Below are 55,145 nucleotides of genomic sequence, written 5' to 3'. Positions count from 1 at the left end.
GGGGCCGTCCTTGCTCTCGATGCATTCGCTGGCCACGCCCGGCCCCATCACTTCGGACAGGCCGTAGATGTCGACCGCATCGATGCCGGCGCGCGTCTCGATCTCGCGCCGCATCGCATCGGTCCACGGCTCGGCGCCGAAGATGCCGACCTTGAGCGACGAGGTGGCAGGATCGATGCCCTGGCGGGCGAACTCCTCGACGATATTGAGCATGTACGAGGGCGTGACCATGATGATCGATGGCTTGAAGTCGCAGATCAGCTGCACCTGCTTCTCGGTCTGGCCGCCCGACATCGGGATCACGGTGCAGCCCAGGCGTTCGGCGCCGTAGTGGGCGCCCAGGCCGCCGGTGAACAGGCCATAGCCGTAGGAGATGTGCACCAGGTCGCCCTTGCGTCCGCCGGCGGCGCGGATCGAGCGCGCCACGACATTGGCCCAGGTATCGATGTCGTTCCGGGTGTAGCCGACCACGGTCGGCTTGCCGGTGGTGCCGGACGAAGCGTGGACCCGCACCACCTGTTCGCGCGGCACGGCGAACAGGCCGAACGGGTAGTTGTCGCGCAGCGTCTTCTTCTCGGTGAACGGGAATCTGGCCAGGTCGGCCAGCGTCTTCAGGTCGCTCGGGTGCACCCCTGCTTCGTCGAAGGCGGCGCGGTAGTGCGGCACGTTCTCGTAGGCGTGCCTGAGCGTCCATTGCAGGCGCTGCAGCTGGAGCGCCTGCAGTTCGTCTCGGCTGGCGCGTTCGATCGGTTCCAGCTCGCCTTCAAGCGCAATGCGTTGGACCATCTCGATCTCCTTTCTGGTAACGATTCACGCGTCCGTCGGCACCAGGGTGCCGGCGACGCGGTGCGACTTTCCGCGGAACAGCGCGATCTTGCGCCCGTCCTGGTCGGTCACGGCGACGTCGTAGACGCCGGTCTTGCCCTGCAGCGCCTGCTCCACCGCCTCGGCCACCAGCACGTCGCCGGGACGGCCAGGCGCCAGGTAGTCGATGGTGCAGCCGGCGCCGACGGTATTGACGTTGTGCGAGTTGCAGGCGAAGGCGAAAGCGCTGTCGGCCAGCATGAAGATATAGCCGCCGTGGCAGGTGGCGTGGCCGTTGAGCATGTCGTCGCGCACCTTCATCGACATGCGCGCATAGCCGGGACGGATTTCGAGCAACTGCATGCCGAGGCCCTGGCTGGCCTGATCGCGTTCGTACATCGTGCGGCCGGCCAGTTCGGCCAGCCGTTGTGGATCAACGTGCATGGAAACGCGCTCCCTGCGGGTCAGACGCCAGCTTGCGGCGCAGCAGCGGCGACACGCGGTAGCGGTCTTCGCCATAGGTGGCCGCCAGGTTGGCCAGCACGGTGACGACCTGGCGCAAGCCCATGCTGTCCGCCCAGGCCAGCGGGCCGCGTGGATAGTTGACGCCCTTCTGCATCGCGATGTCGACGGCGCGTGCGCTGCACACGCCCTGGTTGACGGCATCGGCGGCCTCGTTGGCCAGCATCGCCACGGTGCGCATCACGGCCATGCCGGGCACGTCGTCCAGGCGCGTCACGGCAAAGCCGGCGGACTGGAACAAGCCGACCGCGGCCTGCCAGGCAGCGTCGCCGCACTGGTCGGCGCGCGCCAGCGCGATGCGGGTGGCTCCCGCGGGGTCGAGCAGCAGGTCGAACAGGATCGTGTCGCGATGGCCATCCGCTTCGGCGCGCTCGGTGGCGCTGCGGCCATCGGTGAGATGGATCGCGGCGCCTTCGCAATACAGGCCGGGCGCCGCCTCGATGGCAACCGGATCGAAGCCGGCGCCACGCAGGCGTTCAGCGAGCGCATCGACCGCCCCCAGGCCGCCGGCATGGCGCAGCGCCGACGGCTTCTGGCTCGGCGCTTCGGATTGCGGCGCCGGTTTGGCGGCATCGTCGCCGTAGCGGTAGAAACCACGTCCCGTCTTGCGGCCCAGGAAGCCCGCGTTCACGAGCTCCTGCTGCAGGATCGAGGGCGTGAAGCGCGGGTCGTTGTAATAGGCGGCGAACACCGAGTTGGTGACCGAGAAGTTGACGTCGTGGCCGATCAGGTCCATCAGCTCGAAAGGCCCCATGCGGAAGCCGCCGCAGTCGCGCATCACGGCGTCCAGCGTCGCCACGTCGGCGGCCTGTTCCAGCAGCAGGCGCAGGGCCTCGGCGTAGTAAGGCCGGGCGACGCGGTTGACGATGAAGCCGGGCGTCGACTTGGCATGCACAGGGCTCTTGCCCCAGCTTTCGGCGGTGGCGTGGACGACGTTCGCGACCTCGCGGCTTGTCGCCAGGCCACTGATCACTTCGACCAGCGCCATCAGCGGCACCGGATTGAAGAAATGCATGCCGACCAGGCGTTCGGGGCGCCGCAGTTGCGCGCCGATGGCCGTGACCGAGATCGACGAGGTGTTGGTGGCCAGGATGCAGCGATCGCCGACGATGCCTTCCAGCTCGGCGAAAAGCAAGCGTTTGGCGTCCAGGTCTTCGACGATGGCCTCGATCACGAGGACGGCGCCGGCGGCTTCGTGCAATGACGCGATGCGCTTGAGGCGTTCGCGCGCCAGGTCGGATTCGACCGCACCCATGCGGCCCTTCTCGACCAGCTTCGCATAGGTCTTGCCGATCTCAAGGATGGCCTTGTCGGCGGCATCAGGCCGGGTATCGAACAGCAGGACCTGGTGGCCGGCGGTGGCCGCCACTTGCGCGATGCCGGCGCCCATGGCGCCGCTGCCGATGACGGCGACCGTGCTGCCCGGAGGGATGGCGTGCATGCTCACTCTCCCTTGAAATGCGGCGCGCGCTTGGCCATGAAGGCGGCGACGCCTTCGCGGTAATCGTGGCTGTAGCCCAGTTCGCGCATCATGCCGGCTTCCAGCTGCAATTGGTCTTCGAGCGAGTTGGCGTAGCTGGCCTGGAAGGCTTTCTTGGTGAAGGCCAGGCCGCGGGTTGCAGCGGCGGCGAAGTGTTCGGCCATGGCCATGGCTTCATCCATCAGGGCTTCGTCGGGCACGCAGCGCCAGATCAGGCCCCACTCCTCGGCTTTCTCGGCGCTGAGCTTTTCGCCCAGCATGGCCAGGCCCATGGCGCGCGCATGGCCGATCAGGCGCGGCAGGTGCCAGGTGCCGCCGGTGTCCGGAATCAGGCCCAGCTTGCTGAAGGCTTCGATGAAGCTGGCCGATCTGGCGGCCAGCACGATGTCGCAGGCCAGCGCCAGGTTGGCGCCGGCGCCGGCGGCCACGCCATTGACGGCGCAGATCACCGGCATCGGCAGGTTCTTCAGGGTCAGCACCAGCGGGGCGTAGAACTTCTCGACCGATTCGCCCAGGTCGACGCTGGGGGCGCCGGGGTCGACGGCGCGGTCGGACAGGTCCTGGCCGGCGCAGAAGCCGCGGCCGGCGCCGGTCAGGACCAGCACGCGGACCGATCCGTCGGCCTGCACGCGCGTGAGGGCGTCGCGCACTTCGAGGTGCATGGCCCGGGTGAAGCTGTTCAGGCGGTCGGGCCGGCTCAACGTCAGCAGCGCGATGCCGTTCTCGATCTTGAACGTGATCGATTCATAGCTCATGGTTGTCTCCGTCATCAGGTTCTTATTCGTGGATATCGAAATCGACCACCACCTTGTCGGTGACCGGGAAGCTCTGGCAGCTCAACACGAAGCCGCGCGCGACTTCGTAGTCTTCGAGCGCGTAATTCACGTCCATTTCGACTTCGCCGTCGAGCACCTTGCAGCGGCAGGTCGAGCACACGCCGCCCTTGCACGAGTAGCGCATGTCCAGCCCGGCGCGTAGCCCTGCGTCCAGCAGCGATTCCTTGTCCTTGTCCATTGTGAAGCTGGCGGCGTTGCCGTCCATGATCACCGTCACTTCAGTCAGGTTTCGTGCTGCCGATTCGACCGAACGTGGCTTGCGCTCGCGCGTCGGCGCGCTGGCTGCGAACAGCTCGATGCGGATCTGCTCCTTCGGCAGGCCGGCTGCCTGCAGCGCGCGCGAGACGCCGTGCATCATGTCTTCCGGGCCGCAGATGAAGGCGACGTCGATGTCCTTGATGTCGATCCAGTGGCGCAGGAACTGGCTGCACTTGTCTTCGGTGATGCGGCCGTTGAACAGCTCGATGTCCTGCTGCTCGCGGCTCATCACGTACACCAGGCGCAGGCGGCCCATGTACTGGTCCTTCAGGTCGGTCAGTTCATCCCGGAAGATCACGCTCGACGAGGCGCGGTTGCCGTAGACGATGGTGAAGCGGCTGTGCGGCTCGGCCTGCAGCGTGGTCTTGACGATCGACAGGATCGGCGTGATGCCGCTGCCGGCGGCGAACGCCAGGTAGTGGCGGCGGCTCGCCGCGTCGAGCGGCACGTTGAAGTTGCCGCTGGGCGGCATCACCTCCAGCGTGGCGCCGGGCTGCAGGCTGTCGTTGGCCCAGCCAGAAAACAGGCCGCCGCTGCAGCGCTTGATCGCCACCCGCAACTGCGCCTCCTGCACGGCCGAGCAGATCGAATAGGAGCGGCGCACGTCTTCGCCATCGATGGTCGTGCGCAGGGTCAGATACTGGCCCTGGCGGTAGGCGAAGGTGTCCTTCAGCTCGGGCGGGACGTCGAAGGTGACGGCGATGGCGTCGCGCGTCTCGTGCTTCACCTTCGAGACGGTCAGTGGATAGAACTTGCTCATGCTGGCCTCAGTGGCATTTGAAGTAGTCGAACGGCTCGCGGCAGTCGAGGCACTTGTACAGCGCCTTGCACGGGGTCGAGCCGAATTCGCTGGTCAGTTGGGTGTGGGACGAGCCGCAGTGGGGGCAGGCGACGGCGGGCGCGGCGCGGCGGCGGATGCCGGCGTGCAGCCCGCTGATGTCGATCGCCTGCTGCACCGGCGGCGCGATGCCATAGCCTTTCAATGCCGCCTTGCCCGCCGCGCTCATCCAGTCGGTGGTCCAGGCGGGCGACAGGCGGCTCTCGATGCGGACATCCTCGATGCCATGCGCGCGCAGGGCATCGCTGACCGATTCCGAGATCACCCGCATCGCCGGGCAGCCGGAGTAGGTCGGCGTGATCGTGACCACGCATGCCTCGCCCTCCAGGCGCACGGCGCGCACGATGCCGAGATCGACCACCGAGATGACCGGGATCTCCGGATCGGCGACCTCGCCGAGCCAGTCCCACACCTGTTCGACGGAGACGTCGAGGGCAGTCATTACCAGGCCGCTCCAGGATAGGCGCGCTGCAGGAACTGCATCTCGGCCAGGATGAAGCCGAGGCGTTCGCTGTGGCGGCCCTGCTTGCCGCCGCGCTGCATCCAGGCGTCGGGCGACGGCATGACGAGGGTCGCTTCGCTCAGGATGTCGGCCATGTGGTCGAGCGACTGCTTGCGCAAGGCATCGGCCGGCGGGGCCACGCCCTGCTCCACCATCGCATTGTCGATCTCGTCGTAGAGGAACATCTCGCCGCTGTACATCCACAGTTCTTCGAGGGCGGCCTGCATCATGGCGCGGCTCTTGTCGGTGCCGTCGCCCAGGCGCACCACCAGGTCGCCGCTGCGGCGCAGGTGATAGGTCACTTCCTTGATCGACTTGGCGGCGATCTCGCGGATGCGCTCGTCGCTCGACCTGGTCAGTCCGTCCATCAGGAAGTAGTGCCAGGTGTCGAACAGGAACTGGCGCGTCAGGGTGTCGGCATAGCTGCCGTTGGGCTGCTCGACCAGCAGGCAGTTGCGGTAGTCGATGGCGTCGCGGAGAAAAGCCAGGCGGTCTTCGTCGCGGCCCTTTCCTTCGCGCTCGCCGGCGTAGCTCAGCCACATGCGGGTCTGGCCCAGCAGGTCGAGAGCGACGTTGGACAGGGCCATGTCTTCTTCGAGCGCGGGGCCCTTGCCGACCAGCTGGCACAGCTGCTGGGACAGGATCAGGGCGTTGTCGCCCTGGCGCAGCAGGTACTGGAATTTGGCGTCCACGAATTTGTCCACGTCGAGGCTCACAGGTTCTTGACTTCTTCCGGCATCGGGAAGAAGGTCGGGTGGCGGTAGACCTTGCTGTTGGCCGGCTCGAACAGCGACTCCTTGTCAAGCGGGCTGCTGGCGACGATGTCGGCGGCGCGCACGACCCAGATCGAGACGCCTTCGTTGCGGCGGGTGTAGACGTCGCGTGCGTTGTTGATCGCCATGTCGGCGTCAGGGGCGTGCAGGCTGCCCACGTGCTTGTGGGCGAGGCCGTGCTGGCTGCGGATGAAGACTTCCCACAGGGGCCATTCTTTGCTCATGATTTGTCTCCGTTATTGCGGTGCGCCGGCGTGGATTGAACGGGTGTTTTTATGCGGCGGCTTTTTTTGCAGCTTGCTTGTCGGCGTGGGCGACCAGGGCGTCGCGGAACCATTCGCCGTCGTCCCAGGCCTTGACGCGGGTGCGCAGGCGCTCGCGGTTGCAGGGCCCGTTGCCCTTCAGGACGTTGTGGAACTCGGACCAGTCGATCTCGCCGAAATCGTAGGAACCGCGCTCTTCGTTCCATTTGAGGTCGGGATCGGGAATCGTCAGGCCCAGGTATTCGGCCTGCGGCACGGTCTGGTCGACCATGCGCTGGCGCAGCTCGTCGTTCGAGAACAGCTTGATGCGCCAGGCCGTCGATTGCGCGCTGTTGACCGATTCGGCGTCGGACGGACCGAACATCATCAAGGAAGGCCACCACCAGCGGTTGAGCGCATCCTGGGCCATCGCCTTCTGCTCCGGCGTGCCCCTGGCCAGCGCCATCATGATGTCGTAGCCCTGGCGCGCGTGGAAGGATTCTTCCTTGCAGACGCGGACCATGGCGCGCGCATACGGACCATACGAGCAGCGGCACAGCGGGATCTGGTTGATGATGGCCGAGCCGTCGACCAGCCAGCCGATCGCGCCCATGTCGGCCCAGCTCAGCGTCGGATAGTTGAAGATGCTCGAATACTTGGCCTTGCCGGCGTGCAGGGCCGCCAGCAGCTCGTCGCGCGAGACGCCCAGCGTCTCGGCGGCGCTGTACAGGTAGAGGCCGTGGCCGGCCTCGTCCTGGATCTTGGCCAGCAGGACCGACTTGCGCTGCAGCGTCGGCGCGCGCGTCACCCAGTTGCCTTCCGGGAGCTGGCCGACGATCTCGGAATGCGCGTGCTGCGAGATCTGGCGGATCAGCGTCTTGCGGTACGCTTCCGGCATCCAGTCCTTCGGTTCGATCTTGATCCCGGCGTCGATGCGCGCCTGGAACGCCTGCTCTTCGGCGCTCATGTCCTGTTCCGTGCGGACTTTATTGAGGCCGGTCTCCACCATCTGTGCGTACATAGCTTCCCCCGTGGTTTTCACCAATTGCAAACCCGTCCAAATCATAATACGATACAAAAAACTTGATGTACACAATAATTTTGAATCATATCGCAGCGCCAAAAATTGACAAGAATCATGAAACGACTGTCCAGCACTGAGTGGATCGCCCACGACCTGGCCCTCGACCCGCCGCGCCACAAGTCGCTGGTGGTGACCGTGTGCGGCGACACGATCGCCCCGCACGGCGGCGCCTTCTGGCTGGGCAGCATGATCGAGCTGGTGGGCCCGCTCGGCGTCGGCGACCGGCTGGTGCGCACCAGCGTGTTCCGCCTGGTACAGGAAGGCTGGCTGACGGCCAGCCGCGAAGGCCGGCGCAGCCGCTATGCGATCGAGCCGAAGGCGCTGCCGCGCTTTGAGCGCGCCAACCGCCGCATCTATTCGGCGCCGGGACTGGACTGGGATGGGCGCTGGACCTTCGTGCTGGCGCCGCATGGCAAGAGCGGCAGCATCGACAGCGAGCTGCGCACCCTGCTGCGCAAGGAACTCGAATGGGAGGGTTTCGCGATGCTGGCGACGGGGGTGATGGCGCATCCGGCGCCCGAGCGCGACACGCTGCGCGAGATCCTGGCGCGCGCGGACGCGGTCGACAAGGTGTTCGTGTGCCAGGCCGACGAGCTGCCCGGCATGGGCGCGCGCCCGCTGCCCGAGCTGGTGGGCGACTGCTGGAATCTCGATGCGGTGGTGAGCGCCTATCGGGGCTTCATCGAGCGCTTCGCGCCGCTGCCCGACATGCTGGGCAAGGGCGACGTGACGCCCGAGCATGCGTTCGCGATCCGCACCCTGCTGATCCACGCCTACCGCCGGGTGCAGCTGCACGATCCGATGCTGCCGCTGGCCCTGCTGCCGCAGCCGTGGCCGGGGACCGACGCCTATGCGCTGGCGCGCGAGATCTACCGCCTGTGCCACGCGCGCGCCGAGGAGCACGTGCTGGCCATGCTGCGCAAGGAAGACGCGGCGACGCCGGACGCCGACGCCGCCTATCACGGCCGCTTCGGCGGCCTGCGCGATTGATTACGCCCTGGCGACGGTGAAGCGCGCGCGCAGGTGGCGCGGCCGTTCGATCTCGTCGGCGATCGCGAGCGCCAGGTCGGCCACCGCGATGCCGGCCGGCTGGTCGCCGTCCATCAGCAGATCCTCGCCGCCGACACGGTAGGCGCCGGTCGCATCGCCCTGCCCCAGCATCGCGGGCGGGCTGAGGAAGGTCCAGTCCAGCGCCGTGCTGGCGCGCAGCGTGTTCAGCGCATCGCGCGCCGCCTGTGCGCCTGGCACGATATTGGGCGGCACGTGATCGACAAATTCGGGCGTGTCGACCAGTTGCACGCCGGGCGCCACGAACAGGCTGCCGGCGCCGCCAACCACCAGCAGGCGCCGCACGCCGCCGAGTTCCACGCCACGCTCGATGGCCGCGCTGCCGCGCATGAAATTGTCATACAGGGCGGGATCGTTCCAGCCCGGATTGAAGGCCGAGACCACGGCGTCGTGACCGCGCACGGCGGCGGCGACCGCATCGGCGTCATAGGCGTCGGCCACCTTGACGGTCAAGCCGGGCTGCGGCGCCAGGCGCGACGGATCGCGCACCAGCGCGGTGACCTGGTGATTGCGTTGCAGGAGGGTGGACAGGACGGCGGCGCCGACGAAACCGGTGGCGCCGATCAGGGCGATGTTCATGCGTGACTCCAATGATGTGTTCGAGCTGACCACGATACCGGCTTCACGATATGGCGATAAGATGGCAAAAATCACTATCACCTTGAAGCCAGGCTTATAAATGGATGACCTAAAACCCTATGCGGTATTCGCCGAGACAGTCTCGGGCGGCTCGATGAGCGCCGCCGCGCGCCGGCTCGGCATGAGCCCGTCCGCCGTCAGCCAGACCATCCGCGCGCTCGAGCGGCAGGCCGGCGTCATGCTGCTGCACCGCTCGACGCGCAAGCTGACCCTGACCGAGGCCGGCGCGCGCTGCTATCCGCACTGCCTGCGCCTCTTGGCGGCCGCCAATGCCGCCAGCGACTCGCTGCTGCATGCGCGCGACGCGCCCAGCGGCGAGCTGCGGGTGGCGGCGCCGGTGGGCTTCGGCCTGCACATCGCACCGGCGCTGGCGCCGGTGCTGGCCGCCTGGCCGCAGCTGCGCCTGCGGCTGCTGGTCGACGACGCCATGATCGACCTGATCGACGAGCGCATCGACATCGCCCTGCGCGCCGGCCGCCTGCCCGATTCGGGCTGGATCGCGCGCCGCCTGTGCCAGTTCGACGTCGTCATATGCGCGGCGCCGGCCTATATCGAACGCCACGGCATGCCGGACACGCCGCAGGCGCTGCAAGACCATCACTGGCTGGGCTCGATGCGCCAGGCGACCGAGCCGAAAGGCGACGAAGAAGCGCCGTCAATGGAACTCGACCTGCGGCAGGGGGAGCAGCGCGAGCGCATGCGCGTCAGCGTGCGCATCGTCAGCAACAACCAGCTCTCGCTGCAGCAGATGTGCGAACAGGGCATGGGCCTCGCGCTGCTGGGCCACGCCGACGTGCATCCCGCGCTGGAACGCGGACTTCTCGTGCGCGTGCTGCCGCACTGGCAATTGCCGGCACTGCCAGTGGCGGCCATGACGCCGCGGCGCGACGGCGATCCGGCCAAGGTGCGGCTTGCGCTGGATGCCTTGCAGCGCCATTTCGCCGCCCTGCCGGGCGCCAGGCCCGCCTAGCGATGATCGAAAACGGGTATCATCGATGCTTCAACGTACCTTCCCAACACAGGACAACACCATGTCTATCAAGATCAGCAGCCAGTTCGACGCTGGCGCCATCGAGGTCGTGAACGCCACCAGCGCCAACGCCATCGACCTGAACATCCGCAAGGACTCGCACGCCGACATCATCCAGTGGTTCTACTTCCGCCTGCAGGGCGCGCAGGGCGAAGCCTGCTCCATCCGCCTGCTCAACGCCGGCAAGGCCGCCTATCCGGCCGGCTGGGAAGGCTACCAGGCGATGGCGAGCTACGACCGCGTCAACTGGTTCCGCGTGCCGACCACCTTCGATGGCCAGGTGCTCACCATCGAGCACACCCCGGGCATGGACAGCGTCTACTACGCCTATTTCGAGCCGTATTCGTGGGAACGCCACCTGGAGCTGCTGGACCGCGCCCAGATGTCGGAAAACGTGCGCATGCTCGACCTGGGCTCGACCGTCGACGGCCGCGACCTGAACATGCTGGTGATCGGCGAACCGGCCGAAGGCAAGAAGAAGGTGTGGGTGATCGCGCGCCAGCATCCGGGCGAGACGATGGCCGAATGGTTCGTCGAGGGCATGCTCGACGCGCTGCTCGATCCGGCCCACCCGTTCGGGCGCCAGTTGCTGAAGGAATCGGTATTCTACGTGGTGCCGAACATGAACCCGGACGGCTCGGTGCGCGGCAACCTGCGCACCAATGCGGCCGGCGCCAACCTGAACCGCGAATGGCTCAATCCGAGCATGGAGCGCAGCCCCGAGGTGTTCCTGGTCCTGAAGAAGATGCACGAAACCGGCGTCGACCTGTGCCTGGACGTGCACGGCGACGAAGGCCTGCCCTACGTGTTCGTGGCCGGCAGCGAATCGCTGCCGAACTTCACCCAGGAGCAAGGCGCGGCGCAAGACCGCTTCATCGCCGACTTCAAGATCGCCAGCCCGGACTTCCAGGACGTGCACGGCTACGGCGCCACGCCGTACACCGAAGAGACCCTGACCATGGGTTCGCCGCACATCACCCACGCCTTTGGCTGCCTGTCGCTCACGCTGGAACTCCCGTTCAAGGACAACGCCAACGACCCGGATCCGCAAGTCGGCTGGGACGGCGCACGCAGCGCGCGCCTGGGCGCCGCGGTGCTGCAGCCGGTGCTGAACGCGATCCGCGCGGTCAAGTAAGCATGCGCCGCTGGCGCGGCTTGTGTGAAGCGCCCCGCATGCCGGGGCGTTTTTCATGGGCGCGCCATGGTCAGATCGTCACGCCAGGCCGGCGATCCAGCGCGAAGCGCCCACTGCCGCGCACCGCGATGTACAGGGCGAGAAAGCCCATCAGGAAGGGGAACTCGATGCCGCGGTCGATCCACGGCCAGGTGGGCCCGAGCGCATGGCAGATGCCGGCCATCTGCAGGGCGATCAGGAACGCGACCGGCCTGGCCCACCATCCCAGCGCCAGCATCAGCGCGCCGCCGGTCTCGAGCAGCATGACGAGGAAGGCCAGCTGCGGCGCGAACGGCAAGCCCATCACGTCCTGGATCAGCCGGATCGAGCCGGCCATCGGATCGGCCATCGAACCATGCGGGATGCCCAGCGCCTTGGGCAGGCCGTGGGTGAACATGACGACGCCGAAAACGAAGCGCAGCAGGGCGTAGAAGACGGGTTCGGCGCGTTGATGGAACGCGTCCAGTTGCGGCAGCAGCAGGCGCTCGCGCGCCGTGGGCGGACTGGTGTCCTGATGAGTTGTTTGCATCGCTGATCCTTGCGCGTGGTGAAAGACCGGCCCATCTTGCCGGCCTGCGCTGCTGGGATAAAGATGCGGAAAGCGGATTGTCAGTTCACGATCGACTAACAATCCCGCTTGGCGGTGCGTTCAGAGCTCGACGCCCAAATGGGTCTTGACCCACGCGTTCGCATCCGCGCTGCTGTCGAAATGCAGGGTCGCGATCGCGGTCTTGTCGGGCGCGAGGAAGGTGGCGTACACCTTGCGGCCGTCCGCGCCGGCCGAGCTGAGCAGGTCGGATTGCGGGGCCAGCTCGACGGTGGCCACCAGGTCGAGATTGAGCAGCACCGTCTTGGGGCTGCTTTCCTTGTCGATGCGGACGAATCGGCCCATGGCGTTCTCCTCGGTCAGTTGCCGGCCACGACCATCTTCTCGATCAGGATCGAGCCGGTGGTCTTGTTGCCGCGTACGAGGGTGTCGTTACCGACGGCAACGAATTGCTGGAACATCTCACGCATATTGCCGGCGATGGTGATTTCTTCGACCGGATACTGGATGACGCCGTTCTCGACCCAGTAGCCCGACGCGCCGCGCGAATAGTCGCCGGTCACGTAGTTGACGCCCTGGCCCATCAGCTCGGTGACCAGCAGGCCGGTGCCGAGCTTGCGCAGCATGCCTTCGAAATCGTCGCTGCGGCGGGTGTCCTTCGAGACGATCTCGAGGTTGTGCGAACCGCCGGCGTTGCCGGTGGTCTGCATGCCCAGCTTGCGCGCCGAATACGAGGACAGGAAGTACCCCTGCAGCATGCCGTCGGCGATCACCTTGCGGCGCACGGTCTTGACGCCCTCTTCGTCGAACGGCGCCGAGCCGACCGCGCCGACCAGGTGCGGGTCTTCGACGATCTGGATGTGCGACGGGAACACCTGCTTGCCGAGGGTGTCGAGCAGGAAGGTCGACTTGCGGTACAGCGCGCCGCCCGACACGGCTTGCACGAAGGCGCCCAGGAGGCCAGCAGCCAGCGGCGCTTCGAACAGCACCGGGCAGGTGCGGGTATTGAGCTTGCGCGCGTTCAGGCGCGCCAGCGCGCGCTCGGCGGCGTAGCGGCCCACTTTCTCGGGCCTGGCCAGTTCCTTGGGGTTGCGCGACGAGGTGTACCAGTCGTCGCGCTGCATCTGATTGCCCTTGCCGGCGATCGGCGCCACCGAGATCGTGTGGCGCGAGAACGGGTAGCCGCCGATGAAGCCGCGCGAATTGGCGCCGACGAAATGCGACTGCTGCACGTAGACGCTGGCGCCTTCGCTGTTGGTGATGCGCTTGTCGACCTCGAAGGCGGCGTTTTCGCAGCGCTTGGCCAGCTCGACCGCTTCTTCGGTGCCGATCTGCCACGGGTAGAACAAGCGCAGATCACGGGGTGCAAGCTCCAGCAGGTCGGCGTCGGGCAGGCCGGCGCAATCGTCCTCGGCGGTGAAGCGGGCGATATTGGCCGCCGCCTCCACGGTCGCCTTGAGCGAGGCGACCGAGAAATCGGAGGTGCTGGCATTGCCGCGGCGCTGGCCCACGTAGACGGTGACGCCCAGGCCCTTGTCCTTGTTTTGCTCGATCGTCTCGATGTTGCCTTTACGCACAGAAACCGACAAACCGCTCCCCTCGCTGATCTCGACCGAGGCGTCGGTCGCGCCCTGCTCGCGGGCGAACGCCAGCACGTCGCGCGCCAGCTGTTTGAGCTGATCCTGGGTGTGGGTAAAAGCGTTGTCGTTCATAGGTGTTTTTCGTGGCAGGCCCTAAAACAGTTATCATAGCAGCCGTTTACAGTTTTCACTGATCGGCCCCGCGCCAATCAAATCCATTCATATCATGCCTAATCCAAATCGCGGCTCCGTCGGCTTCCAGTCGAACGAGTTCGAACCCGAATACGACCGTCCGTCCAAGTCGGAACTCAAGCGCCAGTCGAACGAGCTGCAAAAGCTCGGCGAGCAACTGGTCGACGCGCCGCGCGACCGCGTCAAGCGCGTACCGATGCCGGAGGACGTGCGCGATGTCATCCTCGAAACCCAGACCATCACCAACCACGAAGGCCGCCGCCGCGCCCTGCAGTTCGTGGGCAAGAAGATGCGCACCCTGGACGAGGAAGAAGTCGCCGCCATCCAGCGCGCCATCGACAGCTGGAAAGGCGCCTCGAAGTCCGAGACGGCCGCCCTGCATGCGCTCGAGCGCCGCCGCGAGAAGCTCCTTGGCGACGACAAGGCCCTGACCGTCCTGCTCGAGGAAAATCCCGAGCTCGACGTCCAGCACCTGCGCACCCTGATCCGCAACGCGCGCAAGGAAGTGGCCGAGTCCAAGCCGCCGAAGGCCTACCGCGAGATCTTCCAGATCCTGAAGGACCTGGGCAAGAAGAAGAAAGCCGACGCCGAAGAAGAGGCCATTGATGACGAGTCAGACGACGAATGATCAGGAACTGGTGATCGGCCTGGTGTCGGTCTCCGATCGCGCCAGCGGCGGCGTCTATGAAGACAAGGGCATCCCGGCGCTGCACGAGTGGCTGGCGGGGGCGATCACGACGCCATTTCGTGTCGAGACGCGCTTGATCCCCGACGAGCGCGCCAGTATCGAAGCGACCCTGGTCGAGCTGGTGGACACCGCGCGCTGCCACCTGGTGCTGACCACCGGCGGCACCGGTCCGGCGCGGCGCGACGTCACGCCAGAGGCCACGCTGGCCGTCGCCACCAAGGAAATGCCCGGCTTCGGCGAGCAGATGCGCCAGATCAGCCTGCGCTTCGTGCCGACCGCGATCCTGTCGCGCCAGACCGCGGTCATTCGCGAAACGGCAGACCATGCGGCCCTGATCATGAACCTGCCGGGCCAGCCGAAGTCGATCAGGGAAACCCTCGAGGGATTGAAGGACGACGCCGGCAACACGGTCGTCGGCGGCATCTTCGCGGCTGTCCCCTACTGCATCGACCTGATCGGCGGCCCGTACATGGAAACCAATCCGGCGGTGAGCAAGACTTTCCGTCCCAAATCGGCATTGCGTCCGCCTGTCGCCTAACTGAAGGAAGCCATGAGCCAGCTGCTTGAGAACATCGAGATCGAAACCGCACCGAACCCGTCCATTGCCATCGTCTGGCTGCACGGCCTGGGCGCCGACGGCAACGACTTCGTGCCGATCGTGCGCGAACTGGACTTGTCGGGCCTGCCCGGCATCCGCTTCGTGTTCCCGCATGCGAACACGATGCCGGTGACGATCAACGGCGGCTACGTGATGCGCTCCTGGTACGACATCGTCGCCACCGACCTGGTGCGGCGCGAGGACGAGGCCGGCCTGCGCGCCTCGCAGCTGCAGGTCGAGGCGCTGATCGCGCGCGAAAAGGAACGCGGCATCCCGGCCTCGCGCATCATCCTGGCCGGCTTCTCGCAGGGCTGCGCGATGACGCTGCAGACCGGCCTGCGCCACCCGGAACCGCTGGCCGGCATGATGTGCCTGTCGGGCTACCTGCCGCTGGCGGGCGTGGCCGGCGCGGAGCGCCATGAAGCCAGCCTGAAAACGCCGGTCTTCATGGCGCATGGCGTGCAGGATCCGGTGGTGCCGTTCGCGCGCGCGGAAGATTCGCGCAAGGTGCTCGAGTCGCTCGGCTACCAGGTCGAGTGGCATGCCTACCAGATGCAGCACACGCTGTGCCTGGAAGAGGTGCAGGACATCGCCAAGTGGATTCGCAAGGTCGTTGCATAAGTCCTCCCATCGGCGGCGCGGTCACGTCGACAGCGCCGCCTCCACAGCATCGCTCAAGCGCGACACGATCTCCGACAGATCCGCCGGCGTCGCGATGAACGGCGGTGCCAGCAGCACGTGGTCGCCGTGCTGCCCATCGATCGTTCCCCCCATCGGATAGACCAGCAGGCCGCGCGCCATCGCCTCGGCCTTGATCGCCGCGTGCAGCTTGCGCTCGGGCGCGAACGGCTCCCTGGTTTCCCTGTCCCTGACGAACTCCAGCGCCAGCAACAGCCCGCGTCCGCGGATGTCGCCGACATGCTCGTGCACCCCGAACACGTCGCCCAGCATGCGGCGCAGCACCGCGCCGCGGCTGCGCACGCGCGCCAGCAGGTCGTCGCGCTCGATCACCTGCTGCACCGCCAGCGCGGCGGCCGCCGCCACCGGATGGCCGATGTAGGTGTGCCCGTGCTGGAACATGCCGCTGCCGCTGCGCAGGCATTCGACGATGCGCTGGTGCGCCAGCACCGCGCCGATCGGCTGGTAGCCGGCGCCCAGGCCCTTGGCCACGGCCACGATGTCGGGCGCCACGCCATCCTGCTCGATCGCGTACATGGTGCCGGTGCGGCCCATGCCGCACATGACTTCGTCGGCGATGAACAGGATGCGATGGCGGTCGCAGATCTCGCGCACGCCCTGGAAGTAGCCCGGCGTAGGCGGGATCGCGCCGCCGGTCGCCCCCACCACCGGCTCGGCCACGAAAGCGATGATGTTCTCGGGGCCGGCGCGCAGGATGGTGGTCTCCAGTTCGTCCAGCAGGCCGGCGGTGTAGTCGTCGACGCTGACGCCGCTGGCGCGGCCGCGGTACTCGTAGCAGGCCGACACCCGCAGCGCGTCCTTCAATAGCGGGGCGAAGGCGCGCCTTCTCCATTCGTTGCCGCCCACGCCCAGCGCGCCCAGCGTGTTGCCGTGGTAGCTCTGGCGCCGCGCCAGGAAGCGGGTGCGCTGCGGCTCGCCCATCTCGACCCAGTACTGGCGCGCCAGCTTGAGCGCGGTCTCGATCGCCTCGGAGCCGCCGGAGACGAAATACACGCCGCCCATATCTTGCGGCCCGCCCCCGACCAGGCGCGCGGCCAGCTGCTCGGCCACGTCGGTGGTGAAGAAGGCGGTATGGGCGTAGGCGCAGCGGTCGATCTGGCGGTGCATGGCGGCGATCACGTCCGGGTGGCCGTGGCCCAGCGAAGAAACGGCGGCGCCGCTGCTGGCGTCGATGTAGGTCTTGCCGTTGGTATCGACGAGCGTGATGCCCTCGCCGCCGGCCGCGAGGGGCGGCACCTGGCGCAGGCTGCGGTGGATGATGTGGCTCATGAAAGCTTACCTCCGATCTCCGAAAGGGACGACGCTTGACGATAAGCGCGGGAGTGCCGGCTTCTTTTGATTTTTAGCGCAGGCCGTGCGAATATTTTCTTGGGATCACTATTGGAACAACAGATGAGTGAGCAAACGAGCGAGCGCCTGGGCCCCATCCCCGACCACGAACTGAACGACGCCCAGCGCGCGGCCGCGCAGGAAATCGCCGCCGGCCCGCGCGGCGCCGTCTACGGCCCCTTCGTGCCGCTGCTGCGCAGTCCCGAGCTGATGCGCCATGCGCAGCGCATGGGCGAGTACCTGCGCTACCGCAGCACGATCGGGGTGCGCCTGTCGGAGCTGGCGATCCTGGTCACGGCGCGCCAGTGGGACCAGCAGGTGGAGTGGGCGATCCATGCGCCGATCGCGGCCGAGGTGGGAATCCCGTCGTCGGTGATCACGGCCATCGCGGCGCGCCAGCGGCCCGCCGAGATGCTGGTGGACGAGGCGGTGGTGCACGACTTCTGCACCCAGCTGCACGAGCACAAGGCGGTGTCGGACCGGGTGTACGCCGACGCGCTCGCGCTGTTCGGCGAGCAGGGCGTGGTCGACCTCATCGGGATCAACGGCTACTACACTTTCCTGGCGATGGTGATGAACACCGCGCGGACGGCCGTGCCGGAGGAAGGCGTCCGGCGCATGCCGGAGCAAGGCTGCTGCGATTAAAATGGCCGTCAGGATCTCCTGCCTGCCGTGGAAAATGCTTTATTCTTGTTGCGCATTCGATGTGCTAACCAATGGATTGGCGGACATGACTGAGTATGCTGATAAAAGAACGCAAGCTGGCGGCATCGTCGCGCCCCCGGACACCGCTCCACTGCAGGATCGGACCGAACGGGCCGCATACCAGGCGGATCATCGCCCCGAGACAAGCCAACTACGGCGTCTGCAGGCGGCGGTCCAGAGCAGCCGGCGGCTGGAGCCGGGCAGCCACTGGCAAACGGCCGCGGATCGGCACACCGGCAGTCCACTGCCCATACAACGCAAGACGCTGGAGAATGCAGGATTGCACGCGCAACTCGATGTTGCGTCCACTGGACGACGCGGCAAGATCATAGGCGACAATGCACATAATGGACTGATCTATGGCAACCCCGAACCCCAGATCGTCCTTACTCGAGCGGATGTGCTCAAGGAGAGCGCCCGCCTGGCTGCTGACGTAGGCAAGGGGGTACAGAAATGGGCGGCTGAGTCTTCAGACCGAAAGGGAAAGAACGGGCGCATCTATACCACAGGCCAATTTGACGAGCCCGCAGTACCCACGGTGGACCCGTTCATCCACGAGACAGCATTTTCATACGGCGACCGGAAAGCCGGCACAGGCGGCGCCTTCAGTATTTCCTATCAACATAGCAACGATATGGATGGCTATGTATCTTCCATTGTCGAGACGCCTGATGGCCAGGCAGGCTTGAGCGGTGGAATGGAAAAAGGGCGAGAGCGCTTCAGTGATGCTCCTTCGGTCTTCCGATACTCACACCTGCACGAGAAGCACTCCGGCAGCCTGCTGGACGCAACCGCCCCGGCAACTGTCAAGCGCTTCGATCCGATCACAAAACTGGCCGGTGAAGGCGCGCGGTTCAACTGCGTGCGAAATCACATGGCAAAACTGAGAGACGACTCCATTTTCTATACGAAGGAGAACGACTATTACCGTGGCATAGCCTTTCAGCACCTGTATGTGATATGGACGACCCGATTCGGTGGGCGATTCGGCATTCCCGACAAGGATGTGGCTGACACGATCAGGGACAAGGAAAGCCTTTCCGGTACGAAGCGCGGAGGGAAAAAAAGGCCGGCATATCCATTACTAAAGCTTGCCAAGGAAGAGCTCAGCGATAAGGATTATGATCTCGATCGCTAGGCGCTGGCCAGCGATGGGAACCGGCAGAAAGGCCTGGTGTTCAGCAAACGGCCCGCCAGGAATTCATCCGGCAGACCGCGCGCCGCTCTGCCCTTATTTTGGAAACGCCACCACCTCGGCCTGCTGCTCGCCCAGGCCCGCGATCCCCAGGCGCAGCTGATCGCCCTTCTTCAGGAAGCGCTGCGGCGAACGGCCCATGCCCACTCCCGGCGGGGTGCCGGTGGTGATGATGTCGGCCGGCTCCAGGGTCATGAAGCGCGACACGTAGCTGACGATCTGCGCCACGCTGAAGATCATGCTGCCCGTGTTCCCGGTCTGCATGCGCTTGCCGTTCAGCTCCAGGTAGAGGTCGAGGTCCTGCACGTCAAGGATCTCGTCGCGCGTGACCAGGAAGGGGCCGACCGGGCCGAAGGTGTCGCAGCCTTTTCCCTTGTCCCACTGCGAGCCCATCTCGAACTGGAAGGCGCGCTCCGAGACGTCGTTGACCACGCAGTAGCCGGCCACGTATTTCAGCGCGTCTTCTTCGCGCACGTACTGGGCGCGCTCGCCGATGATCACGCCCAGCTCGACCTCCCAGTCGGTCTTCTTCGCGCCTTTCGGCAGCACGATCGCATCGTCCGGGCCGTTCAGGGAGCTGATCGCCTTGGTGAAGAACACCGGCTCGCTTGGGGTGGTGGATTTGGTTTCGGCGACGTGGTCGGCGTAGTTCATGCCGATGCCGATGAATTTGCCGACGCCCTTGACCGGCACGCCCAGGCGCGGATTGCCGCGCACCAGCGGCAGGGTCTTGTGGTCGATCTTCGCCAGCTTGCGCAGCGCCTTGTTCCCCAATACCGACGCATCGATGTCGTCGATGATGCCGGACAGGTCGCGCAGGCGGCCCTCTTCGTCGAACAGGCCCGGCTTCTCTTTGCCCGGGCGGCCATAGCGCACCAATCTCATTGTCGTCTTCCTCGTCGTGAACGCGCGGGCCGTGGCGGCCCGCGTCAAACCGGGGATGATACCAAGGATCGGTCTATTGAAGGATCGGCTATTGACTGAGCAGATAGGCGCTGATGTCGATCGCATCGCGCTCGCTCACGCCCATGGCCGGCATTGCATTGCCCGGGTCGATGGACTGCGGATCCATGATCCAGCGCACCAGGTTGGCCTGGGTATTGGGCACCTTGCCGGCAATGTAGCGGCGGTCGGCCACGTCCGCGAGCGGACGGCCGACGAAGACTTTCGAACCGGCGATGGTCGGCACCGCGTGACAGGAATGGCAGGCGTACTGGGTCAGTGCGATCTTGCCGCGTTCGGGATCGCCCTGGATGCCGGGCGCCGGCCGCGTCGGGCCGCAGGCGGCCAGCACCATGGCCAGCGCCATCATGGCGGGAATGCGTGCGGTGGTCATGGCGCCTCCCCTTGCGTCGAGTTTGCCGGCGCTCCGCCGACGGACGTCATGCGGCGGAAGTCTTCCTGCGTCATGTCCGGCATGGCCGACACGAACGCCACCACGGCCCAGATGTCGTTGTCGCTCAGGTGATATTCCCAGGCCGGCATGCCGCTCATCTTGATGCCGTTGCGCGTGATCCAGTACAGCTCGCGCGTTTCCCAGTTGACGTCGGCGTCGACCAGCGGACCAGGAGCCGGCTGCATGCTCATGCCCTGCTTGAGCGGCGCCACGCCCGGTCCGCCATGGCACTGGATGCAGTTGGCCTTGTAGACGGCGGCGCCGCGCAGCAGCTGCTCCGGCGCGCCCAGTCCCGCCGGCACCTGGATGTCGCGCGCATGGTTCTGCACCGAATACTGCAAGCCTTCCTCGAAGACGGTGTAGATCAGCGGGTAGTGCTGCTGGGTGGCGGCGATGTTGTAGAAGCCGCAGCGCAGGACGACCAGGCCGATGACGGCGCCGATCAGTCCAGCCCCCAGCAGGGTCAGCACCATGGTCTTGACGATAAGTCGTGCGCGATTGGATAGCATCACTTAGGCCGCTCAGTTAAAAAAATGACATCGGATTTCTTGTATTATAAAAGCCACAGCTTTTTCACGAAAAAACCAACCGTGCGCATGAATATCCGTCAATACGATCGCTTGCAGCCTGCGCTGCGCGCCGGCGCCATGCTGCTGTGTGCGGTGCTGGCCAGCGGCTGCGGCAGCCAGGACAAGCCCAGCCGCGTCGACGGCGGCGATCCGGAGCGCGGCCGCCTGCTGACCCAGCAATACCAGTGCGCGGCCTGCCACTATATTCCCGAGGTGCAGGGCACGAACGGCGACGCCGGTCCGTCGCTGCAATACATGGGTCGCCTGAGCTATATCGCGGGCAGCATCCCGAACCAGCCCGAGAACATGGTGCGCTTCCTGCGCAATCCGCCCGCGGTCAAGCCCGGCACGCTGATGCCCGCGCTCGGCATTTCCGAAGAAGAGGCGCGTCATATGGCCGCATTCATGTATACCTTGAAATGAACGACCTGCAATCCGTCCTCCACCCGGCCGGCGCCGACGCCGCCATCATCCACCAGTTCACGTGGGTGCTGTTTGTCGGCGGCACGCTGATCTTCGTCTTCGTGATGGCCTTGCTGACCCTGGCCATGCGGCGCCAGGCGCGTCCGATCCGGCCCGCCATCTGGATCTTTGGCGCCGGCATCGCCTTCCCGGTCGTGGTGCTTACGGCCCTGCTCGCCTGGAGCACCTGGCGCAGCGCGCAGCTGGCGCCGCAGACCTCGCACGAGGCGATGACGATCTCGGTCACCGGCAAAATGTGGTGGTGGGAAGTGCGCTACCGCGACCCGGCGACCAACCGCGAGATCATCAGCGCCAACGAAATCCACATCCCGGTCGGCGAATCGGTCTACCTCGGCATGACGGCGTCCGACGTGATCCACAGCCTGTGGGTGCCGTCGCTGGCCGGCAAGCGCGACATGATCCCGGGCCGCGTCACCGGCCTCACCCTGCGCGCCGACAAGCCGGGCGTGTACCGCGGCCAGTGCGCCGAATACTGCGGCGAGCAGCATGCGCGCATGGCCTTCCACGTGATCGCCCTGCCGCGCCCCGAGTTCGACGCCTGGCTGGCGCGCCAGGCCGCGCCAAGCCTGCCGGCCGACACCACCGTGCTGCGGCGCGGCCGCGAGGCCTTCCTGGCGCAGCAATGCCAGGCCTGCCACACGATCCGCGGCGTCACCGACGTGCCGCCGTTCTCGGAGCAGGCGCGCATCGCCGACACCTCGCGCCTTGGGCCCGACCTGACCCACGTCGGCAGCCGCCGCGAGATCGCGGCCGGCACCCTGCGCAACCACCGCGGCACGCTGGCCGGCTGGATCGCCGACCCGCAAGCCATCAAGCCGGGCGTGTTCATGCCGCCTTCACAAGACCTGGACGGCGAAACCCTGCGCGCACTGGCCACCTACCTCGAGCACCTGAAATGACGACGCGCGACGCTACCGTGAACGACGACGCCTTACCCAATTCCCTGCCACGCCCGCCGCTGGAGCTGACCCGTCTCGAAGAGATCTGGGAAACGCCACGCGGCTGGCGCTTCTTCAAGTCGGTCAACAACACCAATATTGGCCTGCTGTACATCGGGACCGCGATCCTGTTCTTCATCCTGGCCGGCATCCTGGCCCTGATCATGCGGGTGCAGCTGGCGGTGCCGGACAACGACCTGGTGGCGGCCAGCACCTACAACCAGATCTTCACGATGCACGGCACCGTGATGATGTTCCTGTTCGCGATCCCGATCGTCGAGGCGATCGCGGTCTACCTGCTGCCCAATATGCTGGGCGCGCGCGATCTGCCCTTCCCACGCCTGTCGGCGTATGCCTTCTGGGCCTACGCCTTCGGCGGCCTGGCCTTCTTCTGCACGCTGTTCTGGGGCCTGGCGCCGGACGGCGGCTGGTTCATGTATCCGCCGCTGACCGGCATGAAGTATTCGCCCGGCCTGAACGCCGACTTCTGGCTGCTGGGCATCGGCTTCATCGAGATCTCGGCGATCGCCGGCGCGATCGAGCTGATCGTCGGCATCCTGTTCACCCGCGCGCCGGGCATGACCCTGCGCCGCATGCCGGTCTATGCCTGGGCGATGCTGGTGGTGGGCGTGATGATCATCATCGCTTTCCCGGCGGTGATCGCCGGCACCGCGCTGCTCGAACTCGAGCGCGCCTTCAACATGCCGATCTTCGATGCCGAGCGCGGCGGCGACCCGCTGATCTGGCAGCACCTGTTCTGGTTCTTCGGCCACCCCGAGGTCTACATCATCTTCCTGCCGGCGGCCGGCATGATCTCGACCATGATCCCCACCATCGCCCAGAACCGCCTGGTGGGACGGCGCGTGATCGTGGTGGCGCTGGTCGGCGTCGGCATCTTCAGCTTCGGCCTGTGGGCCCACCACATGTTCACCGCCGGCCTGGGCGTGCTCGAGATGAGCCTGATCTCGGCGGCCAGCATGGCGGTCGCGATCCCCACCGGTATCCAGGTGTTCGGCTGGATCGCCACATTATGGAGTGGCCGCATCAAGCTGAATGCTCCAACTCTTTTCATGCTCGGCTTCATGTTCATCTTCGTGCTCGGCGGACTGACCGGCGTGATGGTGGCCGTGATCCCGTTCGACTGGCAGGTGCACGACACCTATTTCATCGTCGCCCACCTGCACTACGTGCTGATCGGCGGCATGGTGTTCCCGGTGTTCGCCGCCATTTATTACTGGATGCCGCTGGTGAACGGCAACCAGATGTCCGAGCGCTGGGCCAAGCCGATCTTCTGGCTGCTGTTCGGCGGCTTCAACATCACCTTCTTCCCGATGCACATCACCGGCCTGTACGGCATGCCGCGCCGGGTCTATACCTACTCGCACGAGATGGGCTGGGACTGGCTCAATATGGTCTCGACCGTCGGCGCCTTCATGTTCGCCCTCGGTATCCTGGCCATGATCGTCGACGCCGCCCGCACGCTGCGCCGTCCGGCGAAAAAGACGGGCAATCCATGGAATGCGGCCACGCTCGAGTGGCTTCCCAACGAAGACTACGGCAACCGCAGCATCCCGATCATCACATCAAACGATCCGCTGTGGGACCAGCCGACCCTGTCGAAGGAAGTGGAAGAAGGCCGCCACTACCTGCCCAATACCGTCACCGGCCGCCGCGAGACGATCGCCACCAGCCCGGTGAGCGCGAAGCCTACCTACCTGATGATCCTGCCCGGCGACAGCTGGCTGACCGTCATCGGCGCCGCCGGCACCGCCGGCTTCTTCCTGCTGCTGACCGTGAAGGCGATGGTGCTGGCCACTATTTGCGGCATCATCGCCATCGCCTCCATCATCGGCTGGCTGTGGCAGTCGGACCGCAGCGTGAACATGACGCATGCGCCGATTGGCGGCGGCATCAAGCTGCCGATCGGGGCGGTTGGTGCGGCCTCGCATTCGTGGTGGGGAACCTTCATCATGCTGATCGTGATCTACGGGATCTTCTGGTCCTTCGCCTACACCTACATCCACACCTCGATGCGGCTCGAGATCTGCCCGCCGCCGGGCGCCTCGCTGCCCGACGGGACATACACCATCGCCGCGGCGGCGCTGCTGCTGGCGGGTTCCGCGCTGGTCTGGTTCAGTGGTCGCCTGAAGGGCCACGGCATGGCCTGGACTCTGCTTCCGGCGCTGGCCTGCACCACGGCCGCCTTCCTGGTCGACGTGCACAGCTGGCGCCTGGTGCACCTGGACGGGACCAAGGATGCGTGGAACGCCTCGATCTCGATCATGCTCGGCTTCCAGGGCGTGATGCTGTTCGTGCTGCTGCTCGCCGCGCCCTACCTGTGCGTGCGGGTGTGGCGCGGCTTCATCCGGCCGGAGAACCGCGCCACGCGCGACAATATCGCGCTGATCTGGCACTACGTGACCCTGCAGGGCCTGACCGCCATGGTGGTGATCCGCGGCCTGCTGCTGGTGATGGATTGAACATGGACGACCGATTCTTCCGGCGCGCCACGCGCGCCTCGCTTCCCTTCCTGGTCTGGGCCGCGCATTTCGGCTTCAGCTATATCGTGGCCGCGGCCCAGTGCACGCCGGGCGCCTGGCGGCCCGAAGGGCCGAATCACTGGCTGCTGGGCGGCGTCACGCTGCTGGCGCTGGCCATTTGCGTATGGAGCGGCGCCGCCGCCGGCAAGCGCCTGCGGCAGGGGTCGACCGAGTTCGTGGATTACGTGGCCGCGGCCAGCGCGGTGCTGGCCTTCGTGGCGATCACGTGGGCCGGGATTCCGGTCCTGCTGGTCACTGGATGCGCCTGACCGCGCGTCACCCCGCGTCCGGCACCACGCGCCAGATCACGTTGCCGACGTCGTCGGCCACCAGCACCGCGCCCTTGTGGTCGACCGCGACGCCCACCGGCCGGCCATGGGCCTCGCCATCCTTGTTGACGAAGCCGGTCAGCATGTCGACCGGTTTCCCGTTCGGCCGGCCATTCTTGAACGGCACGAACACCACGTTGTAGCCCGCGCGCGGCTTGCGGTTCCAGGAGCCGTGGTTGCCGATGATGGCGCCGTTGCGGTACTGCGCCGGCAGCAGCGAGCCCTCGTAGAAGGCCAGGCCCAGCGCCGCCACGTGGGCGCCCAGCGCGTAATCCGGCACGATCGCCTTTGCCACCAGGTCGGGACGCGGCGGCTCGACGCGCGTGTCGACGTTCTTGCCGAAGTAGCTGTACGGCCAGCCATAGAAGCCGCCATCCTTCACCGAGGTCAGGTAGTCCGGCACCAGGTCGCTGCCGATCAGGTCGCGCTCGTTCACGACGGTCCACAGGACGCCGGTCTCGGGATGCCAGGCCAAGCCGTTCGGATTGCGCAGGCCCGATGCGAAGACACGCGTCCTGCCGCTGGCGATGTCGATCTCCAGGATCGCGGCCCGGTCCTTTTCCTGGTCCATGCCGTTCTCGGCGACGTTGCTGTTCGAGCCCGTGGTCGCGTACAGCTTGCTGCCGTCCTTGCTGGCGATGATGTTCTTGGTCCAGTGGTGGTTCAGCGGACCGCCCGGCAGCGGCGCCACCTGCTGCGGCTTGTCGAGGATCTCGGTCGCGCCTTCCTTGTACGGGAAGCGCACCACCGCGTCGGTATTGGCGACGTACAGCGTATCGCCCACCAGCGCCATGCCGAACGGCGAGTTCAGGTCTTTCAGGAACACGCGCTTCAGCTCGGCCACGCCGTCGCCATCGGCGTCGCGCAGCAGGCTGATACGGTTCGCGCTCGGCACGCCGGCGCCGGCGCGCGCCATGACCTTGCCCTGCACCCAGTTGAAGAGACCGCTCTTTTCCGGACGCTGCGGCGCATTGGTCTCGGCCACCAGCACGTCGCCGTTCGGGAGCACGTAGATCCAGCGCGGATGGTCGAGCGCGGTGCCGAAGGCGTTCACCGCCAGGCCAGGCGCCGGGGTCGGCGTCATGTTCGCCGGCCAGCCCTTGGCCGGGGCGATGTGGACGGTCGGGATCAGGGTCTTGTTCGGCTCCTTCAGGGTCGGCTGCGAACCCATGTCGGCGCCGGGCGGCAAGGTGGATCGGTCGCCGCAGGCGGCCAGCAGAAGCACGGCGGCGCCTGCGCACATCAACGGAAGTGGTTTGCCCATGACTTTCCCCAAGGAGTCGGAATGGGGGAAGTGTATATGACAAGGCGCCGGTGCACGTTACGGTTGAGAAAGCTCAGCCGTGCGCCGGCGCGCGAAACGCCACAGGCCGGGCAGCTGGATCGCCACCAGCAGGGCGAAGGCGGCGCGGTAGGCTTCCGGCGGCGCGCGGCCGAGCATGTCGGGCTCCCATAGGCCGATCACCAGCCCGAAACCGGCCTGGACCAGGAAGGCGCCGATGAAGATCAGGAGGTTCAAAAAAGTCGCGGCGCGCCCCGTCAGTTCGCGCGGCATCGACTGCGCCACGATGGCGTACTCGATGCCGGTGATCGTGCCCACCAGCGTGAACATCACCGACAGCATCGCGACACTGGGCCGGTAACCGACCACGAAGGCGGCCTGCACCAGCACGAAAAAGGTGATGCCGGCAGCCGCCACGTCGAGCGGCGGCATGCCGTGCCGTCCGGCCCATTCGGTGATCATGCCGACCGCGATCGCGCCGAACACCACCGCCGCCATGCCCAGGTAGAGCAGATAGGCGACCGCGGGCTCGGGATAGCGCCCCACGTCGGACAGCCAGCGCCCGATCCATAAACCCTGCACCCCGAAGAACACCGCATGCGGGGTCAAGACCAGCGAGGCCACCGCGCGAAAGCTCGGCGCGCGCCAGATTTCGCGCAGGGCCGGCAGCAGCGGACCGCGCTGCGCGGCCGGGCCGTCGGCCTTGGGGTACAGCAGCGCGATCAACAGGCCGGTACAGGCCACCAGCGCCGCCAGCAGGAAAAACAGGCCGCGCCAGTCGGTGTATTCCAGCACGGCGCGCACCGGCATGGTGGCGCTGGCGGCGCCCATGCCGCCGACCGCGATCAGGTAGCCGTGCACCGACGGCAGCCGGTTCGGCGCGATCCAGGTGGAGATCGCCTTGACCGCCGCCATGAAGCAGCCGCCCAAGCCGCAGCCCATGACGGCGCGCGCCGCCAGCAGGCCATGAAAGCCGCTGCAGTTCGCGAACAGCAGCGCGCCGCCGGACGCGAACAGCAGCATCGCCACCTGCACCCGGCGCGGCCCGTAGCGATCCAGCGCCATCCCCACCGGCAGCTGGACCAGGGCGAAGGCGAAGAAGAACGCGCTGGTCAGTAATCCGAGCTGGCCCGGCGTGAGCGCCAGCGCACCCACCAGGTGCGAAGCCAGCACCGCGTTCACGTTGCGCAGCAGCGAAGACAGGAAGTGTCCCAGCGCGAAAGGCAGGAACACGTAGAAGAACACCCCCACGCCGGACAGGCGCAGGGGTGCCGGGGAAGCCAGGCCGGCTGGCATCATCGGACCGGGAACCGGCATCAGGCCGCGTCGGGCTGGGCTTCGCCGCGCTGGCCGGCCGGGACCAGCGGGATCACGCGCCCGCCGGGACCGCGCAACGGACCGCCGCTTTCCATCTCGAAGAAGAAGCGGTCGCGCCCGAACGCGGGGGTCAAGTGATCGAGCCAGGTTGCATTCGGGTCGAACCTGGCGAAGAACGGGCGACGCACCCATTCCGGATTGCGCGCCTGCAGGAACTGCAGCGCGAACAGCTTCTCGCCATTGATGGTCACCACGCCATCGATCACGACCTTGCCCGGAAAGGCGCTCATCGACGGTCCGCGCACGGTGCGCGACAGGCCCGAGACCATCGAGTAGGCCTCCTGGAAGATCTCGTGGGCGCGCGCCAGCGGCAGCGCGAAGTAGTCGCGCGGCCCGGTGTCGCGCTCGACGAACATGTAATAGGGGATGGCCCCCAGGCGCACGCCGGTGGTCCACAGTTCGGCCCAGCTCTTCGGGTCTTCGTTGATATGGCGGATCAGCGGGCCTTGCATGCGCAGGGTGGCGCCGGTGCCGACGATGCGCTTGACCGCCTGCTGGGCGATCGGCGCCCGCAGTTCGACCGCGTGGTTGTAGTGGCCCATGATGGCCAGGTTCTTCCCGCTCGCCACCACCTTCTCGAACAAGCGCAGCAGGTCGTCGCTGTCCTTGTCCGACACGAAACGCTGCGGCCAATAGGCGACCGACTTGGTGCCGATGCGGATGTTCTGGATGTGGGCCAGCTCGGGCGCCAGCAGGGGCTCGAGGAACTCGGCCAGCGAGCGCGTATTCATGATCATCGGGTCGCCGCCGGTGATCAGGACGTCGGTCACGTCCGGATGCATCTTGAGGTAGGCCACCAGTTCGCCGCATTCGCGCGCATCGAACTTCATCTCTTCCATGCCGACGAACTGCGGCCATCGGAAGCAGAAGGTGCAGTAGGCGTGGCAGGTCTGGCCGGCGCTGGGGAAGAACAGCACGGTTTCCTTGTACAGGTGGTGATGTAAAACGTCCCTCTTGTTGGCAGTTTGGCGTTAGAATCGCGGGTATGAAAGGCTACTCATACTCGCGTTACAGTTCCGATGCTCAGAAAAAGGGAACCTCAATTGCCCGACAGCAGACCCTTGCCCGGAAATGGTGTAAGGACAACGGCGTCGAGCTTTCGGAGCGTGTGTTTGCTGATGAAGCCGTTAGTGGCTTCCATGGTGCAAACGCGGATAGCGGGGCGCTTGGAGAGTTCATTGCCGCCGTCAAGTCTGGAGAAATTGACTCCAAGTGCTGCTTAATTATTGAACACCTTGACCGGCTCACCCGTATGAAGCCCATGCAGGCGGTCGGGTTACTGTCAGACATCACTGAACTTGGCGTGACGGTGGTGACGTTACGACCTGAAATGAAATTCACCAGCGACTGGGACACGATGCAGCTTCTACAAGCTGTGTTGCATCTTGATAACGCTCACAAAGAAAGTGCCCGGAAAAGCGATCTCGGCAAGATTGAGTGGGCGAAGCGGTTTCAGCGGGCGAGGGAGTCTAAGCATCACATCGGCGGTCGGGTGTCCAACTGGCTTACGCTTGGCAAGGATGGTGCGTACATTGTGAACGAGCATGCGTACGCCGTTGGCCGTATCTTTGAATTGTGCTTACAGGGCTTGGGAAGCACGGCAATTTCGCAGACGCTCAATTCCGAAGGCTACAGGACGTTTAACAAGGGGGAACGGTGGGGAACTACCGCCGTTCTTTCGATTCTCCAGAATCGGGCAGCTATTGGAGAATTGGCCCTGAAAGACGGTGGCGACCCGATTCCCGGTTACTTCCCTGCTGTCGTGGATGCAGCGACCTTTGAGGCGGCACATGGGAGGATCGCAGCACGTAAAACCGGGTCGATTCCGAAGCAATCGGCGGCGTTCAACGTTTGGGGCAAGCTGGTGTTTTGCGGTGCGTGTGGCAGCGCCATGCACATCATCCAGCGTACTAAGTTCAAGTATTTGATGTGTGCCAACAAGCGCTATGGGCAGTGCAACGGAGCCAGGAATGTGCGGTTGGATGAAAGCGAAGATGTGTTCATGTGCATGCTCCGTGAACTGGATGCATTGCACTTTGCTATGCCCGATCCTGAACGCCTTTCGCGTGAACTGTCGGCAGCAGAGGGGCGATTACTGCTGGAGCGGGAAAAGCTAGCAATCTTGGCAGACAAGGTGGCACAGCATCCTGAATCGGAGACTTTTACCAATTTGATGTTGCAAGCGGAAAGCAAAGTTGTTGCCACTCGCGGCGAGGTAGAGCGGCTGAAAGCAGAACTGACAGGAAGCGGTGACAAGTTGAGTTTGGCAGAGATTCGGGCGAAGGTCGATATGAACGATAAGGATATGCGTAGGCGTGCGAATGCCTTTCTTCATCGCCTAGGGGTCAAGGTGCATATCGCTGACGGCTACTTGGTGACACAGGGTGATGAAGCCCGAGCTATGTTCGCTGTGTCCAAGAATCGTATCGGCTGTCTAGGATTGGAAGACGACCCACACGATTTTGCAGACGAAGTGGCAGCAGATGTGATTGCGGAGAACGTAAAGACGCTTCTTGTTAAGCCGGATGACAGTTCCGAGTATCGTAGCGAAATTCCAAACTTGGTGGCGGCGAATGCCATTGCGGCATCTGTAAAGACGCTATTGGATAAGCCGGGTGGTGGGTTTGTTTATCGCGGTGTCGTCACCACGCCGAACGGTAGGGGTACACGACGGGTCAAGGTCGATTCATGAAAATTGAAAAATTTCTAAAAAAAATTTTTCAACTTCAACCCTTCTGCCCTTTCTTGATCTGGAATTCTGAAAAGTCGCCATACCGAATAGGCGGTTGAACACCGTAGGGGATGGGATGATAGGCGGCGTTCCTGCTGGCAAAATATACAAGTGCCCCTAGGAAGCGTTTAGAAGCCCGCCGACGGGTTTTCTGGCGGGATGGTGGGGCAGGTAGGATTCCGCCCCGTTCGTTTACTACAGGGCCGCTCAGGCGGTCTGCGCGGCTTTATCACGCTTGAGGATCAGCTTAACTTGCGATTCGCTGACGCTCAGCTTGTCGGCAATCTTGGCGATAGTGTAGTTCAGGCCTCGAAGCTCGATGATCTTAGCGTTGGTGAACGTATCAGCCTTGCGGCCCTTGTACGTACGTTCTTCCAGCGGCTTGCTCTTGTCGGCTTCTTTCTTCTCCGCGATCCCAGAAGCTTGCTTGCTGGCACGCTGTTCATAGTCTTTACGGGCAATGTGCAGGGCAATCTTCAGCATCATCTTCTGATTCGCTTCCAGTACGATCCGCACCATTTCATCGGTCGAGTTGTCGATGACTTCGGAGAGGTCGATTAGATCGGGAACAGAGATTTTCGCTCCCTTATCAGTGATGCGTTCAATCAGGGCTTCTCCCTCAGCTACCGGCAAGCGGCTGATGCGGTCTAGCGATTCGGCAACAACAACATCACCTTTCTTGAGGTCGGCAATCAGCCGATTCAATTCAGGGCGGTTGTTGGTGGTTCCGCTGATCTTCTCCGAATAGACGCCCGCCACGTAGAAGCCAGCGGCTTCAGCATCCTCCACAAGCTTCTTTTGGCGGGTCAGGTCTTGGGAGTCCGTCGAGACTCGCTGGTAAATCCGTGCGATACGCTGGGTCATGGTTGATTCATCGTGTTTGTTTGATAAGTTAAATAGAGTATACCCTAAATAGCCTTTCATTTACAAGCACTGTCTAGGGTGTGGAAGGGTAAAAAATGGCCTATTTCTGACTGTTCTGCCGTTGACCACCCTATTTGTCTGTTGTGGATATGCAAGTGGCCCTTAGCTTCATTTCCTCGGTGGCATGCGGGACATTGCAATGGCAGTTGCCTTGATGTAAATTGATAAAACGACAGCTAAGGATATCGAATGAGTAATGACAACAAATTGGGTGGACTTCGCCCTCCTTCAGGTGGGCTTGCACAAGCTCATCCAGCAATGCAGGGCATCCGTACTCAGCCGTCTTTCGCTAATTTCTATAGTCGCCCTGTAGTTGAAGGCCTCTACTACAATGGAAAGACTGTAACGCTCGACGGATTCCACTTTGTCGGCTGCCGCTTCGATAACTGCCGCCTCCTTGTCGGGTCTACCAACTTTGAACTGCTGAACTGTGTGATCGACCCCTCGACGGTTATTCAATACGGTCCGGAGACCGTGAAGATCGTCCACCTCTTCAACAGCCGTAACGAGATAATCTTCCAGAATGCTCCTTCCCTGGCTCCTCGTAGGAATCCAGACGGCACAATCACGATTAATGGTATCTCGCCATGAGCGACGAAGAGCCGGCGATGCCAAGGGCCACCGTTACAACGCAAGTCGAGTTAAAGCCGAACGGAAGTCAAACGCTGTTAGTTGCCATGGTTGTCTTGGCTGGGGTGTCCCTCATAGCAGGCGCGGGCATGCTCATGATGGACAAAGACGCGGGGTGGGCGTTCGTAGCGCTTTCTCTTCTGTTTGCAGCGGCTCCCGCGTGGGGCTGGTTCTCTGCGCAAGCAGATACGGACCTGCATGATTCAAAGCCAACAACCATATCGACTGCCAATGGACTGATCGCGACTACCGACAGCCGCACGTTGCGTTCGCCTGCTGCAACGCAGGCGTTGGCGCAGTTGATCGAGGTGAGCCAGCGTCAGAAGTTGCCGCAAGCAGACGGGATCATTGAGAACGGTGTGTTGTTGCCTGATAGTGCTGAAGCAGCAAACGTAGTCGTTCAGCAGATAAACGACATTGTAGAAGAGCAAGCTAGGGCGCTTGATGCGCAAGTCCAGCGGTTGGAAGATGTGCCGACCGTAGCTCAACGACCAGAGGTGGATATCTCGCCTGATGACTCTAGCTTACGCCTTAACGTCGTGTCTTCGGGCTAACTGCGTATCAATCTGTTCGTAAGTCTGCGTCGGCGGAGCCGGGTGGGTCTCGGCGTAACGATGAAAACAGTATAAATCGTTTAACTCGATCTTGATCGCCAGTAGCGACTTGTGAATACCGTTCCTCGACAGGTGGTGCTGTACGTCGCCTAGATGCATCCCGGCGTCGATGGCTTCCTCGTAGATCGCACCTACGTAGTTAAACGCTGATTGGGTCAGGTGATTGGCGATCATGCTGCTACCGTCGCCTTGGCTGTCGGGGCTACCATCGCAGCCTTCTCGGCCACGCGCTTTGCGGTGTTGGCGTTGAATTCAGAGTTGAAGTAGGTTTCACGCCTCTGCACACCGGCCTTGCTGCGGCTCTTGTAGGCATATTTGACCCACTCAAGGCAGTTCGCCAGCTTGCCCCCAGCTACCACTGGTCGAGCGAAGAACTGACCTTCGTGCATCGGGTTCTGTGGCTTCGCTACGTGAATGCGGTTGATCTTCTTCCGGTCGGCTAGCTTGTGGAGGTAGTCACCGTCAGCGATGCTCATGATCCTGAAGGGTGATTTCTTGGAAGTCTCGATCAACAGGAAGCAGTGAGCGTGTACGCCGCCTTTGTCTTCGGCTGACTCGTAACCGCCGAAGTATTCGATTCGGCATCCATGATTCCGCAGGCGTCGGGCAAGGGCCTTGATCGTCGCTTGGTAGTCGGTGACTTGTCCACCAGTGAGTACGAGGTGGAACAGTACCGGCTGACAGAGATCATGGTGTTTGAGGATGGAGATTGCTGTATCCAACGCTCGGGAGCTATGCAGACCGCCGTTGGCGTCGAGTACAGCGTTGTTCTTGTAAATGGTCATTGAGTTCCTTATAAATCTTAACGTACTACCAAGTAGCTACTTTGTAATACAACTGAGTTACTGACATGACAGCCCGGAGAATATTCCTCCCTCGTCGTGGGTTTCTCCTATGAAAAACATCCATCGGAAGAGGTGCTGGGAATTGTTCTAATACGTTCTCGATGTTGCTGGAGGCGTCTAGCCGTGACATCATAGAAGGGCTCTGGTTATGCCCGCACTGAATTTGGCTTAAACGGCTCTTGGAGCGATTTGTGCAGTCATGGCGGGTCTACCCCTTGCGAGTTACTACAAACGCCTTGGCGGGCCTTCTGCGGGCCTGCAATCGCGGTTACTTCGCCTTCGGTTGCCAGCTTCGACCGAACATTGCGAGTAGAGAGGCGATCTTGGCATCGTTGACGCCGGTAGTGGCCTGCGGTGCCAGTGGCTTACCCTTACTTCCTCGCCGCGCAGCTAACGAGCGATAAGTTGCCGGGGCTGGGATGATTGCAACGAGCGGCTTGCTGGTGGTTCTCGGGGCTGGCACGAAGCGTACTGTCAGGGCTTTCACGCAACCCCCGCTGCTGCCTCAAGAGCGGCAAGCGCAATCTTCTGCTCGGTGATTTTCGCTTTAAGCTCGGCGTCACGGGCTGCCTTGGCTGCACTGTCCACGATGTGCTTTGCTGCCGCTTGCACGCGAGCCTCAAACGCGGCTTCTTCCGCATCGCGACCAGCCTGAACAGACTTCATAGCGTCATCAAATGCTGCCTGATCTGGTGTACCCAGAGTGAGGCTAATGGTGGCCGTGCCGTTCGGGAAGATCATCGGCGCTGTACCGGGCGAAAATACATATCCTGCACGGACCAAGGCCGCTGCCTGAGCAAACGCCGTAAAGGTGTTCTCGAACAGGTCGATGTTGGCTGGCAGGCGACCGAATGTCAGTACGGTCGGTGATGTGGTTGCCGATGCCTGCGCAGCGGCGGTTTGCTTTGTTGTCATTGTAGTTCCTTTAATAATTAAACTTTGGTACGGCGAAGATAGTTCCCCAGCCGCTGTCTGTCGAAGGGAAGGCCCCTCGGGGTTGAGAATCCGCACCTATTTAGGTGGGCAGCGATCACACTGCGTGATGCCGTTTCTCGGAGGGTGGCGATGATGGCATCGACCCGTTGGTAATACTCGTCGCTGCAAACGGGCATGCCGAATGCGGGGCGACGTGCGTATGCGTTAAGCATGCACTGCTCCTATTTGTCTGTTTGTTTGAACTGGAATTTGAAGAGGACGCCGAGCGGGTGTTACGTGTCAGCGGTCCGAGTCACAAGCAAAATACTACCATACGAGTCGTCTGAAGTCAAGTGGTGTCTAGTGCATTTATGCATTCAAGTCAACAACTATTTTGTAAGAAATTGTAACATGGCTAGGACAGTGAAAAGCCACCCTTTCTCACAGTGGTGGGAAGCGAAAATCTGCGCAGTTAATGTAAGAAAGAGCGGGCCGTACTACTTAGCTAACAGGTGGTGTCGACAGGTCCGTATCTTGTGAGGTGGGATGGGGTGCGATGGATTCCAGCGGCGATCATTCCCGATCTGGGTAAAGCAACGCTTTGACCACTTCCGGGTCGAACTGGTACGGCTCAAGGAAGCGTGCGGCGAACTCCGTACCGTGGGTACGTTGCAACTCCAACGCTGCGGCGAGGATGGCAACGCTGCTGACCGGGGCAACTGGATAGTTATGAAGCATGCTGACCAGTATCCCACATCAATGTAATCACAGCTATGCAGAGCAAATAAACAACATTTTATGAGGGGCGTTTTACAGCGGTAGATGTACTTGTGCTGCAGGCCCTTGAGCGGCGCGTCGTTCACGCGCGGGACGTTGTGCGTCATCTGGCCGGCCGGGTGCGGGTTCATGCGCATGCGGATGTCGTGCACCAGGCGCGCGATCGCGGCATCGTCCTTCTTGTGCAGCACCAGCTCGCGCAGCTGCTCGTATTCCTGGGCCGGCAGCATGTCGCGGTGCGGGAAGGTCAGGCGGTAGATCGGATCGTCGGGCACGCGCTTCCAGTCGATCAGCTCATCCATCACATAGGCGTTGGTGCGAAACGGCAGCACGTGGGACACCACTTGTACGGCTTCCTGCAGCTCGGGCGTGAGCCATTCCCATTGACGCGCAGTAACGATGGACTGGCGCGTATACGGCTTGAACTTGGAGGGCGTCGATGCAGTCGTGGTCACGAGAATTCTCCAGTGAGATGACAGGCGGCAAGTTGCCGGGAAGCACTCATCTTAGGGAGCTGTATGCAATATGGATTGCCCTCAATCAACCACACTGTTTCCGGCACCGGAGTTGGGACAAACCCGCGGCATGGCGTGACGAAATGAGGCAACGACACAACGCGACCGGATCGCAGCCGTTGCCGTTGTGCGAACGCAATCCCACCCCGTCGCAGCTCGGTACATTAGTCCGTGCACTTGAGAAATATCTTATAAGCATTCACTTGAAAGGGACGTTCCATGAAGATGATCGCCACCACCGCCGCCCTCTGCCTGGGGCTGGCCGCCACGAACGCACTGGCCAACGAGCCGACCGAGAAGGACGCCATCGCGATGGCCGAGCGCGGCGCCGCCGTGATCAAGGCCAAGGGCAAGGCCGAGATGATGAAGCTCATCAATGCCAAGGATCCGAGCTTCGTCCAGGGCTCGCTGTACGTCGACCTGCGCGACGTCAAGACCGGCATCGTGCTGGCCCACCCGTACAACCCGTCGATCGTCGGCAAGGACCTGACCGACGTGCCCGATGCGAACGGCAAGAAATACCGGCGCGAGATCATCGAGCTGGCCGCGGCCAAGGGCAAGGGCTGGGTCGATTACCAGTACAAGAATCCGACCACCGGCAAGATCGAGCCGAAGACCACGTACATCCTGCTGGTCGACGACGTGGTGCTGGAGGCGGGAATTTATAAGAAATGAACACCATTGACGTTGGCACGCAGGGTGGACGGCGGGGCCGTCCACCCTAAGCGGGTCTCCATCTTCGCGCGCCCTCTCTCACGGAGTAACTCCCATGCTGAACAAACTGCGGATCGGCCAGAAACTGCTGCTGGCCCCGGGACTCGTGCTGGTCCTGCTGACCCTGCTTTCGGCGGCCGCCTATTACGGCATGGTGCGCCAGAACACCTCGCTCGAACATATGGTGCAGGTACGCGCCGCGCGCCTGCAGGCGGTGGCCGACGTCGCCGGCGAGGCGCGCTTCGCGCACGCCAACGCCTACCGGCTGCTGGCCTGGGTCAACGGCAGCTTCGCCCAGAACCGCCTGACGGCCCTGACGGCCGACATCGGGCGCAGGCATGCCGCCATCGGCGACAAGCTGGGCAAGTTCGCGCAGGGTGCCGAAGCGGACGAGCGCGCGCCGATCGAGGCCTCGCAGGCGGCGCTGGCGAGCTACCGCAAGGCGGTCGGCGAGACCATCGAGATGGCCTCGATCGACCAGTCGATCGCCACCAACTCGATGCAGAAGGCCGAGCAGCAGTTCGTCGCCCTCGACGCCGAACTGACGCGCCTGGCCCGGTTGGAAAAGAAGATGAGCGAAGACGCCCATGCCGCCGCCAAGGCCGAGTTCCGCGGCCTGGGCCTGAGCATGGCCGGCCTGGTGCTGCTCTCGGTCGGCCTGTCGCTGGCGGTGACGATGCTGGTGCGGCGCTCGATGCTGGGCGGGATCAACGCGATTGCGCGCACGGTCGGCGAACTGGCCGAGGGCCGGCTCGACGCGCCGCCCTTGCAGGCGAAAGGCCGCGACGAGATCGACGACACCGCGCGCGCGCTCGACCACACCATCGCGCGCCTCAACGCCGCCCTGCACAGCGTGATGAACGCGGTGCGCTCGATCGACACGGCGTCGCAGGAAATCGCCAGCGGCAACCTGGACCTGTCGACCCGCACCGAGATGCAGGCCGGCTCGCTCGAGCAGACCGCCAGCACCATGGAGACCCTGACCACCGCGGTCAAAGACAATGCCAGCAACGCACGCCAGGCCTCGGAACTGGCGGCGCAGGCGTCGCAACTGGCGTCGCGCGGCGGCCAGGCGGTGCAGCAGGCGGTGACGACGATGGAATCGATCCAGGCCAGCTCGCGCAAGATCGTCGAGATCATCGGCGTCATCGACGGCATCTCGTTCCAGACCAACATCCTGGCCCTGAATGCGGCGGTGGAAGCGGCGCGCGCCGGCGAGCAGGGACGCGGCTTCGCCGTGGTGGCGAGCGAGGTGCGCACCCTGGCCCAGCGCTCGGCGGCGGCGGCCAAGGAAATCAAGGGCCTGATCGCCGATTCGGTAAGCATCATCGAGCGCGGCAACGCCTCGGTCAGCGAGGCCGGCGCCAGCATGGGCGACATCGTGTCCTCGGTGCGCCAGGTGAACGACATCATCGGCCGCATCAGCATCGCCAGCACCGAGCAGGCCGACGGCATCGCCGAGGTCAATCGCGCGGTTGGACAGATGGACGGCATGACCCAGCAGAACGCGGCCCTGGTCGAGCAAGCCGCTGCGGCCGCCGAAAGCCTGCACGAGCAGACCGTGAACCTGGCGAAGGCGGTGGCGATCTTCCGCATCGCACCGGGTCTGGACGCCGCTGTCGCGGGCGTCGAAACGCCACAGGAAACGACCGCGGAAGAAGCGCCGGAAGCCGTCTTCCAGGGCGTGGGCGAACGGCGCGCATCGGGTAGCGCGATGCGGGGCGGCCCGCTGCGCGCCCTGCCCGCGGCCCCCACGCGGCGGCGCGCCTGAAGCGCGGCGCGGCTAGCGGAACGGCCGGCTGACGAAACGCGAACCGGCCAAGCCAAACCGCCAGGGAACATCGACCGCCTTCGAAATCCCGATACGCGGCCCGGCCACGAGCGTCAATCCCGGCGCGGCCGGCAGCAGTTCGAATGGTCGTTCCGACAGCGGCATGCCATTGTGCGCCCGGGTCACGCCCAGCGCCTGGCACAGCTTGCCCGGCCCGGAACACAGCAGGCGTTCATCCAGCGCGTCGCGCCGCACCCGCATCTCATCCAGTCCCGCCACCGGCTCCAGCGCCCGGATCAGCACACCGGCGCCGTGACCGGCCTCCTGGCACACGAAATTCAGGCACCAGTGGATGCCGTACGACCTGTAGACATAAGCATGCGCGGGCGGCCCGAACATCGACGCATTGCGCTCGGTCGGCCCGGCATAGGCATGCGAGGCCGGGTCTTCATGGTCATAGGCTTCGGTCTCGACGATGCGGCCGCCGACGCCGTCGACCAGCACGGTGACCCCGATCAGCTGCCGCGCAACGAGGTCCGCCGGCGCCGAAAAATCGATCCCTGCAATTGTAGAAATAGCCATGCGACGATTCTAGCGTGGGGCAGCCTGACCCGCCGTTTTGGTGAAATGGATACAAGAACAGCGTGATAATGGCATTGCCTTGCTGCAATAAAGAAATGACTCGGGTATAGTGGCGGGGTCCTCCGCATTTCCGCGAAGCCTATTCGCGCCTCTACTTCCATGAACACCGTCGTCGAGCCCATTCCGCAGATCGACCAGGTCGATGCCCTGATCAAATCGATCCGCATCCCGCCTCGGCCCAGCCTGCTCGCCGACCTGCAGCGCGAGTTGGCGGCGGAAGATCCGTCGCTGGACGCCATCGGCAAGATCGTGGCGAGCGACGTCGGCATGTCCGGCGCCCTTCTGAAACTTGCCAATTCGGCCATCTATGGCGGCCGGCGCAAGGCCAAGTCGATCGAGCAGGCCATCCTGTTCCTCGGCATTAACCAGGTGGCTGCGATGATGACCGGCCTGCTGGCGCGCCAGGCGATTCCCGCCAACAGCGCGGCCCTGGCCAGCTTCTGGGATATCTCCACCCGCCGCGCGCAGGCGATGGTGTTCCTGTCGCGCCGCCTGCGCATGGGCGAAGCGGACGTGGCCCACACCTTCGGCCTGTTCTGCGATACCGGCGTGCCGCTGCTGATGGAGCGTTTCAAGGATTACAACGTCACCTATGGCGCGGCCTCGCTCGAAGCGGTCCGCCCCTTCACCGCGCTCGAAGTCGAACGCCATGACACCAGCCACGCCGCCGTCGGCTGCCTGCTGGCGCGTAACTGGGGCCTGTCGGACCACGTGTCGTGGGCCATCCTGCACCACCACGACTACGCCGTGATCGACGACGTGTCGACGGCCTCGCCGGTCCGCTCGCTGGTCGCGCTGTCGCTGCTGGCCGAGAGCGCGATCTGCCGCTACCAGGGCCACGCCGAGTCGAACGAGTGGAGCAAGGGCGGCGCCGCGGCCTGCGCCTATCTCGGTTTATCGAGCGAGGAAACCGGCGAGATCCTGGACGAATTGCTGGAAGCCTTCCACGAGGATTGATCCTCTTTGACTTCTGCCTGAGGCGAGCGGATACTGGAATGTAAATACCCGCGCGTACAGGGAGGAGACATGAAGCGCCTCGTGACCGGACTGCTGTCGCTGTCCTTGCTGCTGGGCGGCTGCGCCAGCACCGTCCCCTCCTCCCCGCCAACCGCGCTGTTCGCCGATGAGCGCTTCGCGCCGCCGTCCGAAGCGGTCGGCGCGAAAGAGCTGTTCACGCTCAGCCCCGCGATGCGCGACTACCTGCACAGCGCCGCCTTCACCCAGCGCCTGCGCGCCAAGGGCATGCGCCATGGCCTGGTGGACGCGCTGTACAGCAAGACCGACCTGAAGCTGGAATACGAATCGCGCATCACGCGCACCGCCAGCGAAACGTATCAGGCGCGCAAGGGCAACTGCCTGTCGCTGGTCGTCATGACGGCCGCCTTCGCGAAGGAACTCGGGATGCCGGTGCGCTTCCGGAGCGTGGAGGTGGCGGACAGCTGGAGCCGCACCGACGGCATCTACCTGTCGAGCGCCCACATCAACATCAGCCTGGGACAGCATGCTTCCGACGTCCTGCGCGGCTACGACCCCGAACGGGTGCTGGTGGTCGATTTCATCCCGCGCGACGAAGCCGCGAGCCTGCGCACCCGCGAGCTGGAAGAAGAAGACGTCGTCGCCCTCTACCTGAACAACCGCGCCGCCGAAGCGCTGATACAGGGCCGCATCATTGATGCCTACTGGTGGGCGCGCGCGGCGGTGGCGGCGCGTCCGGGTACGGCGACCACGCTCAATACCCTGGCCGTGATCTACCACCGCCACGGCGAGCTGGCGCTGGCCGAGCGCGCCTTCCAGGCCGCGCTGGCGCGCGAGCCCGAGAACCTGTCGGTGCTGCGCAACCTGGAGCCGCTGCTGCTGACGCTGGGCCGGCCGCAGGAGGCGCAGGCGCTGGCCAAACGGATCGCCTCGATCGAGCCGACGCCGCCGTATCACTATTTCGACCAGGGCATGGTGGCGCTCAAGGCCGGCGACTTCGACGCGGCCGTGGCGCTCTTCGCACGCGAGGTGAAACGGGCGCCGTACAACGACGAGTTCAGGTTCTGGCTGGGGATTGCGCACCTCAAGCTCGGGCGCCTGGGCGATGCGCGCGAGCATATCGCGCTGGCGGTCGATCACAGCACGCGGGGGGAGATGCGCGAGGTGTACTCGGCCAAGCTGGCGCAGTTGCGCAAGGTGGCGACGACGGGAACCCGGCTTCGCTAGCCCTGCGTCCCATGCCGCGCGGCCGGCCTTCCCGGGCCGCGGGATGGCGCTCGCGTCTTCCGCTGGGCCAGGCACGATGCGCGTAGCCAACAACGCTTCCCGGATGTCCGCTGCAAACAGGGCGGCAGGTGTAGAGTAGGGGCTTGTTCTGGCCAGCCATTTTTCCATGCTTTACCAACACATTCCTGCCCTTCCCTGCTCCGTTGCCGCCATGCAAGAGGAGATCGAAGCGCTTCAACGAGAACGATCCCGTCTTCGCACGGCCAATGAACGACTGGAACTGGCCCTATCGGCGTCTGGCGTCGTCGGCCTGTGGGACTGGATGGTCGACACCGACCTGCTGCATGGAGACGCCAACTTCGCGAGGCTGTACGGGCTCGACAGGGAAAGGACAGCAGCAGGCTTGACCATGGAGCAATACCAGGAGTTCGTGGTCGTCGAGGACCTGCCCGGGCTGCGCGAAGACATTCGCGACACCTTCGTACGCGGCACCGACTTCCTGGTGGAATATCGTCTTGCCATCCCTGGCGAGGCGTTGCGCTGGGTCGAGTGCAAAGGCAAGCTCATCTACGACGAACATGGCAGGCCGGTCCGCTTTTCAGGAACCACGGTCGACATCACCAAGCGCAAGCAAGCGGACGACGACATGCGTTCGCACGCCGTCGCGGCGCGCGCCAACGCCGAACGCGTGCAGCTCGCCCTGGCGGCCGGAGCCATCGTCGGCACCTGGGTCTGGGATATCAAGACCAACCAGTTTTCCATCGATGAAGGCTTTGCCAGCGCGTTCGGACTGGATCCGGCGCTCGGCCACCGGGGAATCAGCCTGGAGCCGGTGATGGACGCCGTTCATCCGGACGACAGGGCCGCTCTCAGGGAGGCGGTCGCCAATGCGGTGCAGCATGGCGGCACCTATATGCATCAATACCGGGTGCGCCGCCACGACGGCATCCATTACTGGGTAGAGGCCAACGGCCGGGTCGAGCGCGACGGCGACGGCAACCCGGACCGGTTCCCGGGCGTGTTAATCGATATCACTGCGCGACGCGGCGTGGAAGCGGAACGCGACAGGGTCGCCGCCGAGCTGCGCGACCTGAATGCGAGCCTGGAGCAGCGTGTGAACGAGCGCACCGCGAAGCTCGTCGAAACGCAGGAAGCGTTGCGCCAATCACAGAAAATGGAAGCGGTCGGCCAGCTGACCGGCGGCCTGGCGCATGATTTCAACAATCTTTTGGCAGGCATCTCCGGGGCCTTACAGCTGATGCAATTGCGCGCCTTAAACGGCCAATTCAAGGATGTCGACCGCTACATCCTGACTGCGCAGAGCGGCGTCAAGCGTGCCGCCGCCCTCACCCATCGGCTGCTGGCCTTTTCCCGACGCCAGACGCTGGACCCGCGACCGGCCGACGTCAATCGGCTCGTCGCCGACATGCATGAGCTCGTCCAGCGCACGGTCGGTCCCGGCATCGCGGTCGAAGTGATCGCCGAGCCGGACCTGTGGAACGCGCTGGTCGATGCATCCCAGCTCGAAAACGCGCTCCTCAATCTCTGCATCAACGCACGCGACGCGATGCCCGATGGCGGCCACATCACCATCGAGACCGGCAACCGCTGGCTGGACGAGCGCGCTGCCCAGCTGCACGATATCCCTCCAGGCGCATATCTGGCCCTCCAGGTAAGCGACGCGGGCGTGGGCATGGCGCCGGACATTCTCGACAAGGCGTTCGAACCGTTCTTCACCACCAAGCCCGTCGGCGAAGGTACGGGGCTGGGCCTGTCCATGGTGTATGGATTCGCCAAGCAGTCTGGCGGACAGGTGCATATCAGCTCCGCGCCCGGTGCGGGCACGACCGTCTCCATTTATCTTCCCCGGCATGTCGGTGAAGTCTCGACCGAGCAAGAAAAAACCGCCGCGCTCCCGCCCGCGGCGGTGGCGACGCATCGCCATGTGCTGATCGTCGACGACGAGCCGATGATCCGCATGCTGGTCGCGGAGACGATCGTCGACCTGGGCTATACCGCCCTCGAAGCCGGCGACAGCGCAACCGGGTTGAAGATCCTGCAATCGGACGTGCCGATCGACCTGCTGGTGTCGGACGTGGGCCTACCAGGCGGCCTCAACGGCCGCCAGATGGCCGACGCCGGCCGGCAGACAAGGCCGGACCTGAAGGTGTTGTTCATCACCGGCTACGCCGAAAACGCCGCGGTCGGCAACGGCCACCTGATGGCCGGCATGCAGGTGGTGACCAAGCCATTCGACATGCAGGCGCTGGCGTCGCGCATCCGCGCCCTGGTCGAGTCGCAAGACCAGGCGCCAGCGTGAAAGGCGCACGGCCGCCGGCTAGGCGTGCCGCAGCAGCTGCTGCCAGTGCGGGAGCTTGCTTTCGAAGGACAGGGCGGCGTGGGCCGGCGATGACGACGGCAGGACCACCGTCCTGTAGCCCTGCGCAGCGAATTGCGGGGCGAATTTTCCGGCAGCCTGGCCATTGAAGCCGACGACCGCCAGTTCGGGGCATCGATGGCGCAGCCGTTCGAAGTCATTGGCGGCCGGCTTGCGGATCGCGGAATCGAGGCTTCCCTGCCGCTCGCACTCCCCGAGCACATCCCACAGGCCGATATGGTGCTTGCGCAGCAGGTCGATGCGGGTGGCGTAGGGGACCGCCAGCATGTCCTCATTGGTCAGCGCCGCCAGGAGGCGCCAGAACTGGTTGCGCGGATTTATGAGCGATGAAAAGTGTTCAGCTGCTCTTGCTCCAATGTCGCAATTTTTTCTCCTTCTACAGCCAGAAAAGCCTGTATTGTGCAGATAGTGCCATTACTTTAACAGTCTTCGAATGTTGATATCGAAGAGCTGAAACTTTGTTCACCAATCGCTCTAAACTCTTGTGCAGAGCACCTTCTCTTCCATCAACGTGTTCATCTACATTGATGGGGTCGCGGGGGCAAAATGATCACTCTCTGGAAGGCTAACGAACTACCGAAGGACGACCCGCTCTTCAAGTTTGCCTTGCCTGAAGGCTTTCCGTTTCTAGTGGTAGAGAGCGACGAAAGCATCGAGATCCAAGAGCATGTGCTGCTGTATCTCCATGAGAAGTTCGTCAGGGGTAAAGGCCGCCGCGGCTGGAAAAAAAATACGGCTGAGGCGTACGCTTATGACTTGCGTGATTGGTTCGCTTTTCTCGAGGTTTGCGAAGACGAAAGTGATGAAAACGGTAAGGTAGGCAAAGCCTGGGACGCCGCCACAGAAGACGACTACATCGACTACCGCGACGCGCTTCAGGACGCCGTGAGTCCTCATACCAGGCGATACCTGTCTCATTCCACGATTCGGCGTCGGCAAAGCACCGTTGAGAATTTCTATAAGGAGGCCCAAAAGCAGAACTGGTATGTCGGCGCGTTCTTGAAAACCTCGGAGTTCAAAAAAGGACGCATCAGGCCAGCCGACAGGGATGCCATGGTGCACTTGCGCGCTGGTCGCGACACCACGCACGAAGTTTCCCCTTATGCGGAAGAAATTGGCGAGACAGGAGTCGTCCATCCCCTTAACACGGCCGAATGGCGCGCAATTCAGCGCGAACTGGGACTTCTGCCAAGCGAGTCAGAAGAAAATCTTCGCTCGTCTCGCGACCGGCTTGCCTGCGAACTTGCCTTGACTACCGGCTTGCGGGTAGATGAGGCGGCCAGCCTGACAGTGCATCATATCCTCAAGCTCAACACGGATTATTTGCTCTTGAGCGAAGAGGACAGGGAGTATGGCTGCCTCAAGTTGTACATCACTAAAACAAAAAGACTCAAACCTCGCAACGTCCTGATACCGTGCTACCTCATTCCGGAGTTGGTCCGCTACATTGACGGAGAGCGGAAAGCAGCCGTTTCGGCTGGCAAGGCTTATTCAGCCAACCATGGCAAGAAGTACAAGGAGCCCAACTCTCTCTTCGTGAACCACGCCTATCCCGTGCAGTATGCGGGGAATGCTATACAGCCAACATCCCTGTCCCATGCCTTCCGTCAGGCATGCAAAGCCGCTGGCGTGATGAAAACTGTGCAGGAAATTCATGCCCTAGAGGACAACGATGGGGGCGAGACAAAAGTGAGCGTACTTCGTCGCGCCGCAGCGCACTGCTACCACGATTTGCGTCACACCTTCGCGGTGACGAAGTACTTCGATGAAGTGGGCAACGGGAACCTCGAGCCATGGCTGCTAATTAAAGAACTGCTGGGGCACTCCAGCGTGGAAACCACCCGAGATATTTACCTAAAGGTGGTGACGGTTGAGGAAAAAGCGCGGGCTGGCAAGATCTCCTATCGAGCCAAACAACGTATTGGAGGTAACAATGACTAACCCCCGCGGCTCCAATGCGTACAAGCGAAAAAACCGGACCAATGAGGGAGACGCCACCTCACTGGACAAAGCCCGTCGCTACCGCTTGGTGCGTAGCGCGGGCAACATAAAGCTGATGTGCCCCAAAGAAGGTGAGAAAAAAGAGGGCGCGGTTGATCTCTCGTACCTGTTGACCTTCCCTCACCTGACCGAGCCGTTTGCGCAAGCCACCCAGGAGATTTGCAAGAACAAGGCTTTCGCTTACGCGACTTGCGACAGAATGGGCCGCGAGCTAAAGACGGGGTTCTTCGCCTACCTGGAAGAAAAATCACTTAACAACATCAGGCTAGAGCAGCTGACAACGTTACATGTCGAGGGGTTTAAAAACTGGCTCGACCGAGGGAATAAGAAGGGCGTGGCCATCTACGCACTTGAAACCCGTGGACATAAGATGGGCTACTTTCGCAAAGTGGTTCAATACCTGAAAAAATCCGACAAGTGGATTCCGCAGCTTGCTGCGGACTTAGAGATCCGGCCGGGAATGTGGGCTGGTCAACAAGAGAACGTAAAGTCTACGCCCATTATTCATATTGAGGATTACCAGAAAATCTATAATGCTTGCAAGGAAGAAATTATTGAAATCACTGTCCGCGTCAGGGGACTGCGCGCGGCGTTACATAAAAATCTAGACCATCCAACAGCACTGGCACCGGAACCGGCTGAGAGAACGGTATATGGTAAAGGCATACCCGCCACCTTTCGTAATCCGTACAAGGATCTCGGCGTACTGCTGGCCACACTGTACCGTCGCTATCCCCGACAAATTCCTACCTACGAATGGCTCAAGGCGTTAAACGATCGGTCCTTAGCCGAGGCAGTAAACCAACGAGGGATTAGCAACATTAGCCCTTGCTTCTATCCCTCGGTCAGGGACTTAGTGCCGTTTGTCTTAATGATGGCCATCCACTTGGAATACAACAAGGCGACCTTAATGGGTAGCAAGATGAGCGATTACCGACTCGTTACCGGAAAATTGGGAAGGCCGGAATTTGAAGCATGTTCGTCCGTTATTGAAGATGAGGATACTGCGGACAGTGTCGAGGAAAAGAGGGACGAGAAACTGTTCAGGGGCGCGCCGAGAAAGAAACGTGCCCGTTATCGGCTGCAGGAGAAAATCCTACCTGTAGAGGATGCACCCGACAATCCTGCCTTCATCTGGCAATTCCTGATGGAGTGGACGGGTTGGTTCCGGCCGACGTCGGCCCCGCAGTGGCAAGACCGGTTGTTCCTGTACGTGACTGGCTATACCTCTGCAAATAAGAGGATGCAGGGCTTCGACGGCAAGACCGATCCGGGAGGCGACCCTAACTTTGACTTTGCTTACAAAGCGTTCTTCGGGGATCACGGTCTCACATACTATACCTTCAGGCAGTTCCGCCCAACGGGGTTAGATATCGTGGACGTCGAGTTTGGCGGCGACATACGGGCAAAGCAGGCTGCCGCGGGCCATGCAGAAGTGCAGACCACTTACCAGCGCTATACCACCGATGCGCAGATGCAACGAGGTGATGAGTCCCTCGCACAACTGTCCACGGTGCGAGAGCGCTTTCGACAGACCCAGGGTAAGTCGGACCCGCGCCGCAAGCCGGAAGGCGCGGATATCGGTGCCGCCACGCCAGGCTGGACCTGTAGCGACCCATATGACAGCCCATTGTACGAGAAGGATAAATTGTGTGGGGGTTATGGGCGCTGCCCCGCCTGCCCGCTCGGAAGCATAAACTCCGACAACTGTTACTCTGCCGCGCAAGCGTTCAATCTGCTCGATGCCATCGACAAGGCGGCTGAGACCATGGCTCCCGTTGCCTGGCTTGAACGATACGGGCCATCTAGGAGAGCCCTGACAAAATTCTGGCTTCCGCAGCTTCCCCAATACGTACTTGAGCAGGTCAGGCAAATGAAACTCCCCCCCTTGCCTCCATTGGAGTAAGCCTCATGGGTAAAGCACAGAAAAAATATTTCAGGGCGAGCATACAACCGAGGCAATAGTAAGCAAGATAGGCAACGGCACGCCGGCCTATCCTACCGAAGGCTGTCCCAATCCTTGGGTATCTTCAACCAGCCGATGGCAGGACCGCACGTGGTTCCTGGACAATCCTACGCCTGGAGCCGTACCTCATAGCTCAACAATTGATTGGGACATGCTCTGTGAGGATGGAACCAATTTGCTGGACGCCTATCATGCCGACTTGCTTGAACAATTCCGCCGATTCGCCTGGTCGCTGTTCGCCGCCCCCCGTACTGGCAATACGCTCAAACCGGGCAGCGCTAGTCCCTTAAGCGTTGGACTTCGTGAGTTGCTCCGGTGGATGGTGAAAAACCGCTATGCCCGGATGAGCGAACTCGATGGTGCGGCCTCGCAGTGCTACCTAGACGCCTTCCAGGCGCAATTGGACGGAGTCGCCCAGGAAGATTTGTTGGAAGAGCTGCTTGATGAGAACGCACTAGAAGCTATCGATATAACAGGTCGAAAGGACAATGAGGAAACCTCGCAGGACACGGATGAAGCTCTGCAAGTGACGGAGGGATGGGTGCGGACCCGGTTGGTGGTCTGGCGTTATATGTGGGACCAGCGCGCGGCCATGCGCGCCGCCGGGGTCGATCCGGTGCCCCAAGAGCCGTTTGGCGGGCGGAAAATCGGCCGCTTAGCTACGGAGATGGCGACGAAGGCCAGTCAGAAAATACCACCGCTTCCCGATGAAGTGGCGGTTGCTATCATGAACGCCGCGCATGGGTATATTGAAACGGCTGCCCCCGATGTTCTGCGCATGGTTGAAGACATGCGGACATTGCGGGACACGTATGACAGCTGTAACACTGCATCTAGGCACATGAAGAACTGGGAATTCTCCTTCCGGCCAGGAAGCGACCAGCCGTGGCATTCGCCGCTGGGCGAAGTAAGGCCTGTAGCAACCTTGCGACGGCTCGTGGACGACATGTCTCGAGCCTGCTCCATCATCCTGCAGTCCGAGACGGGCATGCGCGCCAACGAATTGTGCAGCCTACCATCAGGCATCAATCCCAAAACCGGCTTGCCTGCCTGTATTGAAATACGGCCGTCTAAGTCAGGCATGCTGGAGCTGTTTTACCTAAGAGGCACGCTTTCGAAAATGCGCCCCACGCCTGAATCAGCAACTTGGTTGTTGGCAGCGAGGCCACGCGGCTCGGACGTGCTGCCCAACTCGGTGCGCGCGGTCGATGTGATTCAAAAGCTGCTGCAACCCTTCCGCGACATGGCAGAAGAGAAAGTGCGGGAAGCCCTGTTCGTGGTGTTTGATATAGGCGGCGAAGGCTTTCCTAAAAATGGCCAAACAGTATCAGTCCTAACCAATGCAATATTGCGGAAATGGCAGAAACGATTCGTTGCCGCTCATGTCGAGTGGAGCACTGTCAAAGCGACTCCCGATACGCAAAATTACATCAACAGTAAGGGGGAGTGGCTGCGCACGCACCAATGGCGCAAAACCTACGCCCAATTCGTGTTCCAGGTGAACCCAAAGCTGTTGCCTGCCATAGCACGGCAGTTCAAGCACCTTAGCATTGCCATGACCGAAGGGGCCTACATCAATACGAATGATGCGCTGCTGAAAGACGTTGCAGAGCATAACCTATACCGAACTACAGATAAGCTGTTGGAGTTCGCACGTGGAACAGCTTCCAAGATGGAAGGACGCCTAGCTAGACTGCTCGAAAAATACCAGGGCGAGTTGGGCACCATCATCGAAGGCAAGAACGACATCGAAGCAAGGCACGCCATGCTTGCTTGGTGCTCGCAACGCAGCCTGAAACTGTTCTTCCATGGCTATGGCGGCTGTATCCCCGGTCTGGCGCCAACGGAAGCGGAGTGCCATAAGCGGGCGCAGACAGTGCACTGGGCTAACACGGCGCCCAACTACGCTACCCGCGAGCCCAGTGTTTGCACTGGGTGTTTTCTGTTCATGGTGGGGCCGGAATCGGTGGAGTTCTGGCGCGATCGCTACGTGTCAAACAACGCAGCCTACCTGCAGGCCAAAGCGCAGGGCAACGCGGACGACTTCAGGGTAGCCAAGGAACGTGCCGCACAGTCAGCGGCCTATCTCAAGTTTCTGGATGTGCCGTTACCGGACATCGTGCTGTAAGGAGAAAGTCATGCGGGGAAAGCGCAAGGATCTGCCCGCGAGCTATGAGGGCATGGAGAAACGGTTTCTGGACGCAATCGAGCGCCTGAGGGAAGGCAATCCGCTGTGCCCGGAATTACAGAAGAAAGCCAGGGCAGGCAAGCTGCGCGCCGATGTGAGTGCTGCCGCGCTGGAAGCCGGTGGCCAAGATGAAAAAGGGATCTGGCGAGGGCTATCGCGTACTCTGATCGGTCACGACAACTGCCGCTATCCCAGGGTTCGGGAAGAAATCCGGAAAGGAATAGAGGGAGAGCCAGGCGAATACGACCTGAAGAACGTCAACAGTAAGCTGCGTGAGAGAAACAGGCAGCTCGAAAAGGTTAATAAGCAGCTCCTGTCCACCTGCGCGGCGATGCGCGTGCGCATGAACAAGCTTGAAAGTGCGGTCAAGGAGAAAATTGAAAAACTGCAGCGTGAACAGCACCGCGGTAGCCGTCCCTTACACCAAGCACCGACGCTGGTCATAGATAACATTGGTTCCGAAGAACATGAGCCGGACAGTTGCCGTACACGGAACGGCAAAGAACGGCCATGAGCAGCCGCTCAAACAGAGAAGTTTCGAAGACTGGCGAATTCAGTGCACGTGCACCACAGCTCGTTTCGCGGCTCACAGCGCCTTAGGTCCAATACCTCGGGCCTTGTATATCAGCTTCATTTTTTGTTTTGCCTCTTCTGGCGTTAGCCCTACTGTTTCACCAGCATCGGTGATATAGACGGGATGCTCTACAGAATCCTCTTCGTAGGTGCGAATTTCCAGAACTTTGTTCCAGCGCCACGTATAAACCTTATCTCTTCGAAAAGGTTCCAGAAGAGAAATGTCAACGATTTTTGCGGCTCGATTATTTTTGAAACGGAGGCAAAAATCTAGCACATCGCGGCTGTCCCAGAGGATCGAAGTCTGGTGAATCCAGCTACGCCCCTCCTTCTGACCGTAGTTGACGAAAACATACAACATTCCCGAAGTGAGGGTTGCGGTACGCCAGGTCGCAAATCCAGGGCTAAGCGAGAACATCGCTGCCTCATCCGCCGCATACGTCGTGATCATACGCCCCTCCGCCCGGAACTCGGGAATGAACACTATAGATTGTAGCCCTAAAGTATTCGCTATGAGTACATCGTACCTTTTGTGCGGAGGTACTTGTGGTGTTGCTCAAACGTTTCGGAGTGGGGTTACAGAAAGCACGGAAGAGTCGTCAACTGACTCAAGAAGACTTCTCAGTCGTTTCAAGTAGAACCTATCTCAGCAGCTTGGAACGCGGGATCAAAGCGCCTACGATCACAAAGATTGATGAAATTGCGGCAGTAATCGGTGTACATCCTCTGTCGCTGATCGCGTACGCATACCTTCCTTCCAGCTCGGCAGAGCGCGAACAATTCTGGGCAGCAATTGCCGCAGAGGTAGACTCGTTCGACTAAGGTGCCGGCCCAACTGCTGGGGACAAAAATGGATGACGATTCGTCAAACCAGCTCTTGAGAGCGACAAGCTGGTTGCGACCATCGCAAACAGGTCTGCTTTCGCCCCCCATTGCAGACGTTCAATGAGTGCTGACGTGGGCTCCCGTTAAATAAACCACGAATACAGGAATGCGATATGCGTCTGGTTGCCTATGACAAAGTGCGACCTTTCGTACCTTATCTCGCCGGTCTTGGACTCAGTCGTCGTCATTATCGGCCGGGTCATCGGCCGGAATTTCTCTCCGCATCGCACCCTGGAGCCGGCCGCTAGAAACGACAGGTCGATTGGGAGAATTCAGCTACCATTTAGTTCTGCGCAGTCGAGTTGTGTTTGTGGAGCCTGATCCGGTCAACGTTGTTGAATGCTGAAGACCAACTATCCCGACTAGCAGGATCCCGATCAGGTTACTTCTTGAGCAGACACCGGCAAGATCGTTGAATGGCTTGTTTCCGCTGATATGAAACTTCCACACAAGGAGCTCCAGAACTGGGTGGCGGCGACACGCGCGAAAGAGCGGTGCATTGTCCTTGTGCAGGCAGCTGCCAACATAGGCCGGCCTCCCTTTACATGACGCACATCCCGCCTGGAAGTCGTGGCTTGCTCCATCTCTATGGTCCTATGTTCAATTCCTGCGTGGTTATACACGACCTGACCCACTGAATCTGGTTGGTGGATCGGTTACTCCGGTGCTCTTTTCAGCTGGGACCTGATGTATGGCCTCAGCTGGTCGAGGAACTCGTTCAACCATTGGTCTTTCAACTCAGCTGGGACATCCTCGGCGGTAGGATCCAAGCCGACAGCGCGCAATGCGTCGGTGGCTGCTTTCGACACCGCGTGCGCTCTGACCCGATCCCGACTGATGGCACTGACAATTCTTCCCGTGGTCTGGAACGCGTCAAGGAACATCTGCGGCGGTTCCTTGGGCATCCTGATGTCGTCTAGCCGCGGCGGGACGCGATCAAAGTCGACGGTGATGTCCGCCACACGAGCATCTACAGGATCGATTGCGTATGTCGCCTGGAATGCCTCACCCTCGTAGCCCTCCCCGATGAGAACCAGGATGCGAGCAAAGTTGAAGAACTCTACATAGCCAAGTATTCGCCGATGTTTGGGCTGGCCGACCACGGACACACAGTGGAACAGATGATCCTGAGGCCTATTAGTGATCAAGTCTGCATCGAAGAAGACCCAGAATGGTGGTAGCGCATCGGGACTCGGGTCTTCAAGGTACGTCAATGCGCGGGCACAGTCTTTCGGCTTGGCGCCTGTCTCGGACAACAGTGCCAAGCATGACTTCACCATCGAGCGTCCAGCTTCCGGCCCACCGTATCTGAACGAGAGCGCGAGCGGGCTATCAAGATAGCTGTCCTCCGTCGACATCTCACGGAGGCCCCCGAGCACGTCGAACCCTGGATGATCGCGTGCAACCCTGTTGATCAGGTTCCGAGCTGTTTTCGGATTGTTGGTCCGAATGGTGATCTCGAGCTTGTTTCCTAGGTCGTTGACTTTGACCTCTGGCTCGTCTGGAACCAGTACCGTATCGGACTGCAGTCTTAGCTTTTCTCCACTTGCCGTTTGGACCTTGAGATCAGGGTGTTTTCCCCCGCGCCCGCGCTTTACGGCCGCTGCGCTCGAGAACCATAGGAACTGCCGAGCGACCTCAGCTTCCCATCTGGCACCGCGCTCGCTATTGCACGTTCGGCAAATGAACTTAGAAACTTCCTTGTGGCCACCTATGGCCATCGGGATCACATGCTCACCAGTGACGTTTTCGCCGATGAGTGGACGAGGGCACAACCAGCATTCGTCGGCCGAATCACCTGTTGGGCAAGTATTTTCCGTGCCCCCCGGGCGAGTAGCAACTTCGTTCGCCGAGTGCCCACGCTCTGCCACTTGCTTGACCGCTGCGATCTTGAATTCCTCTGTGTCCCGCTTTCCGCTCATACCTCCTCCTTATGCCAACATTATGGCTCAAGAGTGTCTACGATAGTCGTGGCGATTCAAAGGTCAAAAAAGCGCCTAGCAAAACCTCTCGACGTAGCTCCAGGAGATGACTAAGCAGGCAAGCGAAAGAGAGGCCTGGTAAATTGCACCATACCGCTCATGACGGATGCGAAGTCTGTGAAACGGTGTAAGCAGCCAAGAACTGCCGCGCAACTCTTACGATACTAATTAAGGACTCGCTAGCCGGTTGCGGCAGAGATTAAAGTCCAGTAAGGTAGAGTCCGGGAGCACGCTGGGAAACCAGGGCCCTTCGGGGCGACCCTATTCAATCGCGGCTTGCCGTCGGCCTTATGGCAGTCCCTGGCAACAGGGAGATTAATCCTTGCATAATTAACCGTGCTCCCACTTCTTTCCGAGTGGACCTATTTTGACGATCCCTGAACATCTGTTCCACAAAGTTTGGTTCACGCGCAAGGCTTGGATCAATGCCGAAGAGCGATTTCTCCAAAACGAACACCACACGCAGCTTTTGATGGTGGTCTACGCGGCCTATACCACGTGCGTGTCGGTCGTCATGCTGAAATTTCCTCCTGCTCTGAAGGCGGACGAGGATCTGGCTAACACCGCAATGGCCGTCTTGTCGATCATTCTTTTGGCACTCTCGCTTTACCTCAACAGCAAGGCATTCAAGGACCGTGCCGCCCGCTTCAAGCAGGGGTATCACGAGCTGCAAGACGTCGAGAATTGCTTGGCTACCTTGAAAAGCCATCCCACAACCAATGTCGCTGGCTCAGCCTGCACGGCGTTGGCCGATCGGTATGCAAAAGCGCTTCGTGAGGTTGAAAACCACAATACGTTAGATGATATCCGGGCCCGCATCCTCGCAGGCTCTGGTTTAAGCTCGCGCCATCCGCTCCGCAGTGAAGTAGTGCGGTACTACTGGTGGCGCCTCTGGCGCTTTTGTGCGTTGACCCTACTATATATTGCGCCGGCGGGCGCGGCCCTCTGGTTTTATCTGAAATGAGTGCGGCGAAGCATTTTGCGCAGCAGTTCACAATCGAGAACTTGCGCGGTGTGTATGAAGACTATATTTCCCTAACGAGTGCGATCGGTGTCGACCGGCTCAGCCGGAACCTTTTCGAACTCACCGTCATGCGGGAAATCGATCTCATCAGTAAGAAAGCTGCGGACGGCTCCTACAAGTTCTCGCAGTACAAGGAAAAACTGATCTCAAAGGGCGCCAACAAATACCCGCGGGTGATTTCCATTCCGACCTATCGCGATAGGATCACGCTGCGCGCACTATGTAACGTCCTCAAAAACACGTTCAAAGAAAACCTGGACGTTAAGCTGCCGCAGCATACGGTCTCCGAACTTCGCAAAGCTTTAGCTGGTGGCATGTACACCCACTTGATCAAGCTCGACGTCACCAACTTTTATCCGAGCATCGATCATGATGTCTTGACAACGGCACTCAAGCGTAAGATTCGCAAGGCAGAGATTCACCATCTGATTCGCGTGGCCATCGAGAACCCGACAGTTGCCTACCCCGACCGTTCCAAGGCCAAAGAAACGAAGGGCGTGCCCCAAGGCTTGTCAATCTCGAATATCCTCGCCGAGGCCTATCTATCCAAGTTCGACGTGTGGGCTTCAAAACTTAATCACGTCAAGTACTTCCGCTATGTTGACGACGTCCTTATCTTGACAAATGGCGACCCCGAGGAGCTGTTCAATGTTGTCAGCGCATGCCTGCTGAACGACTATCGTCTTAGCGTGCATCCCTTGCACACGATGGGGAAGTCGATGGCCGGCAAGATCACGGATCACTTCAACTTTCTCGGGTACGATTTCAAGAATATGCTGGCGTCGGTCAAACTCGACTCGATTCGTCGCCTGGAGTCTTCCCTCGCAAAGATCTTCACTACCTACAAGTACAGGCGTGCATCAGCAATTGCCAACCCGGATCCTGCCGCGCGCAAGTTGTTGCAAGAGCGTGCTCGCAAAATTTTTACGTGGCGTCTGAACCTGCGCATCACCGGTTGCCTGTTCGATGAAGTTCGCCGCGGATGGGTTTTCTACTTCTCCCAAATTGACGACAAATCAGTGTCGCAGCTGCATAACTTGGACAAGACGATCCACGTCCTGTGCAAGCGCTTCGCCTTCGAGCCAAGCAAGGGCGAACTGAAATCGTTCGTTCGGAGCTTTCACGAAGCCAAGCGTAGCAACCTCACGCAT

54 protein-coding genes and 2 pseudogenes (2 of these 56 running past the window's edge) are annotated in these 55,145 nt (G+C 62.3%); 27 read left to right on the top strand and 29 right to left on the bottom strand.

The annotated features are described in order from the left end of the window. The 9 genes in view from paaK to paaA are tightly spaced (at most 49 nt apart) and all read right to left on the bottom strand, a layout consistent with a single transcriptional unit that may run on beyond the window. A protein-coding gene (gene paaK, locus DIR46_RS16845) for a phenylacetate--CoA ligase PaaK (RefSeq protein ID WP_109346258.1) crosses the window boundary here: on the bottom strand, window positions 1–786 show its 5' portion. 528 nt of this gene lie to the left of the window's left edge; the window shows 786 of its 1,314 coding nt (coding positions 1–786); it begins with the start codon at window positions 784–786; its stop codon lies beyond the left edge, outside the window. A gap of 24 nt (window positions 787–810) precedes the next feature. Next, window positions 811–1,248: a hydroxyphenylacetyl-CoA thioesterase PaaI gene (paaI, locus tag DIR46_RS16840; protein WP_109346257.1), complete on the bottom strand. Its 438-nt coding sequence runs from the start codon at window positions 1,246–1,248 to the stop codon at window positions 811–813. Continuing rightward, complete coding sequence (gene paaH / locus DIR46_RS16835) at window positions 1,238–2,767, bottom strand: 3-hydroxyacyl-CoA dehydrogenase PaaH (protein ID WP_109346256.1); 1,530 nt, start codon at window positions 2,765–2,767, stop codon at window positions 1,238–1,240. Before paaH ends, paaI begins: the two co-directional genes overlap by 11 nt. A 2-nt stretch (window positions 2,768–2,769) precedes the next feature. After that, window positions 2,770–3,561, bottom strand: a complete 792-nt coding sequence (gene paaG, locus DIR46_RS16830) for a 2-(1,2-epoxy-1,2-dihydrophenyl)acetyl-CoA isomerase PaaG (protein WP_109346255.1) — start codon at window positions 3,559–3,561, stop codon at window positions 2,770–2,772. Window positions 3,562–3,583: 22 nt separating this feature from the next. Beyond that, a complete protein-coding gene (gene paaE, locus DIR46_RS16825; protein WP_109346254.1) occupies window positions 3,584–4,660 on the bottom strand; it encodes a 1,2-phenylacetyl-CoA epoxidase subunit PaaE in 1,077 nt (358 codons plus the stop codon). A gap of 7 nt (window positions 4,661–4,667) precedes the next feature. Continuing rightward, on the bottom strand, window positions 4,668–5,180 hold the full coding sequence (gene paaD, locus DIR46_RS16820; protein WP_109346253.1) for a 1,2-phenylacetyl-CoA epoxidase subunit PaaD: 513 nt from the start codon (window positions 5,178–5,180) through the stop codon (window positions 4,668–4,670). Further along, window positions 5,180–5,932 (bottom strand): 1,2-phenylacetyl-CoA epoxidase subunit PaaC, encoded by a 753-nt coding sequence (gene paaC / locus DIR46_RS16815; RefSeq protein ID WP_109348052.1) that lies wholly within the window; start codon window positions 5,930–5,932, stop codon window positions 5,180–5,182. The genes paaD and paaC overlap by 1 nt, the downstream gene beginning before the upstream one ends. 20 nt (window positions 5,933–5,952) lie before the next feature. Beyond that, complete coding sequence (gene paaB, locus DIR46_RS16810; RefSeq protein WP_109346252.1) at window positions 5,953–6,237, bottom strand: 1,2-phenylacetyl-CoA epoxidase subunit PaaB; 285 nt, start codon at window positions 6,235–6,237, stop codon at window positions 5,953–5,955. 49 nt (window positions 6,238–6,286) lie between these two features. Further along, entirely contained in the window at window positions 6,287–7,276 is a 990-nt protein-coding gene (paaA, locus tag DIR46_RS16805; RefSeq protein WP_109346251.1) for a 1,2-phenylacetyl-CoA epoxidase subunit PaaA, read from the bottom strand. 117 nt (window positions 7,277–7,393) lie between these two features. Between paaA and paaX the strand changes: the two genes are divergently transcribed. After that, a complete protein-coding gene (gene paaX, locus DIR46_RS16800; RefSeq protein ID WP_109346250.1) occupies window positions 7,394–8,329 on the top strand; it encodes a phenylacetic acid degradation operon negative regulatory protein PaaX in 936 nt (311 codons plus the stop codon). Here the strand turns inward: paaX and DIR46_RS16795 are convergent, their stop codons facing one another. Then, on the bottom strand, window positions 8,330–8,986 hold the full coding sequence (locus tag DIR46_RS16795; RefSeq protein ID WP_109346249.1) for an NAD(P)-dependent oxidoreductase: 657 nt from the start codon (window positions 8,984–8,986) through the stop codon (window positions 8,330–8,332). Window positions 8,987–9,086: 100 nt separating this feature from the next. On the opposite strand from DIR46_RS16795, the gene DIR46_RS16790 reads away from it, so the two are divergent. Then, window positions 9,087–10,016 (top strand): LysR family transcriptional regulator, encoded by a 930-nt coding sequence (locus DIR46_RS16790; RefSeq protein ID WP_109346248.1) that lies wholly within the window; start codon window positions 9,087–9,089, stop codon window positions 10,014–10,016. A gap of 61 nt (window positions 10,017–10,077) precedes the next feature. Next, window positions 10,078–11,211 carry a M14 family metallopeptidase gene (locus tag DIR46_RS16785; protein ID WP_109346247.1) on the top strand — a complete coding sequence of 378 codons (1,134 nt, stop codon included), beginning with the start codon at window positions 10,078–10,080 and terminating at the stop codon, window positions 11,209–11,211. A gap of 70 nt (window positions 11,212–11,281) precedes the next feature. On the opposite strand, the gene DIR46_RS16780 is transcribed toward DIR46_RS16785, so the two are convergent. The 3 genes from DIR46_RS16780 to pmbA form a co-directional block, all read right to left on the bottom strand. After that, window positions 11,282–11,779 carry a DoxX family protein gene (locus DIR46_RS16780; protein WP_109346246.1) on the bottom strand — a complete coding sequence of 166 codons (498 nt, stop codon included), beginning with the start codon at window positions 11,777–11,779 and terminating at the stop codon, window positions 11,282–11,284. Window positions 11,780–11,899: 120 nt separating this feature from the next. After that, complete coding sequence (locus tag DIR46_RS16775; protein WP_109346245.1) at window positions 11,900–12,142, bottom strand: hypothetical protein; 243 nt, start codon at window positions 12,140–12,142, stop codon at window positions 11,900–11,902. Between the two features lie 14 nt (window positions 12,143–12,156). After that, complete coding sequence (pmbA, locus tag DIR46_RS16770) at window positions 12,157–13,509, bottom strand: metalloprotease PmbA (protein WP_109346244.1); 1,353 nt, start codon at window positions 13,507–13,509, stop codon at window positions 12,157–12,159. Between the two features lie 94 nt (window positions 13,510–13,603). Here pmbA and yjgA point away from each other — a divergent pair, with 94 nt between their 5' ends. The 3 genes from yjgA to DIR46_RS16755 are packed head-to-tail and all read left to right on the top strand — an operon-like array spanning window position 13,604 to window position 15,476. Continuing rightward, a complete protein-coding gene (gene yjgA / locus DIR46_RS16765; protein WP_109346243.1) occupies window positions 13,604–14,197 on the top strand; it encodes a ribosome biogenesis factor YjgA in 594 nt (197 codons plus the stop codon). Then, the gene (gene mog / locus DIR46_RS16760) at window positions 14,175–14,795 is read left to right on the top strand and encodes a molybdopterin adenylyltransferase (RefSeq protein WP_109346242.1); all 621 of its coding nucleotides are present in this window, start codon (window positions 14,175–14,177) and stop codon (window positions 14,793–14,795) included. The genes yjgA and mog overlap by 23 nt, the downstream gene beginning before the upstream one ends. A 12-nt stretch (window positions 14,796–14,807) precedes the next feature. Continuing rightward, window positions 14,808–15,476: an alpha/beta hydrolase gene (locus tag DIR46_RS16755; RefSeq protein WP_109346241.1), complete on the top strand. Its 669-nt coding sequence runs from the start codon at window positions 14,808–14,810 to the stop codon at window positions 15,474–15,476. Window positions 15,477–15,497: 21 nt separating this feature from the next. Here the strand turns inward: DIR46_RS16755 and DIR46_RS16750 are convergent, their stop codons facing one another. Continuing rightward, a complete protein-coding gene (locus tag DIR46_RS16750) occupies window positions 15,498–16,823 on the bottom strand; it encodes an aspartate aminotransferase family protein (RefSeq protein WP_109346240.1) in 1,326 nt (441 codons plus the stop codon). Window positions 16,824–16,946: 123 nt separating this feature from the next. Here DIR46_RS16750 and DIR46_RS16745 point away from each other — a divergent pair, with 123 nt between their 5' ends. Beyond that, a complete protein-coding gene (locus DIR46_RS16745) occupies window positions 16,947–17,528 on the top strand; it encodes a carboxymuconolactone decarboxylase family protein (RefSeq protein ID WP_109346239.1) in 582 nt (193 codons plus the stop codon). Window position 17,529: 1 nt separating this feature from the next. Next, a complete protein-coding gene (locus tag DIR46_RS16740; RefSeq protein WP_109346238.1) occupies window positions 17,530–18,726 on the top strand; it encodes a hypothetical protein in 1,197 nt (398 codons plus the stop codon). A 93-nt stretch (window positions 18,727–18,819) separates the two neighbouring features. Here DIR46_RS16740 and DIR46_RS16735 read toward each other — a convergent pair whose 3' ends face one another. From DIR46_RS16735 to DIR46_RS16725, 3 genes are all read right to left on the bottom strand, one after another. Further along, window positions 18,820–19,668 (bottom strand): fumarylacetoacetate hydrolase family protein, encoded by an 849-nt coding sequence (locus DIR46_RS16735; protein WP_109346237.1) that lies wholly within the window; start codon window positions 19,666–19,668, stop codon window positions 18,820–18,822. A gap of 88 nt (window positions 19,669–19,756) precedes the next feature. After that, window positions 19,757–20,119 carry a c-type cytochrome gene (locus DIR46_RS16730; RefSeq protein WP_109346236.1) on the bottom strand — a complete coding sequence of 121 codons (363 nt, stop codon included), beginning with the start codon at window positions 20,117–20,119 and terminating at the stop codon, window positions 19,757–19,759. Next, window positions 20,116–20,688, bottom strand: a complete 573-nt coding sequence (locus tag DIR46_RS16725) for a c-type cytochrome (RefSeq protein WP_109346235.1) — start codon at window positions 20,686–20,688, stop codon at window positions 20,116–20,118. The genes DIR46_RS16730 and DIR46_RS16725 overlap by 4 nt, the downstream gene beginning before the upstream one ends. An 87-nt stretch (window positions 20,689–20,775) precedes the next feature. Between DIR46_RS16725 and DIR46_RS16720 the strand changes: the two genes are divergently transcribed. From DIR46_RS16720 to DIR46_RS16705, 4 genes are read left to right on the top strand one after another with little or no spacing between them, the layout of a single operon-like run. Next, complete coding sequence (locus DIR46_RS16720) at window positions 20,776–21,171, top strand: c-type cytochrome (protein ID WP_109348051.1); 396 nt, start codon at window positions 20,776–20,778, stop codon at window positions 21,169–21,171. Beyond that, on the top strand, window positions 21,168–22,130 hold the full coding sequence (gene coxB / locus DIR46_RS16715; protein ID WP_109346234.1) for a cytochrome c oxidase subunit II: 963 nt from the start codon (window positions 21,168–21,170) through the stop codon (window positions 22,128–22,130). The genes DIR46_RS16720 and coxB overlap by 4 nt, the downstream gene beginning before the upstream one ends. Further along, window positions 22,127–24,649: a cytochrome c oxidase subunit I gene (gene ctaD, locus DIR46_RS16710; protein WP_109346233.1), complete on the top strand. Its 2,523-nt coding sequence runs from the start codon at window positions 22,127–22,129 to the stop codon at window positions 24,647–24,649. The genes coxB and ctaD overlap by 4 nt, the downstream gene beginning before the upstream one ends. Window positions 24,650–24,651: 2 nt before the next feature. Then, a complete protein-coding gene (locus DIR46_RS16705) occupies window positions 24,652–24,978 on the top strand; it encodes a hypothetical protein (protein WP_109346232.1) in 327 nt (108 codons plus the stop codon). 7 nt (window positions 24,979–24,985) lie between these two features. Here the strand turns inward: DIR46_RS16705 and DIR46_RS16700 are convergent, their stop codons facing one another. The 3 genes and pseudogenes from DIR46_RS16700 to DIR46_RS16690 form a co-directional block, all read right to left on the bottom strand. Further along, window positions 24,986–26,302 carry a PQQ-dependent sugar dehydrogenase gene (locus DIR46_RS16700; protein ID WP_109346231.1) on the bottom strand — a complete coding sequence of 439 codons (1,317 nt, stop codon included), beginning with the start codon at window positions 26,300–26,302 and terminating at the stop codon, window positions 24,986–24,988. Between the two features lie 57 nt (window positions 26,303–26,359). After that, on the bottom strand, window positions 26,360–27,637 hold the full coding sequence (locus DIR46_RS16695; RefSeq protein ID WP_109346230.1) for an MFS transporter: 1,278 nt from the start codon (window positions 27,635–27,637) through the stop codon (window positions 26,360–26,362). Beyond that, window positions 27,637–28,632, bottom strand: a pseudogene (locus DIR46_RS16690) (KamA family radical SAM protein); the annotation flags it as partial. The pseudogene DIR46_RS16690 and the gene DIR46_RS16695, both read right to left, overlap by 1 nt. Before the next feature lie 50 nt (window positions 28,633–28,682). On the opposite strand from DIR46_RS16690, the gene DIR46_RS16685 reads away from it, so the two are divergent. Then, window positions 28,683–30,389 carry a recombinase family protein gene (locus DIR46_RS16685; protein ID WP_109346229.1) on the top strand — a complete coding sequence of 569 codons (1,707 nt, stop codon included), beginning with the start codon at window positions 28,683–28,685 and terminating at the stop codon, window positions 30,387–30,389. Between the two features lie 246 nt (window positions 30,390–30,635). On the opposite strand, the gene DIR46_RS16680 is transcribed toward DIR46_RS16685, so the two are convergent. After that, window positions 30,636–31,292 carry a recombinase family protein gene (locus DIR46_RS16680; protein ID WP_109346228.1) on the bottom strand — a complete coding sequence of 219 codons (657 nt, stop codon included), beginning with the start codon at window positions 31,290–31,292 and terminating at the stop codon, window positions 30,636–30,638. A gap of 249 nt (window positions 31,293–31,541) precedes the next feature. Between DIR46_RS16680 and DIR46_RS26665 the strand changes: the two genes are divergently transcribed. Both DIR46_RS26665 and DIR46_RS16675 read left to right on the top strand, forming a co-directional pair. Next, the gene (locus DIR46_RS26665) at window positions 31,542–31,943 is read left to right on the top strand and encodes a hypothetical protein (protein WP_162819539.1); all 402 of its coding nucleotides are present in this window, start codon (window positions 31,542–31,544) and stop codon (window positions 31,941–31,943) included. Beyond that, window positions 31,940–32,536: a hypothetical protein gene (locus DIR46_RS16675; RefSeq protein WP_109346227.1), complete on the top strand. Its 597-nt coding sequence runs from the start codon at window positions 31,940–31,942 to the stop codon at window positions 32,534–32,536. Before DIR46_RS26665 ends, DIR46_RS16675 begins: the two co-directional genes overlap by 4 nt. On the opposite strand, the gene DIR46_RS26660 is transcribed toward DIR46_RS16675, so the two are convergent. The 4 genes and pseudogenes from DIR46_RS26660 to DIR46_RS16660 all read right to left on the bottom strand — a co-directional run. Next, window positions 32,507–32,770, bottom strand: a complete 264-nt coding sequence (locus DIR46_RS26660) for a hypothetical protein (protein ID WP_162819538.1) — start codon at window positions 32,768–32,770, stop codon at window positions 32,507–32,509. The genes DIR46_RS16675 and DIR46_RS26660 overlap by 30 nt on opposite strands. Then, a complete protein-coding gene (locus DIR46_RS16670; RefSeq protein ID WP_109346226.1) occupies window positions 32,767–33,381 on the bottom strand; it encodes a hypothetical protein in 615 nt (204 codons plus the stop codon). The genes DIR46_RS26660 and DIR46_RS16670 overlap by 4 nt, the downstream gene beginning before the upstream one ends. Before the next feature lie 543 nt (window positions 33,382–33,924). Next, the gene (locus DIR46_RS16665; protein WP_109346225.1) at window positions 33,925–34,356 is read right to left on the bottom strand and encodes a hypothetical protein; all 432 of its coding nucleotides are present in this window, start codon (window positions 34,354–34,356) and stop codon (window positions 33,925–33,927) included. Between the two features lie 824 nt (window positions 34,357–35,180). Continuing rightward, window positions 35,181–35,588 (bottom strand): annotated as a pseudogene (locus tag DIR46_RS16660) (lysine 2,3-aminomutase); the annotation flags it as partial. A gap of 279 nt (window positions 35,589–35,867) precedes the next feature. On the opposite strand from DIR46_RS16660, the gene DIR46_RS16655 reads away from it, so the two are divergent. Both DIR46_RS16655 and DIR46_RS16650 read left to right on the top strand, forming a co-directional pair. Further along, a complete protein-coding gene (locus tag DIR46_RS16655) occupies window positions 35,868–36,323 on the top strand; it encodes a cache domain-containing protein (RefSeq protein ID WP_109346224.1) in 456 nt (151 codons plus the stop codon). Window positions 36,324–36,417: 94 nt separating this feature from the next. After that, complete coding sequence (locus tag DIR46_RS16650) at window positions 36,418–38,133, top strand: methyl-accepting chemotaxis protein (protein ID WP_109346223.1); 1,716 nt, start codon at window positions 36,418–36,420, stop codon at window positions 38,131–38,133. A 12-nt stretch (window positions 38,134–38,145) separates the two neighbouring features. Here DIR46_RS16650 and DIR46_RS16645 read toward each other — a convergent pair whose 3' ends face one another. Beyond that, window positions 38,146–38,715, bottom strand: a complete 570-nt coding sequence (locus DIR46_RS16645) for a DNA-3-methyladenine glycosylase (protein ID WP_109346222.1) — start codon at window positions 38,713–38,715, stop codon at window positions 38,146–38,148. A gap of 159 nt (window positions 38,716–38,874) precedes the next feature. Between DIR46_RS16645 and DIR46_RS16640 the strand changes: the two genes are divergently transcribed. From DIR46_RS16640 to DIR46_RS16630, 3 genes are all read left to right on the top strand, one after another. Beyond that, entirely contained in the window at window positions 38,875–39,732 is an 858-nt protein-coding gene (locus DIR46_RS16640) for an HDOD domain-containing protein (protein ID WP_109346221.1), read from the top strand. 69 nt (window positions 39,733–39,801) lie between these two features. Continuing rightward, entirely contained in the window at window positions 39,802–40,977 is a 1,176-nt protein-coding gene (locus DIR46_RS16635; RefSeq protein ID WP_109346220.1) for a tetratricopeptide repeat protein, read from the top strand. A gap of 166 nt (window positions 40,978–41,143) precedes the next feature. Continuing rightward, a complete protein-coding gene (locus DIR46_RS16630; protein WP_109346219.1) occupies window positions 41,144–43,297 on the top strand; it encodes a PAS domain-containing protein in 2,154 nt (717 codons plus the stop codon). Between the two features lie 18 nt (window positions 43,298–43,315). Here DIR46_RS16630 and DIR46_RS16625 read toward each other — a convergent pair whose 3' ends face one another. Then, window positions 43,316–43,732, bottom strand: a complete 417-nt coding sequence (locus tag DIR46_RS16625) for a DNA-deoxyinosine glycosylase (RefSeq protein ID WP_229446645.1) — start codon at window positions 43,730–43,732, stop codon at window positions 43,316–43,318. 189 nt (window positions 43,733–43,921) lie between these two features. Between DIR46_RS16625 and DIR46_RS16620 the strand changes: the two genes are divergently transcribed. From DIR46_RS16620 to DIR46_RS16605, 4 genes are all read left to right on the top strand, one after another. Then, entirely contained in the window at window positions 43,922–45,316 is a 1,395-nt protein-coding gene (locus DIR46_RS16620; RefSeq protein ID WP_109346217.1) for a tyrosine-type recombinase/integrase, read from the top strand. Beyond that, window positions 45,309–47,282, top strand: a complete 1,974-nt coding sequence (locus DIR46_RS16615; RefSeq protein WP_109346216.1) for a hypothetical protein — start codon at window positions 45,309–45,311, stop codon at window positions 47,280–47,282. The genes DIR46_RS16620 and DIR46_RS16615 overlap by 8 nt, the downstream gene beginning before the upstream one ends. A gap of 235 nt (window positions 47,283–47,517) precedes the next feature. Continuing rightward, the gene (locus tag DIR46_RS16610) at window positions 47,518–49,470 is read left to right on the top strand and encodes a hypothetical protein (RefSeq protein WP_162819537.1); all 1,953 of its coding nucleotides are present in this window, start codon (window positions 47,518–47,520) and stop codon (window positions 49,468–49,470) included. 10 nt (window positions 49,471–49,480) lie between these two features. Further along, window positions 49,481–50,044, top strand: coding sequence for a hypothetical protein (locus DIR46_RS16605; protein WP_109346214.1), 564 nt, complete (start codon window positions 49,481–49,483; stop codon window positions 50,042–50,044). Between the two features lie 72 nt (window positions 50,045–50,116). On the opposite strand, the gene DIR46_RS26655 is transcribed toward DIR46_RS16605, so the two are convergent. Then, window positions 50,117–50,554: a hypothetical protein gene (locus DIR46_RS26655; protein WP_162819536.1), complete on the bottom strand. Its 438-nt coding sequence runs from the start codon at window positions 50,552–50,554 to the stop codon at window positions 50,117–50,119. Between the two features lie 95 nt (window positions 50,555–50,649). Between DIR46_RS26655 and DIR46_RS27955 the strand changes: the two genes are divergently transcribed. Next, entirely contained in the window at window positions 50,650–50,925 is a 276-nt protein-coding gene (locus DIR46_RS27955) for a helix-turn-helix domain-containing protein (protein ID WP_109346213.1), read from the top strand. 719 nt (window positions 50,926–51,644) lie between these two features. On the opposite strand, the gene DIR46_RS16595 is transcribed toward DIR46_RS27955, so the two are convergent. Next, window positions 51,645–52,910, bottom strand: coding sequence for an HNH endonuclease (locus DIR46_RS16595; protein WP_109348050.1), 1,266 nt, complete (start codon window positions 52,908–52,910; stop codon window positions 51,645–51,647). Between the two features lie 427 nt (window positions 52,911–53,337). On the opposite strand from DIR46_RS16595, the gene DIR46_RS16590 reads away from it, so the two are divergent. Both DIR46_RS16590 and DIR46_RS16585 read left to right on the top strand, forming a co-directional pair. Next, complete coding sequence (locus DIR46_RS16590; protein WP_162819535.1) at window positions 53,338–53,934, top strand: SLATT domain-containing protein; 597 nt, start codon at window positions 53,338–53,340, stop codon at window positions 53,932–53,934. Then, on the top strand, window positions 53,931–55,145 hold the 5' portion of the coding sequence (locus DIR46_RS16585) for an RNA-directed DNA polymerase (RefSeq protein WP_109346211.1). The gene runs 180 nt beyond the window's last position; only the first 1,215 of its 1,395 coding nucleotides appear in the window; its start codon is at window positions 53,931–53,933; its stop codon lies beyond the right edge, outside the window. The genes DIR46_RS16590 and DIR46_RS16585 overlap by 4 nt, the downstream gene beginning before the upstream one ends.

Origin of the sequence: Massilia oculi (genome assembly GCF_003143515.1) — a bacterium.
Classification (GTDB): domain Bacteria; phylum Pseudomonadota; class Gammaproteobacteria; order Burkholderiales; family Burkholderiaceae_D; genus Telluria; species Telluria oculi.
This window is presented reverse-complemented; position numbering and strand designations above follow the sequence as displayed.

What these genes read in the sequence shown, in the direction of transcription:
- DIR46_RS16780 (WP_109346246.1), bottom strand. Translation starts at nt 11,779, where the DNA reads ATGCAAACAACTCATCAGGACACCAGTCCGCCCACGGCGCGCGAGCGC.
- DIR46_RS16605 (WP_109346214.1), top strand. Translation starts at nt 49,481, where the DNA reads ATGCGGGGAAAGCGCAAGGATCTGCCCGCGAGCTATGAGGGCATGGAG.
- DIR46_RS16700 (WP_109346231.1), bottom strand. Translation starts at nt 26,302, where the DNA reads ATGGGCAAACCACTTCCGTTGATGTGCGCAGGCGCCGCCGTGCTTCTG.
- DIR46_RS16645 (WP_109346222.1), bottom strand. Translation starts at nt 38,715, where the DNA reads ATGGCTATTTCTACAATTGCAGGGATCGATTTTTCGGCGCCGGCGGAC.
- DIR46_RS26665 (WP_162819539.1), top strand. Translation starts at nt 31,542, where the DNA reads ATGAGTAATGACAACAAATTGGGTGGACTTCGCCCTCCTTCAGGTGGG.
- DIR46_RS16775 (WP_109346245.1), bottom strand. Translation starts at nt 12,142, where the DNA reads ATGGGCCGATTCGTCCGCATCGACAAGGAAAGCAGCCCCAAGACGGTG.
- DIR46_RS16750 (WP_109346240.1), bottom strand. Translation starts at nt 16,823, where the DNA reads ATGAGCCACATCATCCACCGCAGCCTGCGCCAGGTGCCGCCCCTCGCG.
- paaX (WP_109346250.1), top strand. Translation starts at nt 7,394, where the DNA reads ATGAAACGACTGTCCAGCACTGAGTGGATCGCCCACGACCTGGCCCTC.
- DIR46_RS16595 (WP_109348050.1), bottom strand. Translation starts at nt 52,910, where the DNA reads ATGAGCGGAAAGCGGGACACAGAGGAATTCAAGATCGCAGCGGTCAAG.
- paaH (WP_109346256.1), bottom strand. Translation starts at nt 2,767, where the DNA reads ATGCACGCCATCCCTCCGGGCAGCACGGTCGCCGTCATCGGCAGCGGC.
- DIR46_RS16745 (WP_109346239.1), top strand. Translation starts at nt 16,947, where the DNA reads ATGAGTGAGCAAACGAGCGAGCGCCTGGGCCCCATCCCCGACCACGAA.
- paaG (WP_109346255.1), bottom strand. Translation starts at nt 3,561, where the DNA reads ATGAGCTATGAATCGATCACGTTCAAGATCGAGAACGGCATCGCGCTG.
- pmbA (WP_109346244.1), bottom strand. Translation starts at nt 13,509, where the DNA reads ATGAACGACAACGCTTTTACCCACACCCAGGATCAGCTCAAACAGCTG.
- DIR46_RS16615 (WP_109346216.1), top strand. Translation starts at nt 45,309, where the DNA reads ATGACTAACCCCCGCGGCTCCAATGCGTACAAGCGAAAAAACCGGACC.
- paaB (WP_109346252.1), bottom strand. Translation starts at nt 6,237, where the DNA reads ATGAGCAAAGAATGGCCCCTGTGGGAAGTCTTCATCCGCAGCCAGCAC.
- DIR46_RS16755 (WP_109346241.1), top strand. Translation starts at nt 14,808, where the DNA reads ATGAGCCAGCTGCTTGAGAACATCGAGATCGAAACCGCACCGAACCCG.
- DIR46_RS16705 (WP_109346232.1), top strand. Translation starts at nt 24,652, where the DNA reads ATGGACGACCGATTCTTCCGGCGCGCCACGCGCGCCTCGCTTCCCTTC.
- DIR46_RS16685 (WP_109346229.1), top strand. Translation starts at nt 28,683, where the DNA reads ATGAAAGGCTACTCATACTCGCGTTACAGTTCCGATGCTCAGAAAAAG.
- DIR46_RS16620 (WP_109346217.1), top strand. Translation starts at nt 43,922, where the DNA reads ATGATCACTCTCTGGAAGGCTAACGAACTACCGAAGGACGACCCGCTC.
- paaE (WP_109346254.1), bottom strand. Translation starts at nt 4,660, where the DNA reads ATGAGCAAGTTCTATCCACTGACCGTCTCGAAGGTGAAGCACGAGACG.
- DIR46_RS16675 (WP_109346227.1), top strand. Translation starts at nt 31,940, where the DNA reads ATGAGCGACGAAGAGCCGGCGATGCCAAGGGCCACCGTTACAACGCAA.
- paaI (WP_109346257.1), bottom strand. Translation starts at nt 1,248, where the DNA reads ATGCACGTTGATCCACAACGGCTGGCCGAACTGGCCGGCCGCACGATG.
- DIR46_RS16720 (WP_109348051.1), top strand. Translation starts at nt 20,776, where the DNA reads ATGAATATCCGTCAATACGATCGCTTGCAGCCTGCGCTGCGCGCCGGC.
- DIR46_RS16790 (WP_109346248.1), top strand. Translation starts at nt 9,087, where the DNA reads ATGGATGACCTAAAACCCTATGCGGTATTCGCCGAGACAGTCTCGGGC.
- DIR46_RS16735 (WP_109346237.1), bottom strand. Translation starts at nt 19,668, where the DNA reads ATGAGATTGGTGCGCTATGGCCGCCCGGGCAAAGAGAAGCCGGGCCTG.
- DIR46_RS26655 (WP_162819536.1), bottom strand. Translation starts at nt 50,554, where the DNA reads ATGATCACGACGTATGCGGCGGATGAGGCAGCGATGTTCTCGCTTAGC.
- DIR46_RS16655 (WP_109346224.1), top strand. Translation starts at nt 35,868, where the DNA reads ATGAAGATGATCGCCACCACCGCCGCCCTCTGCCTGGGGCTGGCCGCC.
- mog (WP_109346242.1), top strand. Translation starts at nt 14,175, where the DNA reads ATGACGAGTCAGACGACGAATGATCAGGAACTGGTGATCGGCCTGGTG.
- DIR46_RS16680 (WP_109346228.1), bottom strand. Translation starts at nt 31,292, where the DNA reads ATGACCCAGCGTATCGCACGGATTTACCAGCGAGTCTCGACGGACTCC.
- DIR46_RS16640 (WP_109346221.1), top strand. Translation starts at nt 38,875, where the DNA reads ATGAACACCGTCGTCGAGCCCATTCCGCAGATCGACCAGGTCGATGCC.
- DIR46_RS16630 (WP_109346219.1), top strand. Translation starts at nt 41,144, where the DNA reads ATGCTTTACCAACACATTCCTGCCCTTCCCTGCTCCGTTGCCGCCATG.
- paaA (WP_109346251.1), bottom strand. Translation starts at nt 7,276, where the DNA reads ATGTACGCACAGATGGTGGAGACCGGCCTCAATAAAGTCCGCACGGAA.
- DIR46_RS16740 (WP_109346238.1), top strand. Translation starts at nt 17,530, where the DNA reads ATGGCCGTCAGGATCTCCTGCCTGCCGTGGAAAATGCTTTATTCTTGT.
- ctaD (WP_109346233.1), top strand. Translation starts at nt 22,127, where the DNA reads ATGACGACGCGCGACGCTACCGTGAACGACGACGCCTTACCCAATTCC.
- DIR46_RS16635 (WP_109346220.1), top strand. Translation starts at nt 39,802, where the DNA reads ATGAAGCGCCTCGTGACCGGACTGCTGTCGCTGTCCTTGCTGCTGGGC.
- DIR46_RS16785 (WP_109346247.1), top strand. Translation starts at nt 10,078, where the DNA reads ATGTCTATCAAGATCAGCAGCCAGTTCGACGCTGGCGCCATCGAGGTC.
- yjgA (WP_109346243.1), top strand. Translation starts at nt 13,604, where the DNA reads ATGCCTAATCCAAATCGCGGCTCCGTCGGCTTCCAGTCGAACGAGTTC.
- DIR46_RS16650 (WP_109346223.1), top strand. Translation starts at nt 36,418, where the DNA reads ATGCTGAACAAACTGCGGATCGGCCAGAAACTGCTGCTGGCCCCGGGA.
- DIR46_RS26660 (WP_162819538.1), bottom strand. Translation starts at nt 32,770, where the DNA reads ATGATCGCCAATCACCTGACCCAATCAGCGTTTAACTACGTAGGTGCG.
- DIR46_RS16670 (WP_109346226.1), bottom strand. Translation starts at nt 33,381, where the DNA reads ATGACCATTTACAAGAACAACGCTGTACTCGACGCCAACGGCGGTCTG.
- paaD (WP_109346253.1), bottom strand. Translation starts at nt 5,180, where the DNA reads ATGACTGCCCTCGACGTCTCCGTCGAACAGGTGTGGGACTGGCTCGGC.
- DIR46_RS16695 (WP_109346230.1), bottom strand. Translation starts at nt 27,637, where the DNA reads ATGCCGGTTCCCGGTCCGATGATGCCAGCCGGCCTGGCTTCCCCGGCA.
- coxB (WP_109346234.1), top strand. Translation starts at nt 21,168, where the DNA reads ATGAACGACCTGCAATCCGTCCTCCACCCGGCCGGCGCCGACGCCGCC.
- DIR46_RS16665 (WP_109346225.1), bottom strand. Translation starts at nt 34,356, where the DNA reads ATGACAACAAAGCAAACCGCCGCTGCGCAGGCATCGGCAACCACATCA.
- DIR46_RS16795 (WP_109346249.1), bottom strand. Translation starts at nt 8,986, where the DNA reads ATGAACATCGCCCTGATCGGCGCCACCGGTTTCGTCGGCGCCGCCGTC.
- DIR46_RS16725 (WP_109346235.1), bottom strand. Translation starts at nt 20,688, where the DNA reads ATGCTATCCAATCGCGCACGACTTATCGTCAAGACCATGGTGCTGACC.
- DIR46_RS16730 (WP_109346236.1), bottom strand. Translation starts at nt 20,119, where the DNA reads ATGACCACCGCACGCATTCCCGCCATGATGGCGCTGGCCATGGTGCTG.